Source organism: Kribbella sp. C-35 (genome assembly GCF_046549195.1).
Lineage (GTDB): Bacteria > Actinomycetota > Actinomycetes > Propionibacteriales > Kribbellaceae > Kribbella.
Map to the genome: position 1 here is coordinate 393245 of NZ_JAJPWG010000004.1, position 56726 is coordinate 449970.

Annotated in this window: 56 protein-coding genes (2 of these 56 running past the window's edge); 22 read left to right on the top strand and 34 right to left on the bottom strand. The window is 68.6% G+C overall.

Annotated elements, in window-relative coordinates:
- Positions 1 to 460, bottom strand: the 5' portion of a protein-coding gene (locus tag ACLJOO_RS27730; RefSeq protein WP_410790330.1) for an SDR family oxidoreductase. It extends 269 nt beyond the left edge of the window; 460 of the gene's 729 nt are visible here — the first part of the coding sequence; its start codon is at positions 458 to 460; its stop codon lies off the left edge, out of view.
- Between the two features lie 101 nt (positions 461 to 561).
- On the opposite strand from ACLJOO_RS27730, the gene ACLJOO_RS27735 reads away from it, so the two are divergent.
- Entirely contained in the window at positions 562 to 1404 is an 843-nt protein-coding gene (locus ACLJOO_RS27735) for a helix-turn-helix transcriptional regulator (RefSeq protein ID WP_410790331.1), read from the top strand.
- A gap of 47 nt (positions 1405 to 1451) precedes the next feature.
- Entirely contained in the window at positions 1452 to 2207 is a 756-nt protein-coding gene (locus ACLJOO_RS27740) for a family 16 glycosylhydrolase (protein WP_410790332.1), read from the top strand.
- A 68-nt stretch (positions 2208 to 2275) separates the two neighbouring features.
- On the opposite strand, the gene ACLJOO_RS27745 is transcribed toward ACLJOO_RS27740, so the two are convergent.
- The 3 genes from ACLJOO_RS27745 to ACLJOO_RS27755 form a co-directional block, all read right to left on the bottom strand.
- Positions 2276 to 5605, bottom strand: a complete 3330-nt coding sequence (locus ACLJOO_RS27745; RefSeq protein ID WP_410790333.1) for a CARDB domain-containing protein — start codon at positions 5603 to 5605, stop codon at positions 2276 to 2278.
- A gap of 181 nt (positions 5606 to 5786) precedes the next feature.
- Positions 5787 to 7574, bottom strand: a complete 1788-nt coding sequence (locus tag ACLJOO_RS27750; RefSeq protein ID WP_410790334.1) for a DEAD/DEAH box helicase — start codon at positions 7572 to 7574, stop codon at positions 5787 to 5789.
- Positions 7575 to 7632: 58 nt separating this feature from the next.
- A complete protein-coding gene (locus tag ACLJOO_RS27755) occupies positions 7633 to 7779 on the bottom strand; it encodes a hypothetical protein (RefSeq protein WP_410790335.1) in 147 nt (48 codons plus the stop codon).
- Between the two features lie 76 nt (positions 7780 to 7855).
- Here ACLJOO_RS27755 and ACLJOO_RS27760 point away from each other — a divergent pair, with 76 nt between their 5' ends.
- Complete coding sequence (locus ACLJOO_RS27760) at positions 7856 to 8128, top strand: DUF3039 domain-containing protein (protein ID WP_410790336.1); 273 nt, start codon at positions 7856 to 7858, stop codon at positions 8126 to 8128.
- A gap of 18 nt (positions 8129 to 8146) precedes the next feature.
- Here ACLJOO_RS27760 and ACLJOO_RS27765 read toward each other — a convergent pair whose 3' ends face one another.
- Genes ACLJOO_RS27765 through ACLJOO_RS27775 form a run of 3 tightly spaced genes read right to left on the bottom strand, consistent with a single transcriptional unit; the run spans position 8147 to position 10540 of the window.
- Positions 8147 to 8704, bottom strand: coding sequence for a YqgE/AlgH family protein (locus ACLJOO_RS27765; RefSeq protein WP_410790337.1), 558 nt, complete (start codon positions 8702 to 8704; stop codon positions 8147 to 8149).
- Positions 8705 to 8711: 7 nt separating this feature from the next.
- Entirely contained in the window at positions 8712 to 9101 is a 390-nt protein-coding gene (locus tag ACLJOO_RS27770; protein ID WP_410790338.1) for a VanZ family protein, read from the bottom strand.
- 8 nt (positions 9102 to 9109) lie between these two features.
- The gene (locus tag ACLJOO_RS27775) at positions 9110 to 10540 is read right to left on the bottom strand and encodes an NAD-dependent malic enzyme (RefSeq protein WP_410790339.1); all 1431 of its coding nucleotides are present in this window, start codon (positions 10538 to 10540) and stop codon (positions 9110 to 9112) included.
- 118 nt (positions 10541 to 10658) lie between these two features.
- Between ACLJOO_RS27775 and ACLJOO_RS27780 the strand changes: the two genes are divergently transcribed.
- Positions 10659 to 11648, top strand: a complete 990-nt coding sequence (locus ACLJOO_RS27780) for a LacI family DNA-binding transcriptional regulator (protein ID WP_410790340.1) — start codon at positions 10659 to 10661, stop codon at positions 11646 to 11648.
- 77 nt (positions 11649 to 11725) lie between these two features.
- Here the strand turns inward: ACLJOO_RS27780 and ACLJOO_RS27785 are convergent, their stop codons facing one another.
- The 4 genes from ACLJOO_RS27785 to ACLJOO_RS27800 form a co-directional block, all read right to left on the bottom strand.
- Complete coding sequence (locus tag ACLJOO_RS27785) at positions 11726 to 12733, bottom strand: substrate-binding domain-containing protein (protein WP_410790341.1); 1008 nt, start codon at positions 12731 to 12733, stop codon at positions 11726 to 11728.
- 12 nt (positions 12734 to 12745) lie between these two features.
- Positions 12746 to 13762 (bottom strand): ABC transporter permease, encoded by a 1017-nt coding sequence (locus ACLJOO_RS27790; protein WP_410790342.1) that lies wholly within the window; start codon positions 13760 to 13762, stop codon positions 12746 to 12748.
- Complete coding sequence (locus tag ACLJOO_RS27795) at positions 13759 to 15294, bottom strand: sugar ABC transporter ATP-binding protein (RefSeq protein WP_410790343.1); 1536 nt, start codon at positions 15292 to 15294, stop codon at positions 13759 to 13761. Before ACLJOO_RS27795 ends, ACLJOO_RS27790 begins: the two co-directional genes overlap by 4 nt.
- Before the next feature lie 190 nt (positions 15295 to 15484).
- The gene (locus ACLJOO_RS27800; protein WP_410790344.1) at positions 15485 to 16633 is read right to left on the bottom strand and encodes a CaiB/BaiF CoA transferase family protein; all 1149 of its coding nucleotides are present in this window, start codon (positions 16631 to 16633) and stop codon (positions 15485 to 15487) included.
- A gap of 131 nt (positions 16634 to 16764) precedes the next feature.
- Here ACLJOO_RS27800 and ACLJOO_RS27805 point away from each other — a divergent pair, with 131 nt between their 5' ends.
- Positions 16765 to 17178 carry a CHRD domain-containing protein gene (locus tag ACLJOO_RS27805; RefSeq protein WP_410790345.1) on the top strand — a complete coding sequence of 138 codons (414 nt, stop codon included), beginning with the start codon at positions 16765 to 16767 and terminating at the stop codon, positions 17176 to 17178.
- A 1-nt stretch (position 17179) separates the two neighbouring features.
- Here the strand turns inward: ACLJOO_RS27805 and ACLJOO_RS27810 are convergent, their stop codons facing one another.
- Entirely contained in the window at positions 17180 to 18112 is a 933-nt protein-coding gene (locus ACLJOO_RS27810) for an alpha/beta fold hydrolase (protein ID WP_410790346.1), read from the bottom strand.
- On the bottom strand, positions 18109 to 19932 hold the full coding sequence (locus ACLJOO_RS27815; RefSeq protein ID WP_410790347.1) for a hypothetical protein: 1824 nt from the start codon (positions 19930 to 19932) through the stop codon (positions 18109 to 18111). The genes ACLJOO_RS27810 and ACLJOO_RS27815 overlap by 4 nt, the downstream gene beginning before the upstream one ends.
- An 82-nt stretch (positions 19933 to 20014) precedes the next feature.
- Here ACLJOO_RS27815 and ACLJOO_RS27820 point away from each other — a divergent pair, with 82 nt between their 5' ends.
- Positions 20015 to 20755: a MerR family transcriptional regulator gene (locus tag ACLJOO_RS27820; RefSeq protein WP_410790348.1), complete on the top strand. Its 741-nt coding sequence runs from the start codon at positions 20015 to 20017 to the stop codon at positions 20753 to 20755.
- Here ACLJOO_RS27820 and ACLJOO_RS27825 read toward each other — a convergent pair.
- The 4 genes from ACLJOO_RS27825 to ACLJOO_RS27840 all read right to left on the bottom strand — a co-directional run bounded on the left by ACLJOO_RS27825 (position 20752) and on the right by ACLJOO_RS27840 (position 22953).
- On the bottom strand, positions 20752 to 22200 hold the full coding sequence (locus ACLJOO_RS27825; protein WP_410790349.1) for a S9 family peptidase: 1449 nt from the start codon (positions 22198 to 22200) through the stop codon (positions 20752 to 20754). The two genes, ACLJOO_RS27820 and ACLJOO_RS27825, sit on opposite strands and share 4 nt — an antisense overlap.
- A 216-nt stretch (positions 22201 to 22416) precedes the next feature.
- A complete protein-coding gene (locus ACLJOO_RS27830; RefSeq protein WP_410790350.1) occupies positions 22417 to 22605 on the bottom strand; it encodes a hypothetical protein in 189 nt (62 codons plus the stop codon).
- Positions 22595 to 22720, bottom strand: a complete 126-nt coding sequence (locus ACLJOO_RS27835) for a hypothetical protein (RefSeq protein ID WP_410790351.1) — start codon at positions 22718 to 22720, stop codon at positions 22595 to 22597. Before ACLJOO_RS27835 ends, ACLJOO_RS27830 begins: the two co-directional genes overlap by 11 nt.
- Positions 22721 to 22758: 38 nt before the next feature.
- On the bottom strand, positions 22759 to 22953 hold the full coding sequence (locus ACLJOO_RS27840) for a hypothetical protein (protein WP_410790352.1): 195 nt from the start codon (positions 22951 to 22953) through the stop codon (positions 22759 to 22761).
- A 263-nt stretch (positions 22954 to 23216) separates the two neighbouring features.
- On the opposite strand from ACLJOO_RS27840, the gene ACLJOO_RS27845 reads away from it, so the two are divergent.
- Complete coding sequence (locus ACLJOO_RS27845; protein ID WP_410790353.1) at positions 23217 to 23438, top strand: hypothetical protein; 222 nt, start codon at positions 23217 to 23219, stop codon at positions 23436 to 23438.
- A 228-nt stretch (positions 23439 to 23666) separates the two neighbouring features.
- Here ACLJOO_RS27845 and ACLJOO_RS27850 read toward each other — a convergent pair whose 3' ends face one another.
- The 3 genes from ACLJOO_RS27850 to ACLJOO_RS27860 are packed head-to-tail and all read right to left on the bottom strand — an operon-like array spanning position 23667 to position 26683.
- The gene (locus ACLJOO_RS27850; RefSeq protein ID WP_410790354.1) at positions 23667 to 23882 is read right to left on the bottom strand and encodes a hypothetical protein; all 216 of its coding nucleotides are present in this window, start codon (positions 23880 to 23882) and stop codon (positions 23667 to 23669) included.
- A complete protein-coding gene (locus ACLJOO_RS27855) occupies positions 23879 to 25174 on the bottom strand; it encodes a hypothetical protein (RefSeq protein WP_410790355.1) in 1296 nt (431 codons plus the stop codon). The genes ACLJOO_RS27850 and ACLJOO_RS27855 overlap by 4 nt, the downstream gene beginning before the upstream one ends.
- 54 nt (positions 25175 to 25228) lie before the next feature.
- On the bottom strand, positions 25229 to 26683 hold the full coding sequence (locus ACLJOO_RS27860) for a flavin-containing monooxygenase (RefSeq protein WP_410790356.1): 1455 nt from the start codon (positions 26681 to 26683) through the stop codon (positions 25229 to 25231).
- A gap of 75 nt (positions 26684 to 26758) precedes the next feature.
- Between ACLJOO_RS27860 and ACLJOO_RS27865 the strand changes: the two genes are divergently transcribed.
- From ACLJOO_RS27865 to ACLJOO_RS27875, 3 genes are all read left to right on the top strand, one after another.
- Entirely contained in the window at positions 26759 to 27391 is a 633-nt protein-coding gene (locus tag ACLJOO_RS27865) for a TetR/AcrR family transcriptional regulator (protein WP_410790357.1), read from the top strand.
- A complete protein-coding gene (locus ACLJOO_RS27870) occupies positions 27391 to 27597 on the top strand; it encodes a hypothetical protein (protein ID WP_410790358.1) in 207 nt (68 codons plus the stop codon). Before ACLJOO_RS27865 ends, ACLJOO_RS27870 begins: the two co-directional genes overlap by 1 nt.
- 184 nt (positions 27598 to 27781) lie before the next feature.
- Positions 27782 to 28357: a dihydrofolate reductase family protein gene (locus tag ACLJOO_RS27875; protein WP_410790359.1), complete on the top strand. Its 576-nt coding sequence runs from the start codon at positions 27782 to 27784 to the stop codon at positions 28355 to 28357.
- A gap of 402 nt (positions 28358 to 28759) precedes the next feature.
- Here ACLJOO_RS27875 and ACLJOO_RS27880 read toward each other — a convergent pair whose 3' ends face one another.
- Both ACLJOO_RS27880 and ACLJOO_RS27885 read right to left on the bottom strand, forming a co-directional pair.
- Positions 28760 to 30685 (bottom strand): DUF222 domain-containing protein, encoded by a 1926-nt coding sequence (locus ACLJOO_RS27880; RefSeq protein WP_410790360.1) that lies wholly within the window; start codon positions 30683 to 30685, stop codon positions 28760 to 28762.
- Positions 30686 to 30792: 107 nt separating this feature from the next.
- On the bottom strand, positions 30793 to 31704 hold the full coding sequence (locus ACLJOO_RS27885; protein WP_410790361.1) for an aminoglycoside phosphotransferase family protein: 912 nt from the start codon (positions 31702 to 31704) through the stop codon (positions 30793 to 30795).
- 57 nt (positions 31705 to 31761) lie between these two features.
- On the opposite strand from ACLJOO_RS27885, the gene ACLJOO_RS27890 reads away from it, so the two are divergent.
- The gene (locus ACLJOO_RS27890; protein ID WP_410790362.1) at positions 31762 to 32724 is read left to right on the top strand and encodes a hypothetical protein; all 963 of its coding nucleotides are present in this window, start codon (positions 31762 to 31764) and stop codon (positions 32722 to 32724) included.
- 6 nt (positions 32725 to 32730) lie between these two features.
- Here the strand turns inward: ACLJOO_RS27890 and ACLJOO_RS27895 are convergent, their stop codons facing one another.
- A complete protein-coding gene (locus ACLJOO_RS27895; RefSeq protein ID WP_410790363.1) occupies positions 32731 to 33384 on the bottom strand; it encodes a DUF1269 domain-containing protein in 654 nt (217 codons plus the stop codon).
- Positions 33385 to 33593: 209 nt separating this feature from the next.
- On the opposite strand from ACLJOO_RS27895, the gene ACLJOO_RS27900 reads away from it, so the two are divergent.
- From ACLJOO_RS27900 to ACLJOO_RS27925, 6 genes are all read left to right on the top strand, one after another.
- Positions 33594 to 34517: an ABC transporter ATP-binding protein gene (locus tag ACLJOO_RS27900; RefSeq protein ID WP_410790364.1), complete on the top strand. Its 924-nt coding sequence runs from the start codon at positions 33594 to 33596 to the stop codon at positions 34515 to 34517.
- Entirely contained in the window at positions 34514 to 35248 is a 735-nt protein-coding gene (locus ACLJOO_RS27905) for an ABC transporter permease (protein ID WP_410790365.1), read from the top strand. The genes ACLJOO_RS27900 and ACLJOO_RS27905 overlap by 4 nt, the downstream gene beginning before the upstream one ends.
- 117 nt (positions 35249 to 35365) lie before the next feature.
- Complete coding sequence (locus ACLJOO_RS27910) at positions 35366 to 36499, top strand: sensor histidine kinase (RefSeq protein ID WP_410790366.1); 1134 nt, start codon at positions 35366 to 35368, stop codon at positions 36497 to 36499.
- Between the two features lie 54 nt (positions 36500 to 36553).
- Positions 36554 to 37162: a response regulator gene (locus ACLJOO_RS27915; protein WP_410790367.1), complete on the top strand. Its 609-nt coding sequence runs from the start codon at positions 36554 to 36556 to the stop codon at positions 37160 to 37162.
- Positions 37163 to 37209: 47 nt separating this feature from the next.
- Positions 37210 to 38310 (top strand): sulfite oxidase, encoded by a 1101-nt coding sequence (locus tag ACLJOO_RS27920; protein WP_410790368.1) that lies wholly within the window; start codon positions 37210 to 37212, stop codon positions 38308 to 38310.
- An 80-nt stretch (positions 38311 to 38390) separates the two neighbouring features.
- The gene (locus ACLJOO_RS27925; protein WP_410790369.1) at positions 38391 to 38600 is read left to right on the top strand and encodes a hypothetical protein; all 210 of its coding nucleotides are present in this window, start codon (positions 38391 to 38393) and stop codon (positions 38598 to 38600) included.
- Positions 38601 to 38602: 2 nt separating this feature from the next.
- Here the strand turns inward: ACLJOO_RS27925 and ACLJOO_RS27930 are convergent, their stop codons facing one another.
- The 10 genes from ACLJOO_RS27930 to ACLJOO_RS27975 form a co-directional block, all read right to left on the bottom strand.
- Positions 38603 to 39331, bottom strand: a complete 729-nt coding sequence (locus ACLJOO_RS27930; RefSeq protein WP_410790370.1) for a hypothetical protein — start codon at positions 39329 to 39331, stop codon at positions 38603 to 38605.
- A 43-nt stretch (positions 39332 to 39374) separates the two neighbouring features.
- Entirely contained in the window at positions 39375 to 40829 is a 1455-nt protein-coding gene (locus ACLJOO_RS27935; RefSeq protein ID WP_410790371.1) for a multicopper oxidase family protein, read from the bottom strand.
- Positions 40822 to 41235: a hypothetical protein gene (locus ACLJOO_RS27940; protein ID WP_410790372.1), complete on the bottom strand. Its 414-nt coding sequence runs from the start codon at positions 41233 to 41235 to the stop codon at positions 40822 to 40824. The genes ACLJOO_RS27935 and ACLJOO_RS27940 overlap by 8 nt, the downstream gene beginning before the upstream one ends.
- On the bottom strand, positions 41232 to 41735 hold the full coding sequence (locus ACLJOO_RS27945; RefSeq protein ID WP_410790373.1) for a DUF1707 domain-containing protein: 504 nt from the start codon (positions 41733 to 41735) through the stop codon (positions 41232 to 41234). Before ACLJOO_RS27945 ends, ACLJOO_RS27940 begins: the two co-directional genes overlap by 4 nt.
- A gap of 170 nt (positions 41736 to 41905) precedes the next feature.
- Positions 41906 to 43261: an ABC transporter substrate-binding protein gene (locus tag ACLJOO_RS27950; RefSeq protein WP_410790374.1), complete on the bottom strand. Its 1356-nt coding sequence runs from the start codon at positions 43259 to 43261 to the stop codon at positions 41906 to 41908.
- Positions 43261 to 44142 carry a carbohydrate ABC transporter permease gene (locus ACLJOO_RS27955; protein WP_410790375.1) on the bottom strand — a complete coding sequence of 294 codons (882 nt, stop codon included), beginning with the start codon at positions 44140 to 44142 and terminating at the stop codon, positions 43261 to 43263. The genes ACLJOO_RS27950 and ACLJOO_RS27955 overlap by 1 nt, the downstream gene beginning before the upstream one ends.
- Positions 44139 to 45083, bottom strand: coding sequence for a carbohydrate ABC transporter permease (locus ACLJOO_RS27960; protein ID WP_410790376.1), 945 nt, complete (start codon positions 45081 to 45083; stop codon positions 44139 to 44141). Before ACLJOO_RS27960 ends, ACLJOO_RS27955 begins: the two co-directional genes overlap by 4 nt.
- A 35-nt stretch (positions 45084 to 45118) precedes the next feature.
- Positions 45119 to 47242, bottom strand: coding sequence for an alpha-galactosidase (locus ACLJOO_RS27965; protein ID WP_410790377.1), 2124 nt, complete (start codon positions 47240 to 47242; stop codon positions 45119 to 45121).
- Positions 47243 to 47385: 143 nt separating this feature from the next.
- A complete protein-coding gene (locus ACLJOO_RS27970; RefSeq protein ID WP_410790378.1) occupies positions 47386 to 48141 on the bottom strand; it encodes a DNA polymerase beta superfamily protein in 756 nt (251 codons plus the stop codon).
- Positions 48131 to 49048: a DNA polymerase beta superfamily protein gene (locus ACLJOO_RS27975; protein WP_410790379.1), complete on the bottom strand. Its 918-nt coding sequence runs from the start codon at positions 49046 to 49048 to the stop codon at positions 48131 to 48133. Before ACLJOO_RS27975 ends, ACLJOO_RS27970 begins: the two co-directional genes overlap by 11 nt.
- Before the next feature lie 67 nt (positions 49049 to 49115).
- Here ACLJOO_RS27975 and ACLJOO_RS27980 point away from each other — a divergent pair, with 67 nt between their 5' ends.
- The 4 genes from ACLJOO_RS27980 to ACLJOO_RS27995 all read left to right on the top strand — a co-directional run bounded on the left by ACLJOO_RS27980 (position 49116) and on the right by ACLJOO_RS27995 (position 51705).
- Positions 49116 to 49685: an ArsR/SmtB family transcription factor gene (locus ACLJOO_RS27980; RefSeq protein WP_410790380.1), complete on the top strand. Its 570-nt coding sequence runs from the start codon at positions 49116 to 49118 to the stop codon at positions 49683 to 49685.
- Entirely contained in the window at positions 49682 to 50362 is a 681-nt protein-coding gene (locus ACLJOO_RS27985; RefSeq protein WP_410790381.1) for a hypothetical protein, read from the top strand. The genes ACLJOO_RS27980 and ACLJOO_RS27985 overlap by 4 nt, the downstream gene beginning before the upstream one ends.
- 162 nt (positions 50363 to 50524) lie before the next feature.
- Positions 50525 to 50755, top strand: a complete 231-nt coding sequence (locus tag ACLJOO_RS27990) for a hypothetical protein (protein WP_410790382.1) — start codon at positions 50525 to 50527, stop codon at positions 50753 to 50755.
- Between the two features lie 167 nt (positions 50756 to 50922).
- Positions 50923 to 51705 carry a hypothetical protein gene (locus ACLJOO_RS27995; protein WP_410790383.1) on the top strand — a complete coding sequence of 261 codons (783 nt, stop codon included), beginning with the start codon at positions 50923 to 50925 and terminating at the stop codon, positions 51703 to 51705.
- A 73-nt stretch (positions 51706 to 51778) separates the two neighbouring features.
- Here the strand turns inward: ACLJOO_RS27995 and ACLJOO_RS28000 are convergent, their stop codons facing one another.
- Positions 51779 to 54091 (bottom strand): M4 family metallopeptidase, encoded by a 2313-nt coding sequence (locus ACLJOO_RS28000; RefSeq protein WP_410790384.1) that lies wholly within the window; start codon positions 54089 to 54091, stop codon positions 51779 to 51781.
- A 515-nt stretch (positions 54092 to 54606) separates the two neighbouring features.
- Between ACLJOO_RS28000 and ACLJOO_RS28005 the strand changes: the two genes are divergently transcribed.
- On the top strand, positions 54607 to 56726 hold the 5' portion of the coding sequence (locus ACLJOO_RS28005) for an FHA domain-containing protein (protein WP_410790385.1). It continues 94 nt past the right edge of the window; only the first 2120 of its 2214 coding nucleotides appear in the window; its start codon is at positions 54607 to 54609; its stop codon lies beyond the right edge, outside the window.

The window sequence follows — 56726 nt, forward strand, 5'->3', positions numbered from 1 at the left end:
CCGGATCGCCGACCTGCTCGAACGACGCCAGCGACGTCGACAGGTTCACGATCCGCGCCGCCTCGGCCTTCCGGAGCAGCGGCAGAAACCCCTGCGTCACACCCACCAGCCCGAGCACATTGGTCTCGAACGCCGACCGCAGTACGCCGGCCTCGATCCGCGACACCGCGTCGTCACCCGCGGGGATGATCGCCGCGTTGTTGACCAGTACGTCGAGCCGCCCGTACTCCGCCATCACCCGCTCAGCCGCCGCCCGCACCGACGCCGCGTCCGTCACCTCCAGCTGGATCCCGACCACATCGAGGCCCTCGGCAACCAGTTCCTTCACGGCCAGCTCGCCGCGGTGCACATCCCGCGACCCGGCCAGCACGGTGAACCCGGCCTGCCCGAGCTGCCGTGCGATCTCCTTGCCGATGCCCTTGTTGGCGCCCGTGACGAGCGCGATCTTCGTCGTCTTCATGCTCTCCACCTTCTGGTGGTCGAGCGCAATCAGGCAGAGTCGGCTGAGGCTGGGATCGGCGGTCCCTGGCTGAGCTCGCGGACGCCTGGGATCCTGGGACCATGGATCGCGACGGGCTGGCCGAGTTCCTGCGGGTACGGCGGGAAGCGCTGCAGCCGTCCGACGTAGGACTCCCGGCCGGCCTGCGCCGTCGTACGCCCGGGCTCCGCCGGGAAGAGGTGGCGAGCCTCGCGACCATGTCGACGGACTACTACACCCGCCTGGAGCAGGGTCGTGGTCCACGCCCGTCCCGCCCGGTCCTGACCGGGCTCGCTCGTGCGCTGCGGTTGTCGGACGACGAGCGCGGGCACCTGTTCCGGCTCGCGGGCGAGCAGCCCGGGCCGCCACCCGGTCCGCCGGTGGAGGTGCGGACCGGCGTACTGCGGATGCTCGCGCGGCTCGACGTACCGGGGCTGGTCCTGGACGCGAAGTACGACGTACTCGCCTGGAATCCGTTGGCCGCGGCGCTGATCACGGACTTCTCCGCGCTCCCACCGCGGGACCGGAACTTGCTCCGCCTCCGGTTCCTGACCGATCGGCAGAACGAGCTGTTCGGCGAACAGGCCACGCGCGAGTTCGCCCGCGAGGCGGCCGCCGACCTGCGCGCGGCCACCAGCACATACCCGAACGATCCGGCCCTCGCCCAACTCGTCGACGACCTGCTGGCGGGCAGTCCGGAGTTCGCGGAGATCTGGGCGCGGCACGAGGTCGGGCGGCAGCAGACGTTGTGCCAGACGATCTTCCACCCGCAGGTCGGGCGGATCGACGTGATCTGCGAGGTGCTCGTGGTGCCGGAGCGCGATCAGCGGGTGGTGCTCTACACGGCCGAGCCGGGATCGGCGTCCGAGCAGGCGATCCGGCTGCTGGACGTGATCGGGCTGCAGGAGTTGACAACCAGACCCTGATCAAGCGACTGTTTGATCCGTTGGTTTCCGACGGAGAGGCTTGCCTGATGCGTAAGTTACTTACTGCGCTGGTCGTGCTCGGTCTGCTCGTCGTACCGCTCCGAGCCGCGGACGCCGACGACACAGCTCCGGGGAAGGTCGTGTTTGCGGACGAGTTCGACGGTACGGCGATCGACCGGACGAAGTGGGCGATCCACTCGAACGCGGAAGCCGACCAGTGCCTGGGCAACAAGGGCAACCAGCAACTCGAGTGGCACACGTGGGACGCGCTGTCGGTGCACGACGGCACGCTGACGATGACGGCGAAGAAGAACAACCCGGCGCCGGGGTACGAGTGGTCCGGCGCCCTGATCACGACCGGCCAGGCCTGCGGACACGAGCCGTCGCAGTCGTTCGCCGTACACCCGGGCGATTACATCGAGACGCGGCTGACACTCCCGTCCGCCAAGGGTTTCTGGCCGTCCACCTGGACCTGGAACGGCAACGGCTCCAACGAGCAGGACACCTACGAGTTCTACAGCGACAACCACACCGCGCTGTACCTGACCAACCACCAGTCCCCCGGCGGCGGCTGCACCTACCAGTCACCCACTGACCTCACCACCGACTGGCACACGATCGCCCAGCAGCTGGGCCCCGACGAAACCGTCTGGTACCTCGACGGCAAGGAAATCTGCCGCCAGGGCCCGTATGCCGGCACCGGCGACGCCCTCATCCTCGACCTCTTCGTCTACGCGAAGATCCCACCCACCGTCACCTCCGAGTCGATGCAGATCGACTACGTCCGCGTCTACCGCCCATAAAGGCTGAGGCCCCGCACCTCGGGCGGGGTGCGGGGCCTCGGGGGGACACCGGTCAGGGCTCGTACGGATTACTGCCCGGTGAAGGTGAAGGTGCTGCCGGGTTCCTTGAGGATGTCGCCGTCTCGGGAGTTGGTGATGGTGACGTTCGAGAGGGTGGCGTTGCCGCGGGCGCCGCCCATCGCGAGGATGCCGGAGCCGTTGTTGGACTTGTCGATGCGGAGGTTGGTCAGGGCAACGTTCGGCATCTCGCCGCCGCCGGTCTTGAACTGGATCCCGTCGTACGTCGAGTCGTAGATCTCGGTGTCCCGGATGGTGACGCCGGGGATCGGGAGGTTCGACGGGAACAGCGTGATCGCGCCGAACTCCTGGTCCTCGTTCCAGAACACCCCGCCGCAGCGGTAGAGCGCGTTGTTCGCGATCAGCGTCGTACCGGAGAACGGCAGCGGGTCGTGGTCGGTGGCGAGCATGATGCCGGGGTAGTTCATCGTGTCGTAGACCAGGTTGTTCTCGATCTTGTTGCCGTAGCCGCCGTAGATCGCGATCCCGTTCGCCCGCCAGGGCAGCTGGACCGTGTTGTTGGTGAACGTGTTGTCGTGGCCGACGTCCACCGCCTGATCCTTGACGTACTTGTTCGCCCAGACCGCGAGCGCGTCGTCGCCGGTGGTCCGGAAGGACGAGTTGAACACCTTCGAGTTCCGCGTCCCGTTGGAGAAGTTGATGCCGTCGGCGTACGTGTCCCGGATCCGCATCCCGCTGAACTCGAGCCCGTCGGCCGGACCCCACAGCTCGGGGATGTTGTCGTAGTCGCGGCCGACCCAGACCCCGACGTTCGAGTGCTCGATCCAGACGTTGGTGATCTTCGTACCGGTACCGAACCGGCCGTTCAGCCCGACCCCGCCCTCGGCGTTCCCGTCACCGCCGCGGATCCGGCCGGAGCCGAAGATCGCGATGTCGGACAGCTGCACGTTCTTGTCGATGTCGAACCCGAAGTTCCCCTCGTGCGGATGGTTGATACCGCCCGCGTTCTGCGGCTCGATCGTCGAGTACAGCTGCGAGTACCACATCCCGGCGCCGCGGATGACGGCGTTGCTGATCCCGACCTGGTTGTACTGCCCGCGGTTCAGCGGGTCGTCGGTGAGGATCTTCTTCTCCTGCCGCCACTGCCCATCCGGGATCCAGACACAGCTGATCACGCCGTTCTGGTCGTCCGTCACGGCCCGCTGGATCGCGTCCGCGTCGTCGATCCCGTCGTTCGGCACCGCGCCGTACTGCGTGATCGACGTACACCCGGCCGGCTGGGACAGCGCCGGCGCGACCTGCTCGAGATCGACCAGATCGATGATGTAGTACGACGCCGTGTCGCCGGAGTCCCGCTGCAGGCGGAACTTGGTACCGGACGGGTACGACTGACCAAGCAGGGCATGTGACTCGTCGAAGAGCCTGCGGGCGTCACCGCCGGGCGTGTTGGTGAGTGCCTCAGGTCCGTCGCTGTTGCCGTAGAGCCAGCTGTTGTGGGATGACAGCGTCAGCTTCTGCTTGAAGGTGCCGTTGACGTACAGGCTGATCGTTGCCTGGAGCCCCTGTCCGTCGGCGGAGTCCGGGATCGAGTTGCGGACCACGACCGAGTTGGTCGGCACGGTCGAGGTGAACTCGACGTACTGACCGCTCGAGTTCAGCCGGACCGACGAACGGCCGGACGACTCGGTGGCGAAGTTCGTGTGCCCGAAGGTCCGCGTCGCGTCGGCGGTCAGCAGGGTCCCGCTGTAGTCGCCGGCTTCGGCCTCGTACGACGTGTACGGTACGTCGGCGCCGCGGCCTACCACCATCGACTTGGTGAAGGTGTTGTTCGTTTCGTTGGTCTCGTCAACGGTGTTGGCCGCATCCGCCGTGGCGGTGACGGTTGCGCCGCCGTTGGTCGCCGTCCAGGTGCCGCTGATCGCGACGTTGGCGGTGGCGCCGGCGGCGATCGACGCGGTGCTGCCGTTGAGCGTGGTGGTACCGACCACCAGCTTGGTGGTGCTGGTGGCGGAGGGCGACGTACCGCGGTTGTTGACGGCGACCGTGAAGGAGACCTGAGTACCGGGCGCCGGGTTGGCCGGGTTGGTGGTGATGCCGGTGACCTGGAGGTCAGGGCCTGGCGCTTGGGCGATGGCCAGCTGGGTCGATGCCTGGAGCGTGTTGTTGGTGTCGCTCTGCTCGACGACCGCATTGGCCGGGTCGGCGACCGCGGCGACAGTGTAGTTGCCTTGGGCACGGGTTCCGGCGTTGGCGGTGACGGTGGTGGAGGCACCGGCGGCGAGAGCACCGACGTTCACGGTGCCGGCTGTGCTGCCGTTGAGCAGGAAGTTGAGGCTGCTGGCCGGGGCGGCCGCGGAGCCGTTGTTCTTGACGGTCGCGGAGAGGGTGATCGGCGTCGACTCGGACGGGTTGGCGGGCGACCAGTCGACGGTCGTCACCACGAGGTCGGGGTTGGGCGCCGCCGTACCGAAGACCTGGAGCTCGGCGACCTGACCGCCGGGCGCGCCGCTGTTGCTGAAGACCTGCAGGCGAAGGTCGGCGTACCGGCCGGTGACCGGGATGGTGACGGTGTTCTGGCTCGCCGGGGCGAACTGGTAGTCGGCCCGGGCGACCGCGGAGGTGAAGGTGGTCGCGGACTGTTCACGGCCGAGGACTTCGATGCTCTGCGTGCGTGCGCCCCAGGCCGGATCGGGGTTGAGCTTGACCACGACCGAACTGACATCCGCGTTCGAGCCGAGCTTGACGGTCAGGGTCGATGGGAAACCGTTCGACTCCCAGTAGGTGCCGACATTGCCGTCGTTGGCGTTGGACGCGACGAAACCGAAGACCGAGCTGGACGCGTCGATCGGCTTGCCGGAGGCCAGATCGGTGCCGGTCGGAGGTTCGACCGGCCCGCCACCAGGCCCGGCCAGTGCGAACTCCGACAGTTGCGCGGCCGGCCAGCCGGTGTTCGCGGTGAACGTCAGCCGGACGTAGCGCACCGAGGTGTTGGTGAAGTCGATCGTGACGACGTTGGTGCCGCTGAAGTTGTACGCCGTGCTGCTGACGATCGTGGTGAACGCCGAGCCGTTCGCGCTGCCCTGGACCGTGATGGTTTGGGTTCGCGCGCCCCAGGAGGACGGGAGTTTGAGCGTCACCTGGTTGACGTCCTTGGTGGCGCCCAGGTCCGCCTGGAGCCACTGCGGGAAGGCGTTGTTGCTGCTCTCCCAGTAGGTGTTCGCGTTGCCGTCGGCGGCGTTGCCACTCGGGTACTCGCCGAGTGAGCTGCTGGCGGTCAGCGTCTTGGTGAGGTCGGCGGCCATCGCGGTCGGGGCGGTCAGCAGGCCGGCGGCGATGAGCAGGGCGGCCAGCATGAGCCGCAGAAGATTCTTCCGATGCATCGGGTGGTCCTCCATCGGGGGCGGTGGGAGGTTCCAGCGCTACGGAAATTGCGTGACTCTGACAGTTTCTTGCAGCGCGGGTATCCGAAGCTTGCAGTACCCGTCGCAGCACGTCAACACCTCACCACCCACAGAAACACCCCGCCCTGAAGGTCCAGGACGGGGCGTGAGCTGAGAAGGTTCAGGCGCGGCGTTGGGTGGCCCAGTCGCGGATCAGTTCGATGCGCTCTTTCAGCTGGATCGAGGAGGCGTGGGCGGCGGCCGGCCCGCCGAGTTTGCGGCGGAGGTCGTTGTGGATGACGCCGTGCGGCTGCCCGGTGCGGTGGTGCCAGGCGGCGACCAGACCGTTCAGCTCACGGCGGAGGAGCCCGATCTGCTCGTGGGTGGCCAGCTCGGTCGGCGTGGGGTCCTCACGGTCGGTGGACCGCTGGGATTTCTTCTGCGCCGCCAGCGACTTCTGCTGACGCTTGTGCAGCAGCTCCCGCACCTGATCCGGCTCCAGCAGGCCCGGCAACCCGAGGAAGTCCAGCTCCTCGTCGGACGCGTTGTCGCCGCCGGTCCCGTAGTCACCGCCGTCGAACACCACCCGGTCGAAGCTCGCGTCCGACCCGAGCGCCTCGAAGTTCCCCTCGAGCTCGTCACTCGCGCCCTCGGTCTGGTTCGCCTGCTTCAGCAGGTCGTCCTCGAGCGCGAAGATGTCGCCGTCCTCGTTGCTGTTCTTCCGGCCGAGGACGTGGTCGCGCTCGACCTCCATCTCGGCCGCGAACCCGAGCAGCCGGGTCACCGACGGCACGAACACCGACGCCGTCTCACCCCGCTTGCGTGCCCGCACGAACCGCCCGACCGCCTGCGCGAAGAACAGCGGCGTCGACGTCGGCGTCGCGTAGACCCCGACCGCCAGCCGCGGTACGTCGACGCCCTCCGACACCATCCGCACGGCGACCATCCACCGGGACTCGTCCTCGGAGAACTTCTGGATCTTCTTGCTCGCCGCCTTCTCGTCCGACAGCACGACGGTCGGCGACTCCCCGGTGAGCTCGCGCAGCGTCTTCGCGTACGCGCGGGCCGTGTTCTGGTCACCCGAGATCACCAGCGCGCCGGCGTCCGGCATGTGCCGCCGTACCTCGGTCAGCCGCTTGTCCGCGGCCGCCAGCACCGCGCCCATCCACTCGCCCGCCGGGTCCAGCGCGGTCCGCAGCGCCTGCGCGGTCAGATCCTTGGTGAGTGGCTCGCCCAGCCGCGCGGCGACCTCGTCACCGGCCTTGGTCCGCCAGCGCATCTCGCCCGAGTACGACATGAAGATCACCGGACGGACGACATGGTCGCGCAGCGCGTGCCCGTACCCGTACGTGTAGTCCGCCTTGCTCCGGGCGACCCCGTCGTGGCCCTCTTCGTACGTCACGAACGGGATCGGGTTGTCGTCGCTGCGGAACGGCGTACCGGTCAGGCACAGGCGGCGGGCCGCGGGCTCGAACGCCTCACGGACACCCTCACCCCAGCTGAGCGCGTCACCGCCGTGGTGCACCTCGTCCAGGATGACCAAGGTCTTGAATCGCTCGGTCCGGACCCGGAACGCCAGCGGGTTCACCGCGATCCCGGCGTACGTCACCGCGACGCCCTGGTAGTCCTTGTTCGTCTTCCCGCGCCGCCCGGCGAACGCGGGGTCGATCGCGATCCCCGCCTTGTCGGCCGCCTCGGCCCACTGGACCTTGAGGTGCTCGGTCGGCGTGACCACGGTGATCCGCTCGATCTGCCGCCGGTGCAGCAGCTCGGCCGCCACGGTCAGCGCGAACGTCGTCTTACCGGCGCCCGGTGTCGCCACCGCGAGGAAGTCCCGCGGGTTGCTGTCGAGATAGAGCTCGAGCGCCTCGGCCTGCCAGGCTCGCAGCTTGCTCGCGGTACCCCACGCGGCCCGGTCCGGATAGGCCGGTGGCAGGACCGCAGGGTTGGCCGGCACGTGCGAATCCACAGACAGCTACTCCCCCGAAGTCGACAGTGTGCCGGGCAGGAAGGTTACCCGAGATCTGTTACGAGATCAGATCCGCCGGCATCACGGTCACGTCGTACGGACTCGTCAACCGCGCCGATTCCTCGCCCGTGACCTTCGCGACCTGCACATATGCCCCGTCCCGCAACTCCCAAGCAATCAAACTCGGCGTGTCGGGATCCACCACCCAGTACGCCTGGCTGGAATCCCCGGGCTGTGGAAAAGTTCCGGATCGGCTGGTGGCACGTCTTACACTCGGGGGTATGAGTACTCAGCTGACCCCCGGTGCGGAGACGGTTGTCGACGAGCGGACCAACACGTCGCCGGCAGAGCCGGGCGATCACGAGCGGTTCTCGCACTACGTGCCGAAGGAGAAGTTGACCGAGGCGATGGTGATGGGCACGCCGGTGGTCGCGCTGTGCGGCAAGGTGTGGGTGCCGAGTCGCGACCCGCAGCGGTTCCCGGTCTGCCCGGAGTGCAAAGAGATCTGGGACTCGCTGAACCCAGGTGACGACGGCGAGGGCGGGGACGAGTAGCCCGCCGCGCGTTCTGGCCTAGTTCTGGGTCGGGTCGTCCGGGTACGTCGCCAGGTACGCCATCTGGTCCTTCTGGCGGCGCAGGACCCGGCGCCACAGGGTGTCCGGGTCGTGGCCGAACACGTCCTCCGGCACCGACTCGACGACGTACCAGGCGCCCTCGGCGATCTCGCCCTCGAGCTGGCCGCTGGACCAGCCGGCGTACCCGGCGAAGATCCGCATCCGGGTGATCGCGCCCTCCAGCAGCACCGGCGGTACGTCGAGGTCGACCAGACCGATCCGGCCGAAGCACTCGCGCCAGCCGGGCGGGTCGGTGGCCTCGGCCACCTCGGCGACCGCGAGCGCGCTGTCGGTGCCGACCGGTCCGCCCATGAACAGCACCCCGGGATCGTCGACCGCGGACGACCAGTTCGGCAGCACCTGCCCCACGGACAGGTCCGCGGCGCGGTTCACCACCACCCCGAGCGCGCCGTCGTCGTCGTGATCCAGCAGCAGGATCACCGACCGGCGGAAGGGCGGCTCGTCCAGCAACGGCGTGGCCACCAGCAGCGAACCGGTCAGGGTCGAGACCGTCATACCCCCATCATGGCGTACGACGGGGCACCCAGGTCGGCCTGTACCTGGCCAGCCAGGCGCCGAGCGCGACCCCGGCCACGTCGGCGAGCGCGTCGAAAGGATCGCCGTCGCGCTGCGGCAGCAGCCAGTGCTGCACCAGTTCGCTGACCACCGCGTTCGCGACCAGTGCCCCGAGCAACCAGCGGGCCGGTACGCCGACCTTGAGACCGGTGAACGCGACCGCCGCGAACAGGAAGCAGTGCGCGACCTTGTCGATCTGCGGGATCCCGACGTGCGGACCCGCCTCGCGCGGCGCGTAGACGCCGTACAGCTGCAACGCCACCGCCGCGACGAAGGCGATCCGCCAGGCCCAGACCCGCACCCGCGAACCCGCGCCCACCGAAACCGTGTCAGTCACCGAGCCAGTCACAGGGCCGGGGTGTCGTCCGGGAAGCTTTCGTGCGCGGGAGCCTTGCCGCCGGCCGCGTCACGGACCGCGTGCGCGACCCGCGTGTGCACCTCCGGGTGGAAGACGCTCGGCACGATGTAGTCCGCGTTCAGCTCGTCGTCGGTGACGACACTGGCCAGGGCCTTCGCCGCGGCCAGCTCCATGTCGATCGACACCTTCGACGACTGCGCGTCGAGCAAACCGCGGAAGACCCCCGGGAAGACCAGCACGTTGTTGATCTGGTTCGGGAAGTCGCTGCGGCCGGTCGCCACCACGGCCGCGTGCTCATGCGCCGCGGCCGGGTCGACCTCCGGGTCCGGGTTGGCCAGCGCGAAGACGATCGCGTCCTTGTTCATGGTGGCGATGTCGGCGCCGTTCAGGATGTTCGGCGCGGAGACGCCGATGAACACGTCCGCCCCGCTCAGCGCACCCTTCAGGTCGCCGCTGTACTTCGCCGCGTTGGTGTTCTCCGCGATCCACCGCAGCTCCGGCGACAGCCCGTCGCGTTCGGTGTGGATGACGCCGGCGATGTCGGCGACGATCGTGTCCTTCACGCCGGCCTTGAGCAGCAGCTTCAGGATCGCCGTACCGGCCGCACCCGCGCCGGACAGCACCACGCGGATCTCGCTGATGTCCTTGCCGACCACCCGCAGCGCGTTGAAGAGCGCCGCCAGCACGACCACCGCCGTACCGTGCTGGTCGTCGTGGAAGACCGGGATGTCGAGCTCCTCGCGCAGCCGGGCCTCGATCTCGAAGCAGCGCGGCGCGGAGATGTCCTCCAGGTTGATACCGGCGAAGCCCGGCGCGATCGCCTTCACGATCTTGACGATCTCGTCCGGGTCCTGGGTGTCCAGGCACAACGGCCAGGCGTCGATCCCGGCGAAGCGCTTGAACAGCGCGGCCTTGCCCTCCATCACCGGCAGCGCGGCCTTCGGGCCGATGTTGCCGAGACCGAGTACGGCGGAACCGTCGGTGACGACCGCCACGCTGTTGCGCTTGATCGTCAGCCGGCGCGCGTCGTCCGGGTTGGCCGCGATCGCCAGGCAGACCCGCGCGACACCCGGCGTGTAGATCATCGACAGGTCGTCACGGTTGCGGATCGGGTGCTTGGCCTCCATCGAGATCTTGCCGCCGAGGTGCATCAGGAAGGTCCGGTCCGAGACCCGGCCGATCTCGACGCCCGGTACGGCGCGCATCGCCTCGACCAGGCGGCCGGCGTGCTCGGTGTCGGCCGCGGCGCAGGTGACGTCGATCCGCAGCCGCTCGTGGCCGGACGCGGTCACGTCGAGCGCGGTGACCAGACCGCCGGCCTGCTCGACCGCGGTCGTCAGCTTGCTCACCGTCGAGCCGCCCGCAGGCACCTCGAGGCGAACGGTGATGGAGTACGAAACACTCGGCAAGGCAGTCACGCGGGTGATCCTCTCATGTCACTGGTAAGGCCCGGGGGTTACGTACGTAAAGTGCATGGCAGAGGTCTGGGTAATCCATTACTCGACCGGTTACCGTTCCGTCAGGAAGGGAGCCAGAGTGCCGACTGTCAGTGACGTGGCCGCGCGCGCCGGGGTGTCGACGGCGACCGTGTCGCGGGCGCTGAACGGGAAGCCGACGGTCGACCCGGACCTCGCCGCGCGGGTGCGGAAGGCGGCCGACGAGCTCGGGTACCAGCCGAACGGCCCGGCGCGGAACCTGCGCCGCCAGGAGGCCGCGGTGGTGGCGCTGATCATCTCGGACGTGGAGAACCCGTTCTTCACCGCGATCGCGCGCGGGGTCGAGGACGTCGCACACGAGGTCGGGTACTCCGTCGTGCTCTGCAACTCCGACGAGAGCGTGGAGAAGGAGAACCGCTACCTCGACATCGCCATCCAGGAACGGGTCGCGGGCGTCATCCTGTCCCCGAGCGGCCCGACATCCACGGTCGCGAAACTGGCGTCGCGGGGTACGGCGTACGTCGCGGTGGACCGGCCGCTGCCCGGGCAGGACAGCGACGTCGTCCTGGTCGACACCCGGCTCGCCGCCCGCGAGGCGACCGCACATTTGGTTGCCCAAGGCTACGAACGGATCGGCTGCATCACCGGTCCGGCCGGCGTCCGCACCGCCGACGACCGTCTCGCCGGGTACCGCGACGCCCTCAAGGCGGCGCGTCGCCGTACGCCGAAGCTCGTCAGGCGGACCGAGTACAAGGCCGCCGGCGCCCACCGCGCTGCTCTCGACCTGCTCGCCCAGCCCGAACCACCGGACGCCCTGCTGATCGCGAACAGCGCGATGGCGGTCGGTGTGCTGCAGGCGTTGCAGGAGCGCGGTGTGCGCGCCGGGCGGGACGTCGGCCTCGTCACGTTCGACGATGCGCCGTGGGCCGCGCTCGTCGACCCGCCGCTGTCCGTCGTCGCGCAACCGGCGTACGAGATCGGTGCCGCCGCCGCCCGCCTCCTCCTCGCACGCATCGCCGACGCCACCCGCCCGCCGACGGCGACGACCCTGGGCGCCCGCCTGATCGAGCGCGCCAGCTCCCGCCGCTGACCCGAACCGCCACGCAGGCAGAACCGGCTCCAAAGGCCTCCAAAGCCCCGTTTGGGGAGGTTCTGCCTGCGTGGCGGTCACCCAGTCGGGTTCTCCTCGGCGTAGATCTTGGCCGCGTTGGACGCGTCGATGAGCCGCGTGGGGAGCGTCTGCGTCTTCTCGATGGTGCCGCAGTCGACCAGGATCTTCTTCGCGGCGGCGATCGCTTCCTTGCCGTTCGTCGGGTACGTGAACGTGGCGGACAGGCGGCCCTGCTCGACGGCCTTGATACCGCCGGACGGGATCGGCAGCGCGTCGATACCGGTGAACTTCATCTCCTTCTCGCGGCCGACCGCCTTCGCGGCCAGGTACGCGCCCTCGGCCATCGGGTCGTTGTGCGAGTAGACGACGTCGATCTTCGGGTTCGCCTTCAGCAGGGCGTCCATCTGCGACTGCCCCTTCTCCCGCAGCCAGTCACCGCTCGCGCTCGCGATCACCTTGACCTTCGGGTTGCCCTTGATCCCCTCGACGAATCCCTCGTGCCGCTCGGCCTGCGGCGTCGCGCCGGCCAGCCCCTTGAGCTCGACCACGTTCCCGCCCTGCGGCAGCAGCTTCTCGGCGATGTACTTCCCGGCCTCGCGCCCGATCTGCACGTTGTCGCCGCCGATGAAGCCGGTGTACGCGTCGCCCTCGACCTTCCGGTCCAGCACGATCACCGGGATGCCCTTGTCGTAGGCCTTCTTCACCACCGCGGTGAGCGGCTTCGCCTCGTTCGGGCTGATGATCAGCAGGTCGATCTGCTGGGTGATGTAGTTCTCCACGTCCGCGACCTGCTTGGCGTTGTCCTGCGCCGCGTCCGCGAACTTCACGTCGAACTGCGGCACGTCCTTGGCCGCCGCCTTGATGTCGTCGTCCATCCGCTGCCGGTACGGCTCGGCGACGTTCGCCTGGCTCATCCCGATCGTGTACTTGCCGTCGGCCCCTTTGCAGGACTTGGACGCCCCAGGCGACGCGCCGCCCGAGGCCCGTTCGTTGGTGGTCCCACAGCCGGCCAGGACGAGGGCTGCAACGGCTGCTGCGGCCAACGGGATTCTCACAGAACGCATGACGAGCCTTCCTTACGAGGTGGGGCGGAGTCGCTGCAGCGCGGCGGCGGCAACGATCACCAGTCCCTTGATCAGGAGCTGGATGTTGGAGTCGATGTTGTTCAGGGCAAGGATGTTGTTCAGTACGCCGAGCAGCAGCGCACCCGCCACCGTCCCGGCCACCGAACCACGGCCGCCCGCCAGGCTGGTGCCGCCGATCACCACCGCGGCGATCGCGTCCAGCTCGTAGCCGATGCCGTCGTTCGGGCTGCCCTGGTTGAGCTGGACGGCGTGCACGATGCCGGCCAGCGACGCGAGCAGCCCGCAGATCGCGAACACCGCGATCTTGACCCGGACCACGGGTACGCCGGACAACCGCGCGGCCTTCTCGTTGCCGCCGACGGCGTACAGGTGCCGGGAGAACGCGCTGACCCGGAGGAACACGACCGCGGCGATCGCGACCACCGCGAAGATGATCACCGGGATCGGCACGAGGCCGCCGAACGTACGTTCGCCGAGCAGCGCGAACGAGGTCGGCGCCTCCTTCGGACCGTCGCCGTACGCGATCGCGACGCCCTGGCCGCCGGACCAGATCCGGGCCAGGCCGCGCGCTATCTGCAGGCCCGCGAGCGTGACGATGAACGACTGGATCCCGATCATCGCGGTCGCGACGCCCTGCAGAGCACCGAAGACCAGGCCGATCGCGAGCACTAGCACGACCGACGGCAGGAAGCCCCAGTCGTTCTCGACCATCAGGACCGCGGACCCGACCGCGGCGAGCCCGAGCACTGCGCCGACCGAGAGGTCGATCCCGCCGATCAGGATCACGAACGTCATACCGACCGCGATGATCCCGATCTCGGACACCGCGCGGACCACGTTCGCCAGGTTGTCCGCGCTGACGAAGAGGATCTCGCCGTTCTTGCGCGGCGAGAAGATGATCGCCGCGACGAACACCGCGATCAGCCCGAACACGCTCTGGAACCGGAACAGCGTCGCCGCCACAGATACCTTCTCCGTCGGCGCCACCCTGTCCTGTACGTCGGTCATTGCGCTCCTCCGACTTCGCCCTGTCCCATCGCGGCTGCGAGCAGATCCCCTTCGCCCGAGTCCGCCGTACTGAACGAGGCGACGTCGCGCCCGTCCCGCAGTACGACGACGCGGTCGCAGACCCCCACGAGTTCGGGAAGCTCGGACGACGCCAGCAGGACGCCGAGACCCTGCGCCGCGAGTTCACCGAGCAACCGGTAGATCTCGGCCTTCGCGCCGACGTCGACACCGCGCGTGGGCTCGTCCAGCAAGAGCAATCGAGGCTCGGTGAGCAGCATCCGGCCGAACACGACCTTCTGCTGGTTCCCGCCGGACAACGTGCCCACCTCGTCCTGCAGGCGACCGAACTTCAACCGCAACCGATCCGCCATCTGCACCGAGGCCGCCCGCTCGAGACGGCGCGCGATCACCCCGAGCCGGCCGTACGACGGGAGACTCGAGACGACCGTGTTGGCGAGGATCGAGTGGAAGAGCACGAGCCCCGACGCGCGCCGGTCCTCGGGGACGAACCCGATGCCCTGGGCAAGCGCCTGACGTGGTCCGCGTGGCTGGATCGCCTTGCCCTGCAGGACAATCCGGCCGCTGCGGGTGCCGCCGGGCGCGACGCCGTACAGGGTCTCCAGGAGTTCGGTGCGGCCCGCGCCGAGCAAGCCGGCGAGGCCGACGATCTCGCCGGAGCGGACGGTCAGCGAGATGCCGTCGGGGTCGCGGCGGCCGGGGCGTGGGCGGCGGGCCTTCAGCCTCAGGTTGTCGACGCGCAGCAGTTCGTCGCCGGTATCGGAGTCGGGCGTCGTGAACATGGTTTGCACCGGGCGGCCGACCATCGCCTCGACGACTTCCGCCGTACTGAGTTTGCGCGGGTCGAAGCTGGTGACGATCTTGCCGTTACGGAGAACGGTCGCGCGGTCGGCGACCTCGGCGATCTCCTCCATCCGGTGCGAGATGTAGACGATGCCGACGCCGCTGTTCCGGAGCTCGCGGATCACGTCGAAGAGCCGCTCGACCTCGGAACTGGTGAGCGCGGACGTCGGCTCGTCCATGATCAGGACCCGGGCGTCGAGCGAGATCGCCTTCGCGATCGTGACGAGCTGCTGCTCGCCGACGCGGAGCTCGCCGACCGGGCGGCGCGGGTCGAGGCTGACGCCGCTGCGGTCGAGGAGCTCGCGGGCCTCGCGTTCCATCCGGCGGCGGTCGACCGTGCGCACCGTCGTACGGAGTTCGCGGCCGAGAAAGATGTTGTCGGCGACCGACAGACCCGGGACCAGGTCGAGTTCCTGATGGATCATCGCGATTCCCGCGGCCTGTGCGTCGGTCGGGCCGCTGAACCGCACCGGCGCGTCGTTGATCGCGATGCTGCCCGCGTACTCGGTGACGTCGCCGGAAAGGATCTTCATCAGCGTGCTCTTCCCGGCGCCGTTCTCGCCGAGCAGGGCGTGCACCTCCCCGGCGCCGAGCACGAAGTCCACCTCGTGACACGCCTGCACCCCGCCGTACCGCTTCCCGATCGCAGCCATCCTCACGAGGTCAGGCATGACACCTCCGCGATTCGGGCGAGTAATCGATTTCCCGGACGCTAGACCGCACCCCTCCAGGCCGTCAACCCCTCACCCGCCTTTCCATCTCGCTGGAAAGGTGGACCGCCAGGCCATCACAACCGACGGGCGAGCGCGGCGCCCCGCCTGGCGAGCCGGCGACCCGCCACTTGTGATGGCGTGGCGATCGCTACTCGGAGTCCAGCCAGGCTCGGACCGCGTCGTCGTGCTCGCCGAGGCGCGGCGGCGGGAGGTTGGTCTCGCGGGCGCCGGCATAGTGGTTGTCGTCGAAACGCAGCGGCGGGCCGGGGAGCTGGATGGTGCCGAGGGTGGGGTGCTCGACGTCGATCAGCAGGCCCTGTGAGCGGGTCTGCTCCCAGTCGTACACCTGCTGGAAGTCGCGGACCTTCCCGGCCGGAATCCCCTTCTCCGCAAGGCGTTCCAGCCACACGTCGGCCGGCGCTCCGGCGAACGCGGCCTCGATCGACGCGGTCAGCTCGTCCCGATGCGCCACCCTGTCCGAGTTGGCCGCGAACCGTTCGTCCAACGGATCCAGGCCGACGATCGGGGCGAACAGTCGCCAGAGGCCTTCGCTGCCGATCGCGACCTGCACGATGTCGTCCTGGGTGCGATAGAGGCCGTACGGCGCGATCTGCGCGTGATGGTTGCCGACGCGTTCGGGGAGCTCGTGTGCGACCGTCCACTTCGTGCCGTGGAACGCGTGTACGCCGACGACCGAGGCGAGCAGGCTGGTCCGGACGACCCGGCCCTTGCCGGTGATCGATCGCTCGTGGAGCGCGGCGAGGGCGCCGTACGCGCCGTACATCCCGGCCAGCAGGTCCGCGATCGGGGCACCGACCTTCGTCGGCTCGGTCTCGCCGGTGATGCTCATCAGACCGCCCTCGCCTTGGGCGATCTGGTCGTACCCGGCGCGGCCACCCTCGGGGCCGTCGTGACCGAACCCGGTGATCGACAGGATCACCAGGCCGGGGTTGAGTTCGTGCAGGCGTTCGGTGGAGAAGCCGAGCCGGTCGAGGACGCCGGGTCGGAAGTTCTCCAGCAGGACGTCGGCCTTCCGGACCAGCTTGGTCAGGAACTCCTTGCCCTCGTCGGACTTCAGGTCGGCGGTCACCGATTCCTTGTTGCGGTTCGCCGAGAGGTAGTACGTCGACTCGCCGTCCACGAACGGCGGACCCCAGCCGCGACTGTCGTCGCCGCCGTTCGGCGTCTCGACCTTGATCACCCGCGCCCCGAGATCGCCCAGCATCATCGCCGCATGCGGCCCGGCCAGCGCGCGGGTCAGATCCACGATCACGACATCCGAGAGAAGGTTCTGCACGAGGTCGAGAGTAGGTGAGAACACCGCGGCGGGCCGTGATGCGGTTCTCATCCGAAGTGCGTTGAACCGATCCCGCCGTACGGACGTGTCCCCGACAGGGGAGCCCCCTGCACACCAGACCTGGAGGCATCATGTCCGTACGCACGAGCATCGCCGCTGTGGCCACCGTCCTCGCGGCCACCGCACTCGGTCTTCCGGCCGCGAGCGCCGAACCAGCCATCCCGTTGAACGGAGAGCAGGAGGCGGCCGCCGCGGATCCGGACGGTCACGGGTTCTTCAGCTACTCGCTCGACGGCACCACGTTCTGCTGGACGCTGACCTGGCAGGGCATCGAGCCCGCGACCGCCGCGCATGTCCACCTCGCCGCGCGGCACGTCGCCGGGCCGGTGGTCATTCCGCTGGCGATCACCAGCTCGCCCTCGGCGGGCTGTACAACGATCAGCGCCGCCCTGGCCGCCGCGATCACCGCCGACCCGAAGGCGTACTACGTCAACATCCACAACGCGCCGTTCCCGGGAGGCGCCATCCGCGGCCAGCTGAAGTAGCTCAGCTCACCTTGCGGGCCAGGGACGCCAGCCGATGGGTGACGTCCCTGGGACGCTCCTGCATGAGCATGTGGCCGGCCCCGGGGTAGATCCAGAGGCGGGCGGTGGGGAGCTGGGCGGCGATCCGGTTCGCGTGCCGCGGCGGGAGCAGGCGGTCGCGGGTCCCGTGCATGATCTCCACCGGCAGCTCGTCGAGCACCTGCAACGCGTGCCCCCGGTCGTGCTCCAGCATGGTCTCGAAGAACCCGCCGTACGACGCCCCGGGCACCACAGCCAGATCCGCCATGAACAGATCGACCTCCGCCGGATCCGGCTTCTTCCCGAACACCACCTGCCGCAAAGCCGGCCGCTGCAGATTCACAGCAAGCCGCCTGACCCGACGCACCCCGCCTGCGGTCTCGGTGTGGCGGTCGGCTCGTTTTCCTACTCGGTTGAGGACCCGTGGGGCGATGCGGGCGGCGGCGGGGTCGAAGCGGTCGGGGATCCCGAGTGCTCCTTCGGTGAGGTGGCCGGAGGTTGTGCTGACCAGGGCGGCTGCGCGGATGCGGGAGCCGAACAGTTCGGGGTATTGCTCGGCGGCCGCCATCAAGGTCATGCCGCCCATCGAGTGGCCGGCGTACACGACCGGTCCGTCGCCGACGACCTCATCGAGGACTGTGACCAGGTCGTCGGCCAGCTGATCGAGTCGCGTCGTACCGGCAGGTGCAGCGTCCGATCGACCATGTCCGCGGTGGTCGTACGTGACGACCCGCACGGCATCCGGCCCAAGGATCTGCGGCAACCCTTCCACCTGGTTGTGCCAGGAGCGCGTCGAGCAGGTCCACCCGTGCACCAGCAGCACCGTGACCGGCGCGTCGGCCGGACCGGCCACCTCGACGTTCAGCCGTACTCCGTCCGCGGCGGTCACCCCGGACCGCTCCAACTGGATCGTCACGCCGTCTCCCGTTCCCGTTCGCCGGCCGCCAGATGAGCCGCCCGCATCCGCCCGCCGCGGGCGCCGCGCCCGACCAGCCAGGCGATCCCGATGATCTCGAGCAGCCCGACGACCGCGAGCAGCGCGTAGCCAGCGTTCCACATCCATCGTGGCACGTCGGTCCGTTCCTCGCGGCGCAACACCTGCTGCTCGTTGATGAACTCGACCGTCTGCCCGTTCGACACCTGGATCGCGGGCTTCGCGATCGCCAGGTCCTCCGGGGCGTACACCCAGCTCGCGACCATGTCCCGCGACCCCTGGTGCAGCCGGATCATCGACTTCCACTTCCCGTACATCGGCAGCGCCTCCGCCGACCGATACGTGCCGTCGGCAACCTTCTCCATCGGGTGGAACACCAGCCCACCGCCCTGCCAGGCAAGCGCCTCGAACCACCGCGCACCGTCGGCCGCGTCACCAGGCGTGAGAGTGATCGTGACGTACGCCGTCGGCTCGGCCCCCGTGGCCACCCGCTCCAACGACACGACCCCGGACACGCCCGCGTCCGCCGTCCGCGGAACACAGAAGAACACCGTCGCCACGACCGCGACCAGTCCGACCGCACCCAGTTGATGAGTACGCCGTACCGCGACCGGCCGGATGTATTTGATCCCGATCGCGCGCTCCTCGCCGGCCACCTCGGCGTACCGGGTCGCGAGCCACGCCCCGACCAGGCCGGCGCCGGCTCCGACGATCACGCCGTACCCGATCGCGGACGGCAGCATCGACGACGGCCACGCGATCGGCATCCAGACGTGGCTCCAGGCGTACTCCGCGACCACCCCGACCGTGCCGATCAGCAGACCGGAGACGAGCCCCAGCCGGAAGCGGTTCTTGTTGCCGAGGGCAAACGCCACGGCCTCGACCAGGAGCGCCTCGACGATCAGCAACGGGAAGTGCCCGACGATCTCGCCGAGCGGTTCGGCGACCGCCCACGCGATCCCGCCGCGGATCACCAAGTACACGGCCAGCGCGGCGAACGTCGTCCCCGGACCGCGGCGCGCCCGCAGGATCGTGAAGGCCATCGCGGACCCGAACACGATCAGCAGCGGCTGCAGGATCAGCGGGAACTGCGGTACGCCGTAGTTGAACTCGGTGCTGAACAGATCCCACGCGATCAGCAACGCTCCGACCGCCACGATCTCCTGGAGCAGCCGCCGCAGGTTGGCGCCCCTCAACTGCTCGACCTCGGCGATCGCGAGCAACCGCGCGAAGATCGAGAAGACCACGCCGCCGATCATCAGCAGGTGGGTCGGTCCCCAGAGCGTGACGTCCTCGCCGAACAGCCGGTGCCAGACGTCGTCGAGCGGGAACCCGACCAGCGCGAACGTGCCGCACACCGTGATCAGAGCGGCACTGCACGGGATCCGCCAACCCTTGGTCAGCTTGATCGTCCGGGCCGGCAGCGGCTTGCCCGCGAGTGCGATCGGCAGCACGCCGGAGACGATCACGCCGAGGATCCCGAAGAAGATCGGGTAGTGCGCCGGCGTCCCGAACGGTCCGGTGTCGCGGCCCTCGTCGATGTGCACCGCGATGTCCCACCAGACCCCGAACGCGCAGGCGAGCAGCGAGACGGCATGCAGGTACGGCGTGAGCGCGGCCCATCGGGGGACTCCGTCCAGTCTCCCGATGGTGTCCGCGAACCTACCTACCAGCGTGACGTGGCCGGTGCGTTCGCGCCACAGCAGCACGGCGAGTGCGACGTACAGCAGCCCGACCACGCCGGTCACGATCGCGATCTGGTCGAACGTCGCCGTACCGGTGGTCGCCAGCGGGATCGCCATCAGACTCCTTCAGAACATGAGGCATGCGCCATGCGGCATGTTACATCTACTATGTAACGTGGAGTCTGGAAGACTGTCAAGAGTGGAAGAAGAGCTCACTGTCGACCAGCTCGCCGCAAAGGTGGGCATGACGGTCCGGAACGTGCGCGCGTACGCCGGGCGCGGCCTGATCCCGCCGCCCCGCCTGGCCGGCCGGACCGGGTACTACGGCCAGGATCACGTGGCCCGGCTGACGCTGGTCCGCGAGCTGCTCGCCAAGGGGTACACGCTGGCCGCGGTCGAGCGGATGCTGGGCGAACTGCCCGACGGCGCGATGGCGCTCGGTGTCTTCGAGACCCTGGTGAACCCCTGGACCCCGGCCGAGCCCGAGGTGCTCGACGAGCTCCAGCTGGCGGAGCGGGCCGGCGTACCGCACGATCCCGCGGTCATCGAGCGGCTGGTCGAGCTCGGGATCGCCGAGCGGCTGGACGACGGACGGCTCCGGATCGCGAACTCGGACCTGCTACGGACCGGCCTCGAGGTGATCAAGCTCGGGGTCCCGCTGGAGGCGATCTTCGAGATGCTGCCGAAGCTGTTCGCGCAGGCCGACGCGGTCGCCAAGACGTACGTCGAACTGTTCCGCTCGACCGTGTGGCGCGACTTCACCAACGCCGGCATGCCTACGGAGGGCTGGCCTGAGATCCAGCGCACGCTCGAGGGCATCATCCCGCTGGCGGGCCAGGCGCTGGTCGCGGCGTTCCGGGAGGCGATGGCCCGCGAGATCGAGATCGTCGCTTACGAGGAGCTCGGGCTCGATCCGAAGGCCCTGCCCTCCACTGGTTAGACGCGGTCGGTGAGCCAGGCGAACGTACGGCGGGAGTAGTCGAGCCGGTGCGACGGACGGCCTGACGACAGGAACAGGTGGCCGGCGCCTGGGTACAGAACGAGCTCGGTCTCGACTTCTTGGGTGTGCAGCGCCGCGAACCATTGCTCGGCCTGACCCACCGGACTGCGATCGTCGTCGGCGCCGTGCAGGATGAGCGTCGGCGTACGGACGTCCCGGACGCTCTCGTACGGCGATTGCGGGCGGAGGACCGCGGGATCGGTGCCGCCGTAGATCAGGTCCATCATGCCGACGCCGACGTCCGCCGTACCGCCGAGGCTGACCAGGTCGCACATGCCGCCGCCGGACACCGCCGCGCGGAAGCGGGTGGCGTGCGCCGTGAGCCAATTCGTCATGTATCCGCCGTAGCTGTAGCCCGCGACGGCCAGACGGTCCGGATCTGCGATGCCCTCGGCAACCAATTGGTCGATGGGCTCGAGCAGGTCCGCCTCGTCACCGAAGCCTTGTTTGGCGTAGACAGCGGCGTGGAAGTCGTCGCCGAAGCCGTCGCTGCCCCGGGGGTTGAGGAGAAGGATGGACCATCCGGCTGCGGCGAGAGCGAGCTGGTACGGCTGGCCGAGCTGCATCAACGGCGCCCACCAGCCGTGCGGCCCGCCGTGGATGTCCAGCAGCAGCGGACCAGGCCGTTGCGAATCGGACTTGAACAGCCAGCCGGAGACCGTCGTGCCGTCGGAGATCTGGAAGGTGCGCGGCTCGGGGCGGGCCCAGTCGACGTCGTGCAGGGCATCGGCGGTGTACGACGTGAGCACCTTGTGGACGCCGGTCGACAGGTCGAGGATCGCTACCTCGCCGTACGTGTCCGGGGAGGCGTACGTGATCGCGGCCCGAGTGGTTGCTGCGGAGAGCGCGGTGATCCAGATCTGTTCCTCGTCGGTCAGTGCGCGCAGCGGGTCGAGCTCGTAGACGCGGGTGGTGCCGCGCTCGTTGACGGTGGTGAGGACACGGCCGTCCGAGGTGGTCGTCGGCGCGGAGAGAGTGCTGCCGTAGTCGATCTCTTCGAGCAGATCGGTGGCTGCAGAGCCGTCCAGCGGTACGCGGAGCAGGCGAGGCTGGGTTTCCGAGCGGGCCGCGAGGCGGGCCATGATCAGCGCGTCGCCGTCGGGCGCCCAAGTCAGGGCGCGAAGCATGTCCTCGGTGCCCACACGTCTCGGCTCATCGCCGGGGGTCAGCACGAAAGGTGCCGTGGACAACGAATTGTCGGTACGGGCGTCTCGCAGGCCCGCGAACGCCAATTGAGTTCCGTCCGGGGACCAGACCGGTGAGTGCGCGGACCAGTCGCCGTCGGTCACCTGCGTCGTCTTACCGGTCGCGAGCTCGATCACGAACAGATGCGGCCGCCGGTACCCACGAAGCGTGCCGTCACGGTAGCCCAACCGTCGCGTCACCACGGGATCGCTCGCCGCGTACGGCGTACCGTCGTCTCTCCGCAGGTTGACTGCGGCCGAGAACGCGATGCGGGTGCCGTCCGGGCTCCAGGCCGCCGCGCCGGCGCCGAGCTCACGATCCGTCAGTTGGCGGCCGTCGCCGGTGTCCGGGTCGATCAGCCAGAGCTGGTTCTCCTTGAGTACGGCGAGTTGGCGACCGTCCGGGGACCAGGCGGGTCACGATCCTTCGGTGCAGAGCTTCGGCGCTCCCCCGTCGGCGTCGATCGTCCAGATCGCCAGGTGGTAGGCGTCGGCGTCCTCGTCGACGGTCCTCAGCACGTACGCGATCCGGCGGCCGTCCGCCGAGATCACCGCCCCGGAGGGCACCGGCACCTGGCACAACCTGGACAGCATGTCAGCGCTCACTCGCCCAGTCTTTCACCCTCCGCAGGCGTTCCGCGCGGTCGGCGAGGTTCTCGGCGGTGATCTGCCCGTCGACGTACCGCCCGTACCAATGCACGAGACTCGTTGCCTCGCGCATCAGTTCGAGCTCGCGGAGCGCGGACAGCTCGCCGCGGGTCAGCGGAAACGCGTCGAGGTACCCGCGCTGGAACGAGCCCTCAGTACTGCGTGCTCGTACGTTGGAGTGATCGCGTTGCGATGAATGCGTAGTACGAACTCGTCGCCGACGTAGTAGCCGGTGTTGTTCGTGCCTTCGGTGAGCGGGCGTACGTCGTACCCCTGAAGGCCCCAGCGGCTCAGCAAACTGTCCACCCCTGCATCCTCCCTGAGGGGAGGTAAGTATTTCTGAGGGAAGCTCAGGGGTCAGATAGGTAATCCTCCGCATGTGTGAACCGGTCCTCATGCGCGAGCGTATAGCTACCAGAACACAACCAGGCAGGAGGAAGAGGATGCGCCAGATCCAGATCCGTCGGCGGCCCCGCACCACCACGACCCGCCAGACCCGGACACAAACTCAGACCCTCGACCTCCGGACCCCGTCCGGCCGCCCACTGCCGTTCTGAAAGCTGAATCCGATGAACCTCCGACTGCATGTCCACCGCGTCCGCTCCGGCGGCTGGTGTGCCGACATCGACGACGACAACGACCGGCAGCCCGACGACCCGTACTGGTGCGTCGACGCCTGGCCGACCCTCGAGGCCGCCCTCGCCGCCGGTTGCGCCCGGCTCGCCGAACTGGCCCGCACCACCGCTCCGGCCCGCGTCAGCGGCTACTACGAACCGGCCCTGGCCGCCTGAACCAACAGAACCTGAGCCAACGGGGACAGTGAGGCCCGGCGAACCGCAGGGGGTTTGCCGGGCCTCGCATTTCACCCTGCGAGGCGACGTACCGCGTGGCCACCAGCGCGTGCTCGTGCCGGCGCGATACGTGTACACGACCGTGCTGACCGCGAGCCGCCCCTGCCCGGTGGTCGAGGTCATCGTCACGGTCGACGTACCGAGGACCCTTCAGACCGCGCGTCCCATTCAACGCCGCCAGGCCTGCTGGTTGGTGTGGTCGTCGTGGTTGGCCTCGTCGGGCAGTTTTTGGGGCAGGTCGCCTAGGTCGGAGTTCCAGTCGTCCTCGTCGTCCGGGAGGTTTGCTTCGTTGCGGCGGGCGATGCGGACGAAGGCGAGGATCAGCAGGATCGGGCCGAGAACCATCGCGGTCTCAGGGATACCACCCATGTGCAAGGCGATCATGACGCCGTCACCAGGGCGATTCCGCCGGTTGTGAACGCGACCATCGCGGCCAGCATCGGGTACTGCGCTCTCCGCAACTGCCGGCGCCGGAACAGGTCGGCAGCGCGATCGTGCGCGGACACGACCCCAAGTACGTGTCCGAGCACGATCGCACCGATCTGGACCCCCGCGATCAGCCCGGTCCCGAGGAACGCGTAGTCGATCCGCGTCCCGCTCGTCCCGAGCAGGTCCCAGCCGCGCCCGAACGGGTCGGTCGCGAGCAGCCAGCCCTCCTGACCCTGGAACATCGCGAACGAGAAGTAGTGCGCGACGGCGTACCCGATCGCGATCGGCACCAGCGAATGCACGAACGCCCCCGGCAGCCCGGCGCCCCCGACCGCCCCGGGCCGGATCTGCGCCGCGCCGGTCGTCCGCGCGGCGAGCAGGAACAGGGCCGTGACGATCGCGACTGCGGCGATCAACCCCAGTGTGTAAGCCGGGATGTGGTCGAGCCCACCCGTCAGCCGCGTCCACGCCGACCAGCGGGAGATGCCATCGAAGGCCGTTGATCCGAGTAGCAGACACAGCAGTCCGACGATGCACGGTTGTTGCGGCATCGTCGCCTGTCCGGCGAGCGGGTTCCGTAGTTCGAGCCGGCCTCGGGCGCCGCGGCCGATCGGGCTCAGTCGGGCGAGCGTCTCGGCGTACACCTCGAAGCTGTCGCCGATCGCGAACCAGGACGGGCCGTAAACGATGCCTGCGGCAACATTCAGGACGGCGTACGTCGTGATGAAGATCGCGACCACACGCGGGTCGGAGCCGTCCGGGTACACCAGTTCGAGCCAGAGGAAGCCGGCCAGACCGGCCACTGCGGGCCAGTACGCGATCCCGCCCGGGAGCGGTCGGTACGACGCACGCCGTACCAGGCCTGCGATCGTGCGCAACGGGTTCGCCAGTCGCCAGATCGGTCCGCAGAGCAGCGAGAGCGGGATGATGCCGACCCAGATCCACACGTACAGCCAGGTCGGCGCCGGATTCAGGGACGGCTCGGGGTTGCCGAACCACGCGGCCCCGAGCAGGAACACCAGTGCGACGAGACCGGCCAGCTTCAGTACGACGCGGGTCGCCGGGTGGTCGACGATCCGGGTCAGGACCTCGAGCGGGCGTCCTACGGTCCTCTCGAACCGCGGCCGCGACCAGAACGCGGCGAGCGCGAAGAACGACACGGCGACCGCGGCGCCGGCGGAGTAGATCGCCAGCCACAACGGCACCGACAGGTCCCCTCGACCGCCGATCCCATGCAGTGGCAGCACCGTGCACTCCGATCCACCGGACTATCCGACCGATCGAATGTAACACGATCGATGTCACATAGCGAGGGTCTGATATTCGCCGGGATCGAAGCGCCGGGTGAGCTGCCGGAACCGGAAGGTGAACGACGGCCAGATGGTCGTGTTGCGCCCCTCCGAGTCCAGGTACCAGCTGGTGCAGCCGCCGCGAGTCCAGACGGTGTTGCGCATCGACGACCGTACGCCGTCGACGAAGGCACGCTGGACGTCCCGCCGTACCTCGACCTGCTTCAGGCCTTTCGCGTCCATGGTCCGCAGCGCGTCGACGATGTACGCGATCTGGGACTCGATCATGAACACCATCGAGCTGTGCCCGAGGCCGGTGTTCGGACCGATCAGCATGAAGAAGTTCGGGAAGCCCGCGATCGCCGTACCGAGATGGGCCTCCATGCCGTCCGCCCACGCCTCGCGCAGCGAAACGCCGCCACGGCCGTGCACCATGTCCATCACCGGCAGATCGGTGACCTTGAATCCGGTGCCGTAGACGATCGTGTCGACCTCGTGCTTCACGCCCTCGGTGGTGACGATGCCGGTCGGCGTCACCTCGGCGATGCCGTCGGTGACGACCTCGACGTTCGGCCGCGCGAGCGCCGGGTAGTAGTCGTCGGAGATCAGCACGCGCTTGCAGCCGAGGGTGAAGTCCGGTGTCAGCTTGGCCCGCAGCAGCGGGTCGCGAACCTGGTGCGCGAGATGCTTCTCGGCGACCTTCTGCACCTGCTTCATGATCGCGGGCAGCTTGGCGAACCCAAGCACCATCGACTCGCGACCCCAGTAGATCCCGGCCCGAACCGCCTTCTGCACCAGCGGGAACCGCCGGAAGATCGCCTTCTCGGTCGCGGTGATCTTGCGGTCGGGCCGCGGCATCACCCACGGCGGCGTCCGCTGGAACAGGTGCAGTTCCTCGACCTCGGGCTGGATCGCCGGCACGAACTGGATCGCCGACGCACCGGTGCCGATCACGGCGACCTTGCGACCGCTGAGGTTCAGGTCGTGGTTCCAGCGGGCGGAGTGGAAGACCTCGCCCTCGAAGTCCTCGATGCCGGGAAGCTTCGGGTACGACGGTTCCGCCAGCGGGCCCATCCCCGACAGCACGATGTCCGCGGTGAACGTCTGCTGGTTCGTGGTGATCTGCCAGGCGCCGTCCACCCAGCGCGCCGACTCGACCGTGTTGCCGAAGCGGATGTGCGGGCGAACGCCGTACGACTCGGTGACGTTACGCAGATAGTCCTCGATCTCGGGCTGCGGCGAGAACGTCGACGACCAGTCGGGATTCGGGGCGAACGAGAACGAGTACAGGTGCGACGGCACGTCACACCGGCAGCCCGGGTACGTGTTGTCCCGCCAGGTGCCGCCGACGTCCTCGGCGCGCTCCAGTACGACGAAGTCGTCGTACCCGGCCTGCTTCAGCCGGACCGCCATCCCGATGCCCGCGAACCCGGTGCCGATCACCACGATCCGATGCCGCTCGCCCATGAGGTTCTCCGTTGTGGAAGTTACCGGTCGGAACTTACTCGCAGTAAGTTACTCGGAGTCAGTTAGACTGCGCAAGTGACCTCGACCACGGTTCCCCCAGGCCCACCCAAGCGCCGACGCGACCGGGCCGCGCGGGAACGGGAGATCCTGGAGGCCGCCGAACGGATCTTCGGCGAGCGCGGGTACCAGGGCACCTCGATGGACGACGTCGCCGCACAGGTCGGGGTGTCGAAGCCGCTGATCTACCAGTACTACGGCTCGAAGGACGGCCTGTTCCTCGCCGTACTCGCCCGACTCCGCGGCCAACTGCTGGACACCGTGTCCGACGCGGTGATGGCCGCGGCCGACGCCGAGGACGCCCTGTACGCCGGGTTCCTGGCCTGGTTCCGCTTCCTCGACGAGCACCCGCAGGCCTGGTCAGTCCTGGTCGACGAGGGCATGCTGAGCGCCGGCCCGGCCGCGGAGGCCACCGACGAGGTACGCGCGGCCTTCATCGAACTGATCGCCACGATGGTCCGGATGAACGTCCCCGCCGGCCGCCCGGCCGACGACGACGAGATCCAGATCGTTGCCCAAAGCATCTCCGGCGCCACCGAACGCCTCGCCATCTGGCGCACCCGCGCCGCCGCACCCCCCACCCCCGAAAAGGTGGCCCGCACCCTCCAAGACCTCCTCTGGCAGGGCCTCCACACACTCAAGACCACCTGATGCACCTCGAGTCCCACCCCGAAGCCGCCGTACCCCAACCCCTCCGCCACCAGATCCACGCACTGCACAACGAAGCCTGGCCGCATCCTCCATCTCGAACACCTGCGACCGACGCCCCACCGGACGACCTGGTCCGCGAAGCCGCCCCGACGTTCCACCACACCCGCATCCCGCTCCACCCGGGCCACATCGACAAGCTCTGGTAACCGCGTCGACCTCGTCCCCATCACGCTCGACCCAGCATGTGCTTAGCGCGAACCGTCGCTGAAGTACGCTCCTCGCACCCAGCTGACAGCATCTGATCTGGGAGGGGTGTCGGATCGGGGCCGACGTGCTCGTAGTAGTGGTGAGGGCGCCGAAGAGGCACCCACCAAACCAGGGGAGAACATCATGACCGCCAGCTACACCTTCGACATCTTCTCCAGCCTCGACGGCTACTCGAACAGCCGGTCGTTCGGTGGCTACTTCGGGAAGCAAGGTCCGGAGTTTCTCGAACACCGCCTCGGCCAGTTCAACGAAGAGCAGCGGCTGGTCCTCGGGGCCAACACCTTTCGGGGGATGGCGGCGATGCTGGCCGCAAGCTCCGAAGGGTCCGAGACACGGGACCCGTGGGTCACCCGGATGCGGAACCTGCCGACGACGGTGGTGTCGAACACCCTCGAAGGAACACTCGACTGGCCGGACGCCACCGTCCTGAACGGCGATCCCATCGAGGCCATCGCCCGCCTCAAGAAGGAGTCGGACGTACCGCTGCGCTCGCACGGCAGCCTGACCCTGAACCGGGCACTACTCGCCGCCGGCCTGGTCGACCGCGTTCAGGTGACGATCTTCCCGGTGGTCACGGGCAAGGGCGGGTTGGGCCGGATCTTCGAGGACGCAGCCGAACTCGACCTGGAACTGATCGAGAGCCGCACCCTCGACGGCCAGACCCAGGAGCTCATCTACCGCCCCACCCTCCACACCTGACCGCCCCAACCCGAGCCCGCCCAGCCCATCCCATAGGTGGTCCCGCCAACTCCTTCCGCGGTGACCTCATCAACCACCCACCACGCGCCGACGGCGGCCGTCCGGTGTCGGCGTTCTGCTGGGCCAGATCGGGCGACCGGTTGTCGATAGCGGCAGCGAGCCGCGTCATCCGCCCGCAGATGTGGCAACTCACGCGAACCCCACAGGGCGTCACCCGAGCAAGCCGTACGGCGGCCGGCCAGCGCCGCATGTGCCACACCTACCGCACGTACCGCCTGACAGCCAGCCGCTAGCTGAAGCTCGCCCTCCAGGGATCCTGCTGTTCAGCGTCAGGCGGGGTCGGTGCTTGCTAGCGGCAATGTGCTTGCGGCGACCTTTACGGCGCATCGGGCCGGCCGTGGCTCAGGCGACTTCGACGGTCTCGCCCCATGGGTCGAGCGGCGTCCTGTCCGAGCCTCGACGCGCCGACTCCGCCTTACGGTCGACCGGAGGGTCGTCGCCCCAGATCGCCAGGTACGTCGCGTCGCGTGAGCCGTTGGCCAGCGAGTCGCAGGCCGATGACTCGCTGGCCGGTGAGGACCCGGCCCGCGAGTGGTTGACCCGAGACTCGCCAGGCGGTGACGGATCGGCTCGCGACCCCTCGGGCAATAGGCGATCGGCCCCGGAGTCGCCGGGCGGTGAGTGGTCCGCTCGTGAGTCGGCAGCCCACGGGACCTCCGGCGCTGAGTGATCAGCCCGCAAGTGATTGGCCCGCGAGCCCTCGGGCAGTGCGTCCTCGGGCAACAGGTCATCAGCCGGTGACTCGCCGGGCGGTGAACTGCCAGGCGGTGAGTGATCGGCCCGTGATTCGTTCGCCCGTGAGCCGCTGGCTCGCGGGTCGGGTGCCTGTGGTGGTGCCGGTGTGGTTGTTGGTGGGTTTGGGCGATGTCGGCGAGTGGTTGCCGGGTCGGCCCAGGTGGGTCTGGTGACGTGGACTTTGCCGTTGGTGATGGTGATGGTCCAGTGGCCGTTGTGCAGGTCGGTGTGGTGGCGGCGACAGACCAGGGCGAGATTCTCGACCTTGGTCTGACCGCCGTCGATCCAGGAGATCAGATGATGCGCGTCGCACATGACCGGCGGCGCGTTACAGATCACGCAGCCGCGGTCGCGGGTGTTCAGGGCGCGGCGGATGGCCTTGGTGACGAGGCGTTCGCGGCGGCCGACGTCGAGGGGTTCGGAGTTGGAACCGAGCACGACCGGGATGACCTTCGCATCACACGCCAATCGGCGGATGGTCGCTGCGGACAGGCCGTTGCTGTAGACGGTGTGCCCGATCGCGTCCGCGGTGGCCGCCTTGAGGTCCTGGAAGTCGATGGTGACGGTGAGGTTCGCCTTCGCGCCGAACCCGGGCACCACGTCACCACCCACACCAGCCACCGCACAACCACCCGCACCGCTGCTCCGGCCGGCCGCCGCACGGTCCGCCCCACCGTCCGAGCCAACAGCCGACCCGTTCGCCGCGTCGGCTGCTGCCGCGGCCGTAGAACCAGTCTCCGGGGAGTCGGCCGCCGGGGAGCTGGCTGGTGTGGTGGGGCGGGGCATGGTGGGTGAGGGGGTGCCTGCGTCGAGGGCGGTGGCGGCCAGGGTCAACGTGGTGGTGAGGGCGTCGGCTTGGCGCTTCTCGCGAGAGCGCGGGTCACGCTCACCATCGACGGTCTTGTGCGGGCGGGCGCCGGTGAAGATGAGCGTCCGGAACAGCTCGGCGTTCTCGTTGGCCAGATACCCGGTGAACTTCACCCCCCGGTCCGCGGTCTTGAGGGTGAGGGTTTCGCGGGCAGCGGCCTTGTCCTCTTCGGGTTCGGGGCCGTCGGTGTCCAGGATGTCGCGGGACTGGTCGGCGGCCTTGCGCAGATCGGTCGGTGCCAGGTGGCGGGCGAGGCGGACCAGTTCTTGTTCGGCGAACTCGAGGTCGGCGACCGGCACCGTCGTCGGGACCTTTTCCAGGGCGGTCACGATCGCTTCGGCTTGCGCCGGCCGCAACACCACCTCCGGAATCACCCCGTCCACCACAGCCGAGTCGGTGTCGGGCAGCGCGGCGACGACCGCCGCATACTTAGGCAGCACCCGGGCCAACCGGACATCGCGGAAGGCGCGCGAGTGGTCGAGGCGGTACCGGAACTCCACGTACTGCACCATGTCACGGGCACCGACCCGCTCGGCGTACCCGGACTTGTCCATCGCCCCAACAATCCGCAACCGGCGGGTCTCGATCCGCGCCAGGTCGGCGTCGGCCTGGTCGAGAGCGTGCGCCAGTTCGGCGTCGCTCATCAACTCAGGCGGTCGGTTCATGCAGTAAAGCCTAGACACCCCCACCGACAGTTTTCAAAGCCACAACCTCTTATTTTCAAGGGATTCTGTTATCCACAGATCTCCACAGACCCTTGCGCAAGCGGCGGCTAGTGTGCAGGGAAGTCGGTGAGGATGTCGGCTACCGAGTCCTGGCCGTTGGGGAGGGTGTTGGGGAAACGGCCCATGTAGTAAGGGATTGCGATGATCACGAGGGACAGCGCCCAGCCGCGGGCGCGGAGCCAGGTGGTGTTGTCGACCTCGAGTGCTTCGCGGTAGGCCTTCCTGGATTCGCCTTCGAACAGCCACCATGCGGGCAGTACGTCGCCGGCCGGGTCGGCGGCGCGCGCCGTGCCGAAGTCGATCACCGCCGAGAGTTTGCCGTCGGCAACCAGTAGGTTGCCCGACATCAGGTCGCCGTGGATCCACCGCGGCGTACCGTCCCAGGTGTCGGCCGCCAAGGACTCCTCCCAGGCGGCCAGCACGTGGCCGGTGTCGAAGTGGTCCCGCAGCTCGTCCAGCGCCTCGCGGAACATGTCATCCCGTGGCGCCAGCGGCGTACCGCGGCTGAACGGATCGTCGTCCGGAACCGGCGCCCCGGTGGTGTCGACTTCTCGCAGGGTCCGTACGAAGCCGGCCAACTCACGGGCTGCCTGCGTCGCGTCCATGGACTCCGGGGAGAACGGTGCCCCAGGCAACCATCGGTAGACGCCCCAGGTGAAGGGATAGACCTCTGTCGGCTGACCGAGTTCGAGTGGTTCCGGGATCGGCAGCGAGACGTACGGCGCCAGGCGCGGCATCCACGTCAGATCCATCTCCACCTGACCCTGGTTCCGCGATGTCCGCGGCAAGCGAACCGCGAGGTCGTCACCCACGCGGAACGTCACGTTGTCGGTCCCCGACCGCTCGACCACCCGGACCGGCAGCCCCGCCCAGCGCGGGAACTGCTCAGCCAGCAATCGCTCCACCACCACGGAGTCGATCTCCACCTCGTCGTCATGCAGCTTCGGAACACCCGTCACGGACGTGACCCTCACACCGGGGACGCCGTACGGTCAACCGATTAAGGTGCTTGTTCTATGAGGATTGCATCGCTGCCTGAGGCGTGGCGGCACGCCGAGGTTCCCCAGCTGCCGGCCATCGGACCTCACATCGTCGACGAGTTCGCCCGGACGATCTACGGCCGTACGCCGGAAGGCGGGCAGCTGACCGACCTGGTACTGCGTTCGCGGGACAACAGCGTCCTCGACGGCGCAGCCGACCGCCTGCGTCACCACGCCGTGATCGCCTGCCCACTGGGCAACCTCGAGCTCGACACCATCACGCATCTGCCGACCGGAACGAGTTCCGCGCCGGTGGTCGTCGCGCTCAACTTCAAGGACAACGAAGAGCCTTACGCAACGGTGTTGGAGGCGGGGTACGCCGTCCTAACGGTGGACTATCAACAGATCGAGCCGGACGACCCGGCCCCGACCACACCCGGCGTGCGCGCGCTGTTCCCGACCAAGACGCCCGAGTCCTGGGGCGCGGTGGCCGCGTGGGCCTGGGGATTGTCGCGGCTGCTCGACATCGCTGAACACCTGGACAGAGTCCACACCACGAATCCGGTCGTGCTCGGGCACTCCCGGCTCGGGAAGGCCGCGCTGTGGGCGGGTGCGCAGGACGAGCGGTTCGCGGTTACGGTCGCCAACGGGTCCGGATGCTGCGGCGCCTCGCTGTTCCGGCATCCGGGTGGCGAGGACATCGCCGCGATCACCACGAAGTTCCCGCACTGGTTCGTCCCGTCGTTCTCGACGTACGCCGGGAACGAGAACAACCTGCCCGTCGACCAGCACCAGCTCCTCGCGAGCATCGCCCCGCGCCGGGTGTACATCGCCAGCGCCGAGGACGACGCCTGGGCCGACCCGATCGGCGAGTACCTGGCCGTCGTCGCCGCCCAGCCGGCCTTCGCCCCGAACGGCATCGGCTACCACGTCCGCCCCGGCACCCACGACCTCCTAGAGGAGGACTGGCTCCACGCTCTGGACTTCGCGAAACGGTGAACCCAGTCAGTTCCCGAACAGCTCGTGGATGGCGGCTTCCTGGTCGTCGGTCAGGTCGGTGTGGATGAGCTTGGCCCGGAGGCCGGTCCTCCGGAAGGTTTCGCGGACCTTGTCCGCCACCTCGTCGCTGGACAGCAGGAACAGCGCCGACGTCCCCGGCGTGACCTGGGCGCGGACCTCCTTGATGAAGTCGTCGTCGATCCCGACGTCGATCAGGGAGCCCGCCACCGCTCCGGCCGCCGCGCCGATCGCGGCTCCCGCCCAGGGCATCAGGAAGATCGTTCCGAACAGCATCCCCCAGAACATCCCACCGACCGCTCCCGGCCCTGTCATGTTCCGCACCTGCCGGGTCCGCGGCCGCCGCTTCTCCGGCTGCCACGACACCGAGGCCGCGTCATGGATCCGGATCAGCTTCTGCTTCGCCAGACTCTCCAACGTCCCGATCGCCTGGTTGGCCCCGTCCCAGGTCTCGAACTTCCACACCGTCAACGTCGCCATCGCACCGCTCTCCTCGCGCCCATCCGCCGACTCCCGCGCAGCGCGTGCGTGCCGGGGTACGGCGACCCGCACCCGAATCCCCGCCGGCAGTCCACCCCGCGTCCGCCGCACACCCACCCCGCCGTGCACGATTCCCGCCGCACCGCGCGCTCCAGTACCCACTTCAGCCACCCCGATCGCAATCCCTACGTCAACACTTCACTGGACGCTCCCTCTCACCCATCAGTTGCCGACTTTCTCCCCAGATCACGAGTCCACCACCGCAAGCCACCCGGTGCCAGGTCTCACCCGCACCCGGCTGACGGATGTCATGGGTGGGTCGTGACGAGCGATCCAGGGTTGCGACGGCCGGCTCCAGCAGGCTTCTAGGTATGACGACAACGACTGCGGTCAGCCTGCGGGGTGTGACCAAGAGATATGCGGATGTGCAGGCCGTCGCCGGGGTGGATCTGACCATCCGGGCCGGTGAGGTGGTGGCGTTGCTGGGGCCGAACGGCGCCGGGAAGTCGACCACGATCGAGATGCTGCTCGGGCTGGTGAAGCCGGATCAGGGCACGGTGCAGGTGTACGGCGGTACGCCGACCGACGCGATCGCCAAGGGCCAGGTCGGCGTGATGCTGCAGAGCGGCGGGATCATCGAGGACGCCAAGGTCGGCGAACTCCTGAACCTGGTGGCCGGCCTGCACAACGACCCGATGCCGGTCGAGGAGGCGCTCGAACGGGCCGGGATCGCCGACCTCACCAAGCGGACCATGAAGGGCCTGTCCGGCGGCCAGAAGCAGCGGGTGCGGTTCGCGATGGCGATCATCCCGCAGCCCGACCTGATCGTGCTGGACGAGCCGACGACCGGGATGGACGTCGAGGCCCGCCGCGACTTCTGGGCGTCGATGCACGCCGAGACCGCCCTCGGCCGTACGGTGCTGTTCGCGACCCACTACCTCGAAGAGGCGGACGCGTACGCCGACCGCGTGGTGCTGATGCGCAACGGCAAGGTCGTTGCCGACGGCACCGCCGCGCAGATCAAGGCGAGCGTCTCCGGCCGGACCATCCGCGCCACGATCCCCGGCGCCGATCTGGCTGCCCTCGCATCGCTGCCCGGCGTACGGAATGTCGAGACCCGCGGCGACGTGGTCCTGCTGCAGTGCGCCGACTCCGACAACACGCTGCGGCACCTGCTGGGCAACACCAAGGCCCACGACATCGAAGTCACCTCGGCCGACCTCGAGGACGCGGTCCTCGCGATCACCGACCAGAACAAGGCCGACCAGAACAAGGCACAGGAGACCCTGGCATGAACCGCGACTACCTCATCTTCGACATCCGCCGCACCCTGCGGAACCGGCGGGTGCTGATCTTCTCGATCCTGATGCCGCTGGTGCTGTTCGCGATCTTCGGCATGACGTTGCCGCAGGACGCCAACGAGGCCGGGATCTCCGCGATCGCGTACGTGATGGTCAGTATGGCGATGTTCGGCTCGATGTCCGCGGCGATGAGCAGCGGCGGCGTGATCGCGGCCGAACGCGACGGCGGCTGGAACCGGACGCTGCGGCTCACGCCGCTGAAGCCCCAGGCGTACGTCGTGAACAAGGTCATCCTGAGCCTGCTACTGGCGGTTCCGCCGCTCATCGTGGTGTTCCTGTGCGGCATGACCTTCGGGCACGTGCACCTGAGCGCTACGCAGTGGCTGACGGTCGCGCTGGTGTCGTGGCTCGGCGCGCTGCCGTTCGCGGCGATCGGCCTGGTCATCGGGTACATCGCGAAGCCGGACAGCGTGCAGCCGATCACCGGCCTGAGCACGATGCTGATCGCGGCCTTCGGCGGCCTCTGGCTGCCGGTCGACCAGATGCCGTCGGTCATGAAGCACATCGCCCAGCTCACGCCGGCGTACTGGACCGGCCAGACCTCGCGGAGTGCGCTGACGGCGGGCGGCGTGGACACCCACGCGCTGCTAGTGGTGATCGGCTGGACCGTCGTCCTGGGGTTCATCGGACTCCGCCGCTACCGCGCCGACACCGCCCGCGCGTGACACCTCCGCGCCCGACACAATCCGTGGCTGAACCATCCGTGACGGGAAACGTCCGTGACAGAACCATCCGTGGCTGAAGCATCCGTCCCTGAGGATCAGGGCGATAGCGTGACCAGCGTGAAGACTTCGCCGACCCTGATGGACGCGCTCGCCGAGCGCAGCGGCCGCCCAGGACGTGGGCGGTGGGGCTGGCTGGCCGCCGGGGTCTGGTTGTTCTACCTGAACCAGCCGTTCGAGGAGATCGTCCGCCGGGACGGCACGACCCGGGTCCTCGGGCTGGTCACGCTCGCTCTGTTCGCGCTCGCGTACCTCGGGTTCTTCGGGTGGATCCGCTGGGTCGGCATCGGCTCCCGAGGGATGCCGACCTGGCAGCGGCTGCTGTACCTCGGCGGGATGCTCGCCCTGTGCCTCCTGCTGCTGCCGTCAGCGGGTCAGCAGGCGCTGACCTGCCTGGTGTACATCTCCGCGGTCGCGATGATGGCGCTCGACCTCCGGATCGCCGTCGGCGTCGTCGCGCTGCTGCTCGGCGGCGTCGAACTGGCGATGCGGGTGGTGCCGGGCTGGTCCGACGACGGCAGCTTCGGCTTCGCGATCTTCCTCGGCGCGCTGGCCGTGTTCGGCATGCGACGGGCGATCCAGCGCAGTATCGAGCTGAACGCGGCCCGCAAGGACATGGCCGAACTGGCCGTCCAGGAGGAGCGGAACCGGTTCGCCCGCGACCTGCACGACATCCTCGGCCATTCGCTCACCGTCATCACGGTGAAGGCCGAGCTGGCCGGCAAGCTGATCGCGGCGAACCCGGAGCGGGCCGCCGCGGAGGTCGCAGACGTCGAGAGCCTGGCCCGGGCCGCGCTGGCCGACGTACGGGCCGCGGTCGCCGGGTACCGCGAGCTGAGCCTGGCCGGTGAGCTCGTCTCGGCGCGGGCCGCCCTGCAGGCCGCGGAGATCAAGGCGGATCTGCCAACCACGGTCGACGAAGTACCTGAGGCGAACCGCGAGCTGTTCGCCTGGGTGGTGCGGGAAGGCGTCACGAACGTCGTACGGCACTCCGGCGCGAAGCGCTGCACGATCCGCATCACCGCGGCGCAGATCGAAGTACTCGACGACGGCAAGGGGCCGACGCCGGGCGGGGGCGCTTCGGGGCACGGACTGATTGGGCTGCGGGAACGGGCGGATCAGGTCGGTGCCGGGGTTGAGGTCGGCGAGGCGCCGGGCGGCGGGTTCCGGCTGGCAGTCAAGGTCGGTCCGTGACCACGCGTGCGGACCTGTGAGGACCGTTGAGGATGAGCCTGTGAGGATAGGGCTGTGACCATCCGACTGTTGCTCGCCGACGACCAGGCGCTCGTGCGCGGCGCCCTCGCCGCCCTGCTCGACCTCGAGCCCGACCTGGAGGTGGTGTCCGAGGTCGGCCGCGGCGACGAGGTGATCGAGGCCGCGAAGAACGCCCGGCCCGATGTCGCGCTCCTCGACGTGGAGATGCCCGGGCTGGACGGCATCGAGGCGGCCGCCGCGCTGCGGGCCGCCGTACCCGGGGTGCGGGTGCTGATGGTGACCACGTTCGGACGGCCCGGGTACCTGCGGCGCGCGATGGAGGCCGGCGCGGTCGGGTTCGTCGTCAAGGACACGCCCGCGACGCAGCTGGCGGACGCCGTACGACGGGTGCATCAGGGGCTCCGCGTGGTCGACCCGTCGCTCGCCGCCGAGACCCTGGTGGCTGGTACCAGCCCGTTGACGGGCCGCGAGTCCGACGTCCTGCGGGCCGCCCGGGAGGGAGGCACCGTCGCCGACATCGCCAAGGAACTGCACCTGTCCGAAGGCACCGTGCGCAACCATCTCTCCGCCGCCATCGGCAAGACCGGCGCCCGGACCCGGGCCGAAGCCGCGCGCATCGCCCTCGACAACGGGTGGTTGTAGCCGGTCTCTACCTCTAGGGTTAGTTATCCCAGGGGAGGGGATCTGCGATGTCGATCGAGAATTTCAGTGTGCGGGGGCGGTTGGCGGACACGGGTGAGGGGATCACGGCCGACGAGCTGCAACTGGCGGCCCGGAATCACGGGATGCCGCTGGAGGGCCTGAGGTACGACGTGACGCCGCCGGGACTGCATTACGTGCTGGTGCATTACGACATCCCGGCAACGAATGCGGGCGACTGGCTGCTGAGCGTGGACGGGTGCGTCGAGCAACCGTTGGCCTTCGGGCTGACCGAGATGCGCGCGATGGGACGCCGTACCGTCCGGGTCACGTTGGAGTGCGCCGGCAACGGCCGCGCGACGCTGCAGCCGCGGCCGATCAGTCAGCCGTGGTTGTCGGAGGCGGTCGGTACGGCGGAGTGGACGGGCGTGCTGTTGTCCGATCTGCTGCGGCTGGCCGGGCTTCGCTCCGACGCTGTGGATGTGGTGTTCACCGGCGCGGACCATGGTGTGGAGCGCGGCGTCGAGCAGGACTACCAACGTGGATTGTCGGTGGAGGAGGCGATCGACTCCGGCGCGCTGGTCGCATGGGAGATGAACGGTGCGCCGTTGCCTCCGCAGCACGGGTACCCGCTGCGCCTCGTCGTACCGGGCTGGTACGGGATGGCGAGCGTGAAGTGGCTGCGGTCGATCGAGGTCATCGACCATACGTTCGACGGGTTCCAGAACGCGGTCGCGTACCGGATCCGCACGGACGCCGACGACCAAGGTGTTGCGGTCACCCGGATCGAGCCGCGGGCGCTGCTGGTCCCGCCGGGATTCCCGGACTTCATGAGCCGGCACCGGTTCGTTGCCGCGGGCACCGTTCCGTTGTTCGGCCGGGCGTGGTCCGGGTGGGCGCCGATCGAACGGGTCGAGGTCAGCACCGATGCCGGCGTGAACTGGCACGAGGCGACGTTGAGTGCCCTTGGCAACGAAGACGAGCTCGCCTGGCGGGCGTTCGCCTACGACTGGGAGGCAACACCCGGCGAGCATGTCCTCACGGTCCGCGCGTACGACGCCAGCGGCCGCGAACAACCCATCGAGGCCCCGTGGAACCGGGGCGGCTTCACCAACAACACCGCCCAGCGCATCACGGTCCTCGTCACGTAAACCGCGTGTCGTTCACCGGATCGCCCGGATCGCCGTCACATCCTGAAGAGGTACACGGTTCTCACTCCAGGAGTGTGGCGGTGAACGACAACCATCTACATGCGCGGGTGTTCCGGACGACGGACGAGTGGTACGCCGACGTCGACGACGAACTCGACCCGCAGCCGGACAACCCGTTGTGGTGGGGTTCGTACGACTCGCAGCGGGCAGCCATCACCGCGGCGTGTGAACGCATCGCCGCCCTGCACCGCACGCAGGCCCGGCGCCTCGACGACCAAGCGGCGTCCTGAGGTCAGCCGAACGCGATCGCCAGGCCCATCCCCAGGCACAGCAAGGTGATGACGACGCCGAGCGGCCAGGCCCACCACGGCGTCGACCAGTCGACCGCCGCGGCGACCATGTACTCCGGATTCTCAGGGTCGTCGACCACGTCGATCCGGTCCCCGACCGCGGGCACCGGATCCAGCTCGTTGCCGCCGTCGACCTCGACCGGCATACCGTTCCCGGGACGTGCCACCTTCACCGTCACGTCGCCGTACTTGGACCAGTTGTCTTCCTCGACCGAGACGACCACGGCGTGCAGGACCGGCCCTTCGGCGACCAGTCGCTGGTTGTGGTTTCCGGCCGCGATGCCCAACGGCAGGATCGCCAGCGAACCCAGCGCGATCGGCACGCCGACAAGCAGCCGGCCCGCCCGGATCAAGCCCTCGGCCCACCCGATGCGCCGCCGGCTCCCGGTCCGGGCCCGGTGCCGGGCGTCCGCCAGAGCGCCTTTCAGCCGTTGTTCCCTGCGCACCTGGCGGCGTTCCTCGAGGCGGTTCCACCAGGCGAACCGCTCGGCCAGGAAGCGGGCGGGGTAACAGGCTCCGCCCGCGATCGCGGCGCAGACCAGGGGGTTGTCGTAGAGGAAGCTCGGCCGGGTCAGCCAGCCGAGGAGGTACAGCCCGCCGCCGACCGTGCCGAAGAACAGCAGCAAGAGGAGCAGCTGCCGGCCGTGGAGGTCATCGTCTGGGTCGCTCACCGGAACATCATGTGCGATGGACGCAGCCCGCGGCCGCGCGGTTTCACTCCGGTTCGTTGTGGGAGTTGCCGCCTACTCGGTACGGGGTGGTGGTGCCTTCGTACATGAGGTGGGTCATGAGGCCTTCGGAGGCGTGGGGGAGGTTGTGGCAGTGGTCCATCCAGAGGCCGGGGTTGTCGGCGACGAAGGCGATCTCGTAGGTCTCCTTGTTGCCGACCTCGAGGGTGTCGACCCACCACGGTGAACCCGTTGCCGCGACGCCGTTGCGGGAGAGGACGACGGCGTGGTGGCCGTGCAGGTGCATGGGGTGGGCCTGGCCGCTGGTGTTGGAGATCTTCATCCGGACCACGTCCCCCTCGGCGACCATGAACATCGGTACGTCGGGGAACTTGTGGCCGTTGATCGTCCACCACAACCCCGGCACACCGTCCAGGAACCCGGGCCGCCGCCCGATCCGGTACTCGAAGTTCCGGTCCGCCTTCGCCGGGTCGAACCCGATCGGCGCCGTCGTACCGTAGGTCAGCAGATCCACCGTCTCCGCCTGCAGCTCACCCTGCGGAGCGTCGACCGGCCCGATCCCGAGCGACAACGCCGACGTACCGGCCACCAGCCGCATCCCACCGGCCGGCACCACCGCCTCGAGATCCACCCGTCCACCAGCGGGCAGCGGATAGGCGGCCGTCACCGGCGTCGGCCCGTGGACGTCGCGACCGTCGACCGCGACCACCCTGTACGGCGTCCCGATCAGCCCGACCCGGAGGATCGCGTTGTCGGTGTTGATCACCCGCACGCGTGCCGTCGTACCGGCCGGCAGTTCCACCCGGGCGGTCCCGGTGCGCCCGTTGAGCGTCCGCTTCCCGTCGTACGTGTGGATCGTCGCGATGACCTCGCCGGCCGCTGCCGGAGCGATCACGATCGGGCCGAACAGCCCACCTTTGACCTCGTCGCTCGACACCTGATGCGAGTGGTACCAGTACGTGCCCGTCTGCGTGGCCTTGAACCGGTACACGTGCTTCCCACCCACCGGTACGGCGTCCTGCGTCACCCCGGCGACCCCGTCCTCGGCGTTCGGTACGTCGATCCCGTGCCAGTGCAACGTGGCGCCGTCCTTCACGGACTCGTTCACGAACGTGACCTGCACCAGATCGCCCACCCGCGCGCGGATCAGCGGACCGGGTGACGTCCCGTTTACCGTGTACCCGTCGATCGTCTCCCCGGACGCGAGCTGGAATTTCTGCTTCCGCGCCACGAGCGTCACGTCCACGTTCGGCGTACCCGTCTTCGGCCCCGTCAGGTCCGCGACACTCATGCCGCTCATCGCGTGGTGCTCATGACCCATCGGCGGTCCGCCGCCGTAGTCGGCGTACCCCATCTCCGCCGGGTTGTACTCCCCCGGGACCAGGCTGGTCGCCCAGAGGTACCCGAGCGGTACGAGTACCGCCAGGGTCACCCCCAGAGCGACCAGCCGGCCCCACCGGCGGTTCTTGACGTCAGCCACTGGTCACAGGCTGATTCGGTACGGCGGCCCGCCGCGCGCCCGCACTCGCCACACCGGCGATCGCGAGCCCGTTGATCCCGTGCAGTACGCCGAGCGCCGGCAGCCCGAAGGACACCACCGCGAGCAGGAACTGCACGACCACCAGCCCGACCACGATCCCGGCCAGCACGCGGCCCCGCGGTACGTCGGTCAGGAACGACACGATCAGGAACACCAGCGCGAGCAGCGCGATCACCGAACCGGCGATGCTGTGGTAGCTCTGCCCGAAGTTGCTGTAGTCGGCGCCGATCGAGGTGCCGTCGTCGGCGTCCTTCGCGATCGTGAACCCGGACAGCGCGATCGAGGCGACCTGCAGCACAACCGCGATCGCGATCAGCATCCCCAGAATCCGGTACACGTTCCTCATGCCCGGCGCTCCATCCGGCGCTTCCGCACCACGAACACAGCCGCCACAATCAACGCCAGCGGCAGGATCGGCGGATGCCCGCCACCCACCACACACCCGATCGAGGCAAGTACGCCGAACACCCCAAGCACGATCAGCAACGGGAAGGGAACACGGCCAAGGAACCCACGCCGAGCCCACTCCGGCCGCGCCGGCCCGTTGGCGCCGGCGGCGTTCTCCGGTGCTGTCCACGGTGGCCTGCGCCAGCCCCACGGACCGGCCCAGCCCTCGCTGTCCTGACCACCCTCACCGGCAGCTGCGGCCTGGTGTGCTCCTGGCAGGTCTGCGAACAGGCCCTCCAGGTCGGCGCCGGTGCGCGCCTTCAGTGCCTGCTCGACGCGCTCGGAGTGTTCGTCCGCGCTCAGCCGGCCGGCTTCGTAATGCTCGCCCAGACGCCGGACGGCGTCCTCACGCTCACTGTCGCCGATACGGATCGATCCGCCCGGCCTCTCGTCGTTCATGACACTCCTCGATGCTCGTAGTTCTTCCAACGGCACCAAGACTGTCTTTCGAACCCGTTCCACCGCGTCGCCTCAGCGGCGACACCTCCCCTACCCCCGGAGGAGCACACTGCACCACTGGACGCAGCACCGCGTACTCCCCCGGGCGTAGTGCACCCCAGGGTGAACCCTCAGCTGTTCACGGCGAGGATCTTGTTCACATCGTTGTTCGCCTTCGCCAGGGACGCCGGTTCAGCCTCGAAGGAGAGGACCGCGTCCATGGCCGGTGTCATCACCGCGGTGACGTCCGCGGCGTTCGGATTGGCCGGGTACGGGAAGACATCCCCGGCCTCGACCGGCTCGAGGAACGGTGTGACATCCCATCCGCTCTTCGCGAACGCCGCCTTCGCCGCCGGCATGCTCGCCGCCACCGCCGGGAACACCACGCCCGCCTTCGCGACGATGTCCTGAGCCGTCTGCGACCCGAGGAACTTCACCCACGCCCACGACGCGTCCCGCCGGGTGGTTCCGGCCCAGATCGTGTCCGCGAGCCCGTTCATCATCGACATCCGCTTCCCGACCGGACCGATCGGCAGCCGCGCGAGCTTCGTCTTCACCTGCTTCAGCGTCCCGTACGTCCCGAGCATCCAGGAGCCGTTCGGGGTGATCGCGTACTTCCCCGCACCGAAGGAGGTCGTCACGTCCACCCCGGACTTCGCCTGCGCGTACGTCGGCATGTATCCCTTGGTGATGAGCCCGCGCCACCACCCGATCGTGTCGGTGAACTTCGGGTCGCCGTAGAAGAACTTCGTCCCCCACGGTTCGCCCTCGGAGTACTTCCAGCCGTTGATCGCGGCGTACCAGCTCCAACTGGTCTGCCCGTCGCCTCCGCCGGCATCGGCGTACCCGAGTCCGTAGACCTTGACGTTGTCCTTGTCGAACCCCGGCTGGTCGCCGCGACGGCCCTTGGAGTCCACCGTCAGCCGGCGGACGACCTGCTCGAAGGTCCCACCGTCCTGCGGGTTCCACGTCATCGAGTTGAGCTGCTCGGTACTGATCCCGGCCGCCTCGGTGAACGCGCTGTTGTAGAAGTAGACCTCGGTGTCCCAGTCCTTCGGCAGACCGTACCGCTTGCCGTCGGCACCGATCCAGCGGTCCGCCAGACCCTTCTGGTAGATGCCCAGGTCAATGTTGTCCTTGGCAACATAGTCGTCGATCGGCAGCACCTGACCCTTGTCCGCGAACAGCGGGTACTTCGACGAGTGCCCGGTGAACACGTCCGGCGCGGTGTCCGAGATGAACCCGGTCACCAGCTTCGACCAGTAGTCGTTCCACCCGTACTGCTCGATCTTCACCGAGAACTGCGGGTTCTGTTCGTGGAACACCTTCGCGCACTCGGTGTACATCGGCAGCTGTGCGGAGTCCCACAGCCAGTAGATGATCTCGCCGTCGCCACGCGCCGTGGCGCCGTTGTTGCACGCGGCAACAGCCGGTACGGCGAGCGCGCCCAGTCCTGCCTTCAGCAGGGTCCTTCGTGAGAGGTTCATCATTTGATCCCGGAGAAGCCGATGGAGTTGGTGATCCGCTTCGCGAACGCGAGGAACAGGATGATCATCGGCAGCGCCGCGATCAGCGTCGCCGCCATCAGCCCGGCCCAGTCCGGACCGCCCTGCGGCGTCTGCGACCGGAACACGCCCAGGGCGACCGTCAGCACCCGCACGTTCTCCTGCTGGCCGACGAGCAACGGCCAGAAGTAGTCGTTCCACGAGTTGATGTAGGTCAGGATCGCCAGCGTCGCGATCGGCGCCGCGCTCAGCGGGATGATCATCCCGAAGAAGATCCGGCGGTGCCCGGCGCCGTCGATCATCGCCGCCTCCTCGAGCTCCCGGCTGATCCCGAGGAAGAACTGCCGGAGGAAGAAGATCGCGAACGGCGTCATGAACGCGCCCGGCAGGATGATGCCGGCGAAGCTGTTCAGCAGCCCGAGGTTCTTGATCAGCACGAAGTTCGGCAGCGTGGTGAAGATCGGCGGCACCATCAGCGCGGCCAGGAACAACGCGAACACCTTGTCCCGGCCGGGCCAGCGCAGCCGGGCGAACGCGTACGCCGCCATCGCGCTGAAGAACACCTGGCAGACCGTCGTGATGGTTGCCACCACCAACGAGTTGCGGAGGTATAGCCAGAAGTTCACGGCCGCGCCGGAACCGCCCTGAGCCTGCGCCTCCTCGATCGAGGACAGTCCGAGCACCCGCTTGAACGCGCCGAGCGTGGTCTCCACGGGCAGCAGCGAATCCGGGTGACCGGGCAGCTGCGTGTTGTCGGAGAACGCCGTACGCAACATCCAGTAGAACGGGAACAGCGTGACGATCAGCAGCACGAACAACAGGATCCACGCGACCGTACGTCCGACACTCACCTGCCGCGTCATGCGAGATCACTCTCCTTGGCCCGCAGCAGCCGCAGCTGGAGCAGCGACACGACCGCGAGGATCGCGAACAGCACCAGCGCCATCGCCGACGCGTACCCGAAGTCGAACCGGGTGAACGCCCGCTCGTAGATGTAGTAGTAGATGACCCGGGTCGCGTTGATCGGACCGCCCTGCGTGGTCACCGCGACCGTGTCGAAGATCTGGAACGACCCGATCATGGTGACCACCAGGACCATCACCAGAACGGGACGCAGCAGCGGCAGCGTGATCCGCCAGAACGTCTTCAACTCGGTCGACCCGTCCACCTCGGCGGCCTCGTAGACGTACTTCGGGATCGTCTGGAGTCCCGCAAAGACCAAGAGTGCGGTGTACCCCATGTGCCGCCAGACGTTGATCCCCGCGACCGTCGGGATCGCCCAGTGCGAGTCGCCGAAGAACGCCACCGGGTCGATCCCGACCCAGCCGAGGAACGTGTTCACGATGCCGACCTGCACGTCGAGCATCCAGTACCAGACCAGCGCGACGACGACGTTCGCGACCAGGTACGGCGCGAGGATGATCGCGCGGACCGTGATCGATTTCGTCAACCGGTACATCAGCATCGCGATCCCGACCGCCAGCACGGTCTGCACGCCGATGTTGATCACGACGTACTCGACCGTGACGCCGAGCGCGTTCCAGAAGAAGCTGTCCTGGACCATCCGCTCGTAGTTGGCCAGGCCGTTGAACCTCGGCGCCGAGAGCAGGCTGTACTCGGTGAAGCTCAGGTACGCGCCGCGCAGCGTCGGCCAGATGTAGAACATGACGAACCCGAGGGTCGCCGGGGCGATGAAGATCATCGCGACCTTCAGATCTCCGAGGTTTCGCCGCTTCCCTCGTGGTGCTGCGGAGTCCCCGTGACTTCGTTTCCTGGTAGGTGGTGCGTTGGTGGTGGCGGTCACGGGGATCTCCTTCTCTGTCCGGCGATCGAGTGGGCTTACTCGATCGCAGTCACGTCCAGCAAGATCGCGCTCTCGGGCCACTGCGCAGGCATGAGTACTCCGACCGAGGCGAGGGCGGCGCCGTTCAGTTCCACGCTTCCACCGTCGGCCGACCAAGCCGTCGACCGCGACTCGGGCCCGGGTGTCGCGACCTTGCTGATCCGGTACGTCCGCTGCGGGTCCAGTCCGGGCAGCCGCACCCGGCCCACCGCCGACGTCACCGACTGCTTTGTCTGTACGACGCTGAACACGGCACGCTCACTGTCCTGTGCGACGACGCCGTGCACGAGCACGTCCTCGGGACCGCGGTCGGCGCGGACCACGCGACCGGTGTGCAGCAACGGCCGCAGCTCCTTGTGCAATGCGACCCAGCCCTTGAGCTCCGCGCGCTCCTCGGGGCTGGCCGAGGCGATGTCCCACTCGATGCCGAAGTGGCCGAACAACGCGGTGATCGCGCGGAACGACAGCGTCTGCGTGCGGCCGGTGGTGTGCGCCCGCGGCGGGCCGACGTGGCAGCCGATCAGCTCCGGCGGCAGCAGGAGCTGCGTGTAGCGCTGGATGGTCTGCCGCTCGAGCGCGTCGTTGCTGTCGCTGCCCCAGATCCGGTCGGTCCGCTCCAGGATGCCGAGGTCGACCCGGGCGCCGCCGGACGAGCAGGACTCGATCTCGAGCCCCGGGTGCCGGCGCTTGAGCTCGTCGATCAGCCGGTACACCGCCAGGGTCTGCTCGTGAATGCCCGCCGTACCCGTGTGCTGGTTGCCGCCGTCAACGAAGTCGCGGTTGTGGTCCCACTTCAGGTACGCGATGTCGTACTCGCTGAGGATGCTGTCCAGCCGCTCGAGGATGTAGTCGTACGCCGCCGGGACGCCGAGGTTCAGGCCCTGCTGGTGGCGTGCGGTCGGTGGCATCCGGTCGCCGGCCGCGAGGATCCAGTCCGGGTGCTCGCGGGCCAGGTCCGAGTCCGGGTTCACCATCTCCGGCTCGACCCACAGCCCGAACTGCAGGCCGAGGCCCTTCACGTGGTCGACCAGCGGGTGCAGACCCTTCGGCCAGATTCCCTCGTCGACGTACCAGTCACCGAGTCCGGCGTGGTCGTCGCGGCGCCCGCGGAACCAGCCGTCGTCCAGCACGAACCGCTCGGCCCCCACCTCGGCGGCCGCGTTCGCGAGCGCCTTCAGCTTGTCCAGGTTGAGGTCGAAGTACACGGCCTCCCAGGTGTTCAGTACGACGGGACGCTCGGTCTGCGGGTGGTTGGCACGCGCGCGCAGGAAGTCGTGGAACCGGTGCGAGACCTGGTCGAGGCCGACGCCGTACGAGCCGTAGATCCATGGCGTGCTGTAGGTGCCTGCGGGCTCGAGGCGGCCTTCGCCCGGGAGGAGCAGTTCGCCGCCGCCGATCACGCCGTACCCGCTCATGCCGCGCTCGGCATACGTTCGGTGGTTGCCGCTCCAGGCGGTGTGCACGGCCCAGATCTCGCCGCCGCGGAAGCCGAAGCCGGGGGTGCCGGCGAGCAGCAACAGGGTCGCGTCGGCGCCCGTGCGACCGCGGCGGTTGTCGCGGATGTGGGCGCCCTGCGTGAACGCGTGCCGCTGCGGGTGCCGCTCACCGATGTGCCGGCCGGTATGGTCGAGCAGCTCGGTCGCCTCGGTCGGCACCGGGAGGGCGAGGCACAGCCCGTCGACCGTGTACGGCGTTGCGCCGGTGTTGGTCAGGTCGGCCTTGGTCCGCACGAGACCCGAGTCGGTGAGCTCGACGGTGAGCACCAGCTCGAGTCCGGCCTCGGTGTCCGTGGCGTCGATCTGCACGGTGTTGTCGGTCCGGGCGACGCTGTTCAGCGTGAAGCTCGCCGAGAAGTCCTGACCGTCGCGGTGGCCGTTCAGGCCGGGCAGGCCGAACCAGCCGGCCGAGTACTCGGGCACGATCGCGATCGGACGGTTCTCGTCCAGGCCGCTGCCTTCCTGGACCGCACCCGCGCCGCGGCGCAGTTCCAGCAGAGCGTTCTCGGTCAGCTCGCCCAGGTCCGCACCCCAGTGCAGGACGGACGGAAGGGCCGGACCGGAGCAGTCGAGCACCAGGCTGACGCCACCGGCTCGGAGCTGCAGAATCTCGATGTTCGACACTGTTGATTCACTCTGCTTTCTGATTGATTTCAGGACGGAACTATTTACCCCGCCAGCCCAGATGTCAATGCTTCACGAAGTTAAGTAAATAGCCTAAGCCTGTCATCGTTGTCAGAACAGACACTTCCGGCAACCGCTCTCCGCTAGCGAGACAGACGGACCCGAACCAGCAGGTCGTGCAGCCCCGCCTCAGCCGCAGGCCGATCGGGCAGCCCACTCCCCGCCTCCGCCTCGTCTAGGACTGCCTGCAGCCGGCGGACATCCTCGACCAACCGCTCCCCCGACGGCCCTTCCAGCGGCGCATGCTCCGCCTCCGCCTTCGCCGCCATCAGTTCAGGCAGGTACGACGGCCCGCCTGCGAGCTCCCGCAGATCCGCCTGAACCACACCGGTCCGCATCAGATTGATGCCGGTCAGCAACACCCGGAACGTGTACAGCAGCGGCTTCAGCTCACGCTTCTTCTCGAAGAACTCCCACTGGGTGCGCGCGAACCCGCGGTAGTGATGCGCGTGCCATTTGGTGATGCAGCCCTTGGCGAGCGCGACGAGCTCGGCGTGTTCCGGCGTACTGAATACCACAAGCGGTGACAGGACCTGCTCGAGGACGTAGCCGTTGCGGCGGAGCATCAGGCGGGCGAACTTGGCCAGGTCGTGAGTGACCAGATCAACCTCGGCCTCGTTCTCGAACCAGGTGCGATCGAGGGTCTCCGGCCCGTGCCGCAGCCCGACCACCTCGGTGGCCGGCAGCACGTGTACGCCGCGCAGGTCGACGTCGGAGTCGCGGGACGGGAAGCCGTACAGGTGCGCGCCGGAGACTGTCGCGAAGAGCAATGGGTACGGCTGGTCGCCCATGATGGTTCGCAGCTCGGTGTAGTCGAGCTGCCGCATGTCACGTGTCACCGAGGCTCCTCTTGCGTACGGACCGTAGCCAGTTGTTGACGGTTGTGACGTCTGGGGTTGCTGGGAGGACTGTGTGTTGCAGTGCCTTGTCGAGGTTCTCGTGGAGGGTGAGGCGCCAGTGCTCGACCTCGTCCCAGGGGAGCTCGCCGCGTTTGACGGCCAGGAGGCGTTCGCGGTGCGGGCCGACGTCGACGACCAGGGTTGCTTCGAGCAACAGTTCGCGGGCTGAGAGGAGCAGCCGGATCAGGTGCATGACGTGTTTCCACTTCGGCGTACCGTCGCGGCGGAAGTCCGTTTCGAGCTTCTTGAACTGGCTGAGTACGTAGCCGGAGTACGTCTGGTAGGCCAGCTGGGAGAGGAACGCCGTCCGCAGTCCGAGGAGTTCCTCGCCGAGGGGCGTCTGGCGGACGACGAGGGGTGAGTGCAGGACCTCGAGGAGGTTCGGGTTCGACTTCAGCGCGAGCTCGCAGAATCGCTCGACCTCCCACGAGAACCACTCCGGCTCCGGTCCGTCGACGTGCGTCGGCGGCTTCGCGAGCGACCAGAACGCCTCGGTCGGGGCGACGTACACACCACGCGTGTCGGTGTCGGACTCGTCCGTGTCGAGCCCGAAGGCGCGCGACCCGACGACCGCGGCGTAGATCGTGTGCTCACGCACCAGCCGATCGCCGTCCGGCTGGTCGAGCTCGATCGCCTCGTCCTGGTACGCCGTACGCAAGCTGAGCTGATCGCGCCGGGCCAGGGTGTGGCGGCCGTCCACGAGACGGACCGTGTAGCGGCCGTCCGGGGTCACGCCGGCGACCCGCCCGGTCGCCCCGCGCTGCGCCGTACCGCCCCGATCGTCGGGCGCCGCGACCCGGACCACCACCTGCGTACCAACCGGCAACTGCGGCCCTTGAACTCCCACCCACCCATGCTCCCCGAAGCTCGGGCCATCGCTTGACAAATTTTCCTGTCAAGTGGAGATTGAGGGGATGCTGCGGTATCTCGAGGAGCCCGAGAAGGTGCGGTTGGCGTTGTCGCCGATCCGGCGGCGGCTGCTCGAGCTGCTGCGGGAACCGTCGTCGGCGACCCAGCTCTCGGCGACGCTCGACCTGCCGCGGCAGCGGGTGAACTACCACCTGCGCGAACTGGAGAAGGCCGGCCTGGTCGAGCTCGTCGAGGAGCGGCGGCGGCGCGGGTTCACCGAGCGGATCCTGCGCGCGTCGGCCGATCTGGTCGTCGATCCGGGCGTCATGGGCCGGGCGTTCACCCAGATCCAGGACCAGTACGCCGCCGAGCACCTGGTCGAGGTCGCCGCTGGGACGGTGCGGGACGTCGCGCGGATGCAGACCGCGGCCGACGCGGACGGGAAGCGGCTGCTGACGTTCACGCTCGAGACCGAGGTGCGGTTCGCGGAGCCGGGTGACGTCCACCGGTTCACCGACGCGTTGACCGCCGCGATGCAGCAGGTGGTGGAGGAGTTCGACAGCGAGGGCGGGCGGCCGTACCGGCTGATCGCGGGCGGCCACCCGGCACCCCGCCGTACCGAAGGAGAGACATGAAGATCGTGGTGACGGTTGCCGCTCCGGTGGAGACGGTGTGGGACGCCCTGCGGAACAAGGAGAAGATCCGGCACTGGCACGGCTGGGAGTACGAAGGCGGTCTCGACGAGGAGATCGACCTGATCTACTTCACGCAGGCAGTCGAGGACGGTACGACGCTGCGGCTCGGGAACGGTGACGAGTTCGTCGTCGAGCCGTGCGAGGGCGGATCCCGGATCACGCTGACGCGGGCGCCGCTGGGCGCCGACCCCGAGTGGGACGCGTACTACGACGACGTCACCGAGGGCTGGATCACGTTCCTCCACCAGCTCCGCTTCGCGGTCGAGCGGCATCCGGGCGATCCACGCCGTACGTTGTTCTACTCGGGCACCGGTGCCGTCTCCCCGATCGACGAGCTGAACATTCCGGCCGGCGACGCGTTCGAGCTCGACCTGATCGGCGAGGGCGCCAAGTGCGAGGTCTGGTACCGCTCCGACCATCAGCTCGGCGTCACGGTAGATGCCTGGGGCAACGGTTTGCTCGTGCTCAGCCACATCCCGCCCGGCGAGCGGAAGCCGGAGGGAGCCACGATGGCGATCCTGTCGGTGTACGGCGACACCGACCGCGACGAGCTCGAGGCCCGCTGGCGCGCGTGGTGGACCGAGCGCTACCCGCAGGAGCTCAAGCTTCCCGAGTGACGGCACGGCGGTGACAGGGCGCAAAGGTGTCAGTACTCTCGGTCTACCGGGTCTGGTTACCGGGAAGTACATTTCTTGCCGACGGTGATCTGGTGGGGGTCCTGAGATCACCGAACTCCGGCGAGAGAGGCCTTCCGGATGAGAACTCCGAGAAGTCGTCGAGTGTCCGCAGCAATCCTTCTACTCTCCCTGACCGGCCTAGGCCTGGTCGCGTCCCCCGCCCACGCCGACGGTCCCGGATCGGGAACGCCGTACGTCGTCACCGTTGGGGACTCCTACATCTCGGGTGAAGCCGGCCGCTGGGCCGGGAGCTCGAACGACTCCGAGGCACCGGCCGACGCGCTCGGTGCGCACGCCTACCCCACGACAACGCGACGCACACCACCGAGCTGATCCCGAAATGCCACCGCAGCCTGTCCGCCGAGGCGTACGTCGGCGGCGGGATCGGCGGACTGAACCTGGCCTGCTCGGGCGCTCGCACCACGACCGGCACCGGCAGCGACTTCAAGCCAGGCATCGACTTCTACGACGACGGCGCCGGCAAGCAGGGGCAGGCGAAGATGCTGCAGACCTTCGCCGCGACCCACAACGTCAAGCAAGTGGTCGTGTCGATCGGCGGCAACGACTTCAACTTCGCGTCGATCGTCACCCAGTGCGTGCAGGATTTCCTGCTCTCGCCGTCCTGGGACCCGGACTACTGCCGCGACGATTCGTCCGTCGTCGCCAACTTCACCACCGCGAACATCACGACGGTCCGCGGCAAGATCGCGACGGCGTTCCAGAACGTCCGTACGGCGATGCGGAACGCCGGGTACGGCGACAGCGCGTGGAATCTCGTCGTACAGACGTATCCGTCACCGATCCCGGCTGCCAGCGGGTTCCGGTACGGGCAGAGCGGTTACACCCGGCAGAGCGTCGGCGGATGCGGTTTCTGGAACGCGGACGCCGACTGGGCGAACAGCACCGCGCTCGTCACGATCAACACCACGGTCCGCGCCGCGATCGGCCAGTCCGGCCTGTCCAACGCTCGCCTGCTCGAACTCCAGTCCGCGTTCAACGGCCGCCGGCTCTGCGAGAACACCGTCGGCCTGTACGAGGAGGTCGGCCTCAGCTCGTGGACCCAGCCCACCGCCGTCGACAAGACCGAGTGGATCAACCAGATCCGCACGGTGACGACGGTCGGCTCGAACTACTACATCCAGGAATCCCTGCACCCGAACTACTGGGCCCAGCTCGCGCTCCGCTCCTGCGTCCGCCAGACCTACACCCAGAACCGCGGCGGCACCTGCACCATCGCCGGCACCGGCCTGGTGAACGGCGAGCCGCGCATGACCCTGAACTGACACTCAACTGACGCAAGACAAAGGCCGGCCGCCGCACCCCCGAAGGTGCGGCGGCCGGGTTCTTTTCAGTGCGTCAGCTCAGGTTGAGGCCTGTGTCGTCGATGACGAACGAGGTCTGCAGGGAGCTGTCCTCGGTGCCGGTGAAGCTGATCGACACCGTCTGGCCGGCGAACGACGAGAGGTTGAACGACTTGAGCGAGTAGCCGCTCGCCTTGTTCAGGTTCGAGTACGTCGCCAGCGTGGTCGAGCCCGCCTTCACCGTGAGCTTGTCGTACTGCGTCGACGTGGTCGTCTCCGCGGAATCGATGTGCAGGTAGAAGGAGAGCGTCGCCGAGCATCCGGCCGGGATCGCGACCGACTGGCTCAGCGTGTCGGTGTGGGTCGAGCCGTAGCCGTCCAGCCACGCCTTCCAGGTGCCGCCGTGCGCGGGCTGGGAGGCGGTGTTGTCGATCACCCCGGCCGGGGCCGTCCACGGTGACGCCGTACCGGTCTCGAAGCCCGGGTTGCCGAGCTTCTGGCCGGAGCAGTTGCCGGTGCCGCCGCTGATGGTGAAGGTGAACGACGTGCTGCCCGAGCCGCCGGCACTCGCGGTCGCCGTCGCGGTGACGTTGAACGTGCCGCTCGCGGTCGGCGTACCGGACACGGTGCCGGTGGACGAGCCGATGGTGACGCCGGCCGGCAGGCCGGACGCGGACCAGGTGTACGGCGCGGTGCCGCCGGACGCGGTGAGCGTGAACGTCGAGATCGCCGTACCGACCGTGCCGGTCTTGTTGCCCGGGTTCGTGACCGTGACGCCACCCGACGTGGAGCAGGTCGGGTCGGCCGTCTGAGCCGGCACGCTGACCGCGTCCCAGGCCGCCTTCACGGTGTTGAACTCGGTGCAGCTGCCCGGGTACAGGTTCTTGGCCGCGGTCAGCGTCCAGGTCCGGTACTTCAGGTACGAGCTGCTGCTGGTCTTCATCAGCATCGCGTTGTACATGATCCGGAGGGCCTTCTGGACCCCGATGCCGGTCACGGACGAGCTGTTGCAGGTCGGGCTGGTGGGCTGCCCGTTGGTCGGGTTGGTGCCCTCGGCAAGCAGGTAGAACCAGTGGTTGCCGGGGCCTGCTGCCGCGTGCACCTCGGTGCCCGGGATCGAGCTCGAGTAGCAGTTCGGGTCGCCGACCGCCGACGGGTTGTACATGTTCCGGATCGGGCCCTGACCGACCAGGTTGATCTCCTCGCCGACCAGGAAGTCCGGCGGATCGTACGCCGAGGCCTGGTTGCTGTACCACTCGGTGCTCGCGCCGAACACGTCCGCGACGAACTCCTGGGTGCCGCTGCCGGAGATGCCACCCGGCGTGTGGTCATCGATGCCGTGACCCATTTCGTGAGCCACCACGTCGATCGAGCTGATCCACTGGTTGGCGTTGTTGTGACCGATCTGCACCTGGGTGCCGTCGTAGTAGGCGTTCACGTCGTTCAGGCCGACGCGGATCGGCCAGGCGCCGCCGTTGCCGTCCATCCCGTTGCGACCGAGCCAGTCGGTCAGCATGTGCTTCTCGGTCTCCGCAGAGAACAGTGCGTCGACGCAACCGGTCTCCTTGTTGGTCGCCGTACCGTTGCCCCAGTTGTCATCCGGCCCGGAGAACGTGGTGTTGTTCGCCGCGTCCTGGCAGGACAGGTTGGTGGTGTTGGGGTCCTTCATCGAGTACGTGCTGCCGGACAGGGTGGTGTCCAGGTGGACCGGGTTCGGGCCGCTGTACGCCGCCGTACCGTTGCCGGCCATCACGTGTTCCTTGCTACCGAGCACCTTGCCGCTCTGCGCGTCGACGTACACCGACAGACTCGACGGGTCGTGGCCGTTGTTGCCGCTGACCCGCGACTGCCACACGAGCTTCGGGGTGCCGTTCAGGGCGTAGACCGCGAGCGTCGGCGTGGTCGACGAGTCGACCTTCTTGAGCTGCGTCCTGGCGGTCTTCTGCGCGGCCGCTGGGGTCACCTTCGCGGTCGTCGACAGCTCCGGTACGGCGGTGGTCTGGGCGACCGAGGTGTACTTCACGGCGCCCTTCGCGTCGGTGACCACCACGAAGTCACCGCCGACGACCGGGAGGCCCTTGTACGAACGCTCGTACGGGACGTACTGCAGACCGGACTGCTCCGAGATCACCGGCTTCGCGGTGAACTTGTCGTCCTTCGAGGCGTGCAGGGCGCTCGGCCGCCCCGCCACGAGTGAGGAGGCGGAGTCGGCGGCGAACGCCTTCGACTGCGCCTGGGAGGGCCGCGGCGGAGGTGCCGCACTCGTCGCCGCACCGGCCGACGAACCGAGCCCGGCGAGTGCTGCCGCAGCGAGGCTGGTCACCCCGATGACGACAGCAGCTTTGCGGGAACGCTGAAACAAGACCATGGACGTGGTCCCTTCGCGATGTGGTGCTTGGGCGGGTTGCGCCTCGCCGGACTGCAGGCGGTGCACCACTCCGCCTGGAACCTCCGGCCTACCCATCGGAACGGCTGTCCGGAAGACCCCTTTCCATCCAGCCCCGATGAATCGCGCGGACGGACACTATGTCCCGCCTCACCCCCGAGCAAGGCGCTGTCGTGCCGTTGGCACCCCGATGACAACTGATCGCGTTGTCATCACTACTTAGCGCTGACAAACCCCCACCAACCTGAGAATCATCACGACCCTCGACGGGTCCAGTGAGGGCTGGTCACAGACGGGTCCGGGCTGCGTGAGGGGGTGGTTGCGGACGGTGGCGGGGGTGTGTGAGGGGTTTGTTGCGGAGGGTGGTGGGGTGGGTCTGCTGGTGGTCTGGGGCTGGTGTGAATGGCAGAATCGCGCAGACGGGTTGGCTGCCGCGGGGTGCGACACCCCGGCGGCGGGACCGGATCGCGATCAGGACGACGCCGGCTGGGGTGTGAGTGGAAACCGAATTCGTGCTGTCGCTCGGCGAACAGCAGTGGACGCTGTCGGCCGGGACCGACACGATCACCATCGGCCGCGCCTCCAACGCCGACATCCGGCTGCAGGCGGACGACCAGATCTCCCGCATCCACGCCCGCCTGAACCGCGACGGCGCCACCTGGATCCTCCACGACGAGTCCCGCAACGGCACCGGCCTCAACGGCCGCCGCATCACCGCCCCCACCCCCCTCACCACCGGCGACCGAATCCACATCGGCCGCTCGATCCTCACCTTCCACAAATCCACCACCCAAACCCCTCCGACCCTGCCCGAGGCTGACGTCCCTCAGCCCTCAGACGCCCAGCACCGCCCCACCACCAACCCCCCGGCCCCGCTCCCCACCCCAACCCCGTTCCCAGCCGCCTCCACCCCAGAACCCCCTCCCGCCGCCTCCACCCCCGGAGCCCTCGACACCCCACCCGCCGCCAGCCAACTCCCCCAGCCAGACCAGGCTGACGCGAGCCCGTTCGCCCAGACAGACCAAGCGCCCGGTACCAGCCCGACGGCACCACCCGCCCGCGCCGAGGCAAGCCCGTTCACACCACCGAACCAGCCCGCCGCCGATAGCAACCCCTTCACGCAGCCAGAACACGCACCCGCCTCCAGCCCGTTCACGCAGGCACAGCAGACGGCCAGTACCAACCCGTTTGCGTCGAGCGAGCAGGTGTCCGGCAGCGGCAGCCCGTTTGCGTCGGGCGAGCAGGAGTCTGCTGGTGGTCCCGTGGCGCACGGTGGGCAGCCGCCTGCGGGCGGGAATCCGTTCGCGGACGGCGAGCAGGTGTCCGGCAGCGGCGGCCCGGTCGGCGCGGAAGCTGGCGGGTACGGCGACGCCGCCGGAGCCGACGGGTACGGCGCGGGAGTCGGCGGGTCCGGCCGCGGCGCGAATGCTGGAGGGTATGGAGCCGGGGCGGACGTCGACGAGTACGGAGCCGGCGCGCGGACTGACGGGCCTGGCGGGTACGAGGGTGGCGGGTATGGGGCTGCGGGGGTGGTTCCTGGGTTTGAGGTGGGGGACGAGGCGGGTCGGGACGGCGGGACTTGGGCTGCTTATCCGTCGGCGGACAATCCGGAGCCGGTGCGGTCGCCGTGGGAGATTTCCGCGCAGATCGACCAGTCGGAACCGAACTGGAACGCGTCCGCCGGCTGGCCCGACCCAACCGCGGCCGGCACCGACCGCAGGACGAGCGCCGACCCACGGGCACGTGCGGACCAGCGAGCCGGCGGCGACCGGCGGGCCGGTGCTGACCAGCGGACCGGCGGCCAGTGGACGGGTGCTGATCAGCGGGTCGGCGGACAGTGGGCCGGTGCTGACCAGGGGGCTGGCGGCGAGGAGTGGGCGGGGGGTGAGGAGCGGGTCGGCGGTGTGCGGGCGGTTGGGCGCGAGCGTCGTACGGCGGGAGGCGAGCGGCGCGGGTCGGACGCGGACCGGCTGTCCGGCGCGGATGACCGGCTGCCCGGGGCGGAGCGGCGTACGGGCGGCGGGGATGACGCCGTCGGGACGGTGCGGTTGTCGCGGGTGTTGATTGCGGCCGGTGCGGTGATCGTGCTCGGGATCGTCGTGAACCTGGTCGTCACGTTCCTCGCCGACGGACCCGGTGGCATGCTCAGGTGGTTGGTCGCGCCGGGGATCGCGCTCGTGGTCGCGATGGTCCTCGCACTGGCTGATGCGGCGCTCCCGAAGGACCACCGGCCTGGCCGTCTCAACGTGTCGGTCCTCGTCGCGGTCGCCGTGGTGCTTGTCGGCGTCGGGGTCGGCGGGTTCGTGCTGACTGCGGGCGCGGAGTACGTCGGCGGCTACCTGACCGGCAACGAGACCGGCGAGGATCGCCTGATCAAACCGGTCACGAAGCCCGGCACAGGTGTCACGATGACCGTCGAGAACGTCACCTACACGAGCCACTTCACCCGCGTCGAGGTCAAGCTCGTCAACACCGCCAAGCAGGCGATCACGGTCCCGATCGACGGTACGACGTTCACCGCCGCCGACGGCACCGCCCTGCGCGCCGACCCCGGCCGCAGCGCCTGGCCGAGCCGGATCGCGTCCGGCGGCACCGAACACGGCACCCTGACGTTCAA

What these genes read in the sequence shown, in the direction of transcription:
- ACLJOO_RS27735 (WP_410790331.1), top strand. Translation starts at nt 562, where the DNA reads ATGGATCGCGACGGGCTGGCCGAGTTCCTGCGGGTACGGCGGGAAGCG.
- ACLJOO_RS27740 (WP_410790332.1), top strand. Translation starts at nt 1,452, where the DNA reads ATGCGTAAGTTACTTACTGCGCTGGTCGTGCTCGGTCTGCTCGTCGTA.
- ACLJOO_RS27745 (WP_410790333.1), bottom strand. Translation starts at nt 5,605, where the DNA reads ATGCATCGGAAGAATCTTCTGCGGCTCATGCTGGCCGCCCTGCTCATC.
- ACLJOO_RS27760 (WP_410790336.1), top strand. Translation starts at nt 7,856, where the DNA reads ATGAGTACTCAGCTGACCCCCGGTGCGGAGACGGTTGTCGACGAGCGG.
- ACLJOO_RS27765 (WP_410790337.1), bottom strand. Translation starts at nt 8,704, where the DNA reads ATGACGGTCTCGACCCTGACCGGTTCGCTGCTGGTGGCCACGCCGTTG.
- ACLJOO_RS27785 (WP_410790341.1), bottom strand. Translation starts at nt 12,733, where the DNA reads ATGCGTTCTGTGAGAATCCCGTTGGCCGCAGCAGCCGTTGCAGCCCTC.
- ACLJOO_RS27790 (WP_410790342.1), bottom strand. Translation starts at nt 13,762, where the DNA reads ATGACCGACGTACAGGACAGGGTGGCGCCGACGGAGAAGGTATCTGTG.
- ACLJOO_RS27795 (WP_410790343.1), bottom strand. Translation starts at nt 15,294, where the DNA reads ATGCCTGACCTCGTGAGGATGGCTGCGATCGGGAAGCGGTACGGCGGG.
- ACLJOO_RS27805 (WP_410790345.1), top strand. Translation starts at nt 16,765, where the DNA reads ATGTCCGTACGCACGAGCATCGCCGCTGTGGCCACCGTCCTCGCGGCC.
- ACLJOO_RS27815 (WP_410790347.1), bottom strand. Translation starts at nt 19,932, where the DNA reads ATGGCGATCCCGCTGGCGACCACCGGTACGGCGACGTTCGACCAGATC.
- ACLJOO_RS27835 (WP_410790351.1), bottom strand. Translation starts at nt 22,720, where the DNA reads ATGCGCGAGGCAACGAGTCTCGTGCATTGGTACGGGCGGTACGTCGAC.
- ACLJOO_RS27845 (WP_410790353.1), top strand. Translation starts at nt 23,217, where the DNA reads ATGAACCTCCGACTGCATGTCCACCGCGTCCGCTCCGGCGGCTGGTGT.
- ACLJOO_RS27850 (WP_410790354.1), bottom strand. Translation starts at nt 23,882, where the DNA reads ATGATCGCCTTGCACATGGGTGGTATCCCTGAGACCGCGATGGTTCTC.
- ACLJOO_RS27860 (WP_410790356.1), bottom strand. Translation starts at nt 26,683, where the DNA reads ATGGGCGAGCGGCATCGGATCGTGGTGATCGGCACCGGGTTCGCGGGC.
- ACLJOO_RS27870 (WP_410790358.1), top strand. Translation starts at nt 27,391, where the DNA reads ATGCACCTCGAGTCCCACCCCGAAGCCGCCGTACCCCAACCCCTCCGC.
- ACLJOO_RS27875 (WP_410790359.1), top strand. Translation starts at nt 27,782, where the DNA reads ATGACCGCCAGCTACACCTTCGACATCTTCTCCAGCCTCGACGGCTAC.
- ACLJOO_RS27880 (WP_410790360.1), bottom strand. Translation starts at nt 30,685, where the DNA reads ATGAACCGACCGCCTGAGTTGATGAGCGACGCCGAACTGGCGCACGCT.
- ACLJOO_RS27890 (WP_410790362.1), top strand. Translation starts at nt 31,762, where the DNA reads ATGAGGATTGCATCGCTGCCTGAGGCGTGGCGGCACGCCGAGGTTCCC.
- ACLJOO_RS27900 (WP_410790364.1), top strand. Translation starts at nt 33,594, where the DNA reads ATGACGACAACGACTGCGGTCAGCCTGCGGGGTGTGACCAAGAGATAT.
- ACLJOO_RS27905 (WP_410790365.1), top strand. Translation starts at nt 34,514, where the DNA reads ATGAACCGCGACTACCTCATCTTCGACATCCGCCGCACCCTGCGGAAC.
- ACLJOO_RS27920 (WP_410790368.1), top strand. Translation starts at nt 37,210, where the DNA reads ATGTCGATCGAGAATTTCAGTGTGCGGGGGCGGTTGGCGGACACGGGT.
- ACLJOO_RS27940 (WP_410790372.1), bottom strand. Translation starts at nt 41,235, where the DNA reads ATGAGGAACGTGTACCGGATTCTGGGGATGCTGATCGCGATCGCGGTT.
- ACLJOO_RS27945 (WP_410790373.1), bottom strand. Translation starts at nt 41,735, where the DNA reads ATGAACGACGAGAGGCCGGGCGGATCGATCCGTATCGGCGACAGTGAG.
- ACLJOO_RS27950 (WP_410790374.1), bottom strand. Translation starts at nt 43,261, where the DNA reads ATGAACCTCTCACGAAGGACCCTGCTGAAGGCAGGACTGGGCGCGCTC.
- ACLJOO_RS27955 (WP_410790375.1), bottom strand. Translation starts at nt 44,142, where the DNA reads ATGACGCGGCAGGTGAGTGTCGGACGTACGGTCGCGTGGATCCTGTTG.
- ACLJOO_RS27980 (WP_410790380.1), top strand. Translation starts at nt 49,116, where the DNA reads ATGCTGCGGTATCTCGAGGAGCCCGAGAAGGTGCGGTTGGCGTTGTCG.
- ACLJOO_RS27985 (WP_410790381.1), top strand. Translation starts at nt 49,682, where the DNA reads ATGAAGATCGTGGTGACGGTTGCCGCTCCGGTGGAGACGGTGTGGGAC.
- ACLJOO_RS27995 (WP_410790383.1), top strand. Translation starts at nt 50,923, where the DNA reads ATGCTGCAGACCTTCGCCGCGACCCACAACGTCAAGCAAGTGGTCGTG.
- ACLJOO_RS28000 (WP_410790384.1), bottom strand. Translation starts at nt 54,091, where the DNA reads ATGGTCTTGTTTCAGCGTTCCCGCAAAGCTGCTGTCGTCATCGGGGTG.